At 35.1% G+C, this 57,671-nt stretch carries 49 protein-coding genes and 1 riboswitch (1 of these 50 running past the window's edge); of the genes, 13 read left to right on the forward strand and 36 right to left on the reverse strand.

The genetic code is table 11. From position 1 onward, the window contains the following. Positions 1–208: 208 nt before the first annotated feature. From sufB to ACQKP0_RS18720, 16 genes are all read right to left on the reverse strand, one after another. Positions 209–1,606 (reverse strand): Fe-S cluster assembly protein SufB, encoded by a 1,398-nt coding sequence (sufB, locus tag ACQKP0_RS18645; protein ID WP_427407340.1) that lies wholly within the window; start codon positions 1,604–1,606, stop codon positions 209–211. Between the two features lie 88 nt (positions 1,607–1,694). Further along, positions 1,695–2,126: a Fe-S cluster assembly sulfur transfer protein SufU gene (sufU, locus tag ACQKP0_RS18650; protein WP_427407341.1), complete on the reverse strand. Its 432-nt coding sequence runs from the start codon at positions 2,124–2,126 to the stop codon at positions 1,695–1,697. Continuing rightward, positions 2,116–3,345 (reverse strand): cysteine desulfurase, encoded by a 1,230-nt coding sequence (locus ACQKP0_RS18655; protein WP_427407342.1) that lies wholly within the window; start codon positions 3,343–3,345, stop codon positions 2,116–2,118. Before ACQKP0_RS18655 ends, sufU begins: the two co-directional genes overlap by 11 nt. Beyond that, complete coding sequence (gene sufD / locus ACQKP0_RS18660) at positions 3,345–4,655, reverse strand: Fe-S cluster assembly protein SufD (RefSeq protein ID WP_427407343.1); 1,311 nt, start codon at positions 4,653–4,655, stop codon at positions 3,345–3,347. Before sufD ends, ACQKP0_RS18655 begins: the two co-directional genes overlap by 1 nt. A 17-nt stretch (positions 4,656–4,672) precedes the next feature. Beyond that, positions 4,673–5,458 carry a Fe-S cluster assembly ATPase SufC gene (gene sufC / locus ACQKP0_RS18665; RefSeq protein WP_427407344.1) on the reverse strand — a complete coding sequence of 262 codons (786 nt, stop codon included), beginning with the start codon at positions 5,456–5,458 and terminating at the stop codon, positions 4,673–4,675. A 300-nt stretch (positions 5,459–5,758) separates the two neighbouring features. Then, on the reverse strand, positions 5,759–6,601 hold the full coding sequence (locus ACQKP0_RS18670; RefSeq protein ID WP_427407345.1) for a MetQ/NlpA family ABC transporter substrate-binding protein: 843 nt from the start codon (positions 6,599–6,601) through the stop codon (positions 5,759–5,761). 24 nt (positions 6,602–6,625) lie between these two features. After that, entirely contained in the window at positions 6,626–7,294 is a 669-nt protein-coding gene (locus ACQKP0_RS18675; RefSeq protein ID WP_427407346.1) for a methionine ABC transporter permease, read from the reverse strand. Continuing rightward, on the reverse strand, positions 7,287–8,315 hold the full coding sequence (locus tag ACQKP0_RS18680; protein WP_427407347.1) for a methionine ABC transporter ATP-binding protein: 1,029 nt from the start codon (positions 8,313–8,315) through the stop codon (positions 7,287–7,289). The genes ACQKP0_RS18675 and ACQKP0_RS18680 overlap by 8 nt, the downstream gene beginning before the upstream one ends. An 80-nt stretch (positions 8,316–8,395) precedes the next feature. Next, positions 8,396–8,502: riboswitch (SAM riboswitch) on the reverse strand. 97 nt (positions 8,503–8,599) lie between these two features. Continuing rightward, positions 8,600–8,941: an SCP2 sterol-binding domain-containing protein gene (locus ACQKP0_RS18685; protein ID WP_427407348.1), complete on the reverse strand. Its 342-nt coding sequence runs from the start codon at positions 8,939–8,941 to the stop codon at positions 8,600–8,602. A 189-nt stretch (positions 8,942–9,130) separates the two neighbouring features. Continuing rightward, positions 9,131–9,436: a thioredoxin family protein gene (locus ACQKP0_RS18690; RefSeq protein WP_427407349.1), complete on the reverse strand. Its 306-nt coding sequence runs from the start codon at positions 9,434–9,436 to the stop codon at positions 9,131–9,133. Positions 9,437–9,508: 72 nt separating this feature from the next. Further along, positions 9,509–9,892 (reverse strand): glycine cleavage system protein GcvH, encoded by a 384-nt coding sequence (gene gcvH / locus ACQKP0_RS18695; RefSeq protein WP_427407350.1) that lies wholly within the window; start codon positions 9,890–9,892, stop codon positions 9,509–9,511. A 215-nt stretch (positions 9,893–10,107) separates the two neighbouring features. Further along, the gene (locus ACQKP0_RS18700; protein WP_427407351.1) at positions 10,108–10,464 is read right to left on the reverse strand and encodes an arsenate reductase family protein; all 357 of its coding nucleotides are present in this window, start codon (positions 10,462–10,464) and stop codon (positions 10,108–10,110) included. A 127-nt stretch (positions 10,465–10,591) separates the two neighbouring features. Further along, the gene (locus tag ACQKP0_RS18705; protein WP_427407352.1) at positions 10,592–11,932 is read right to left on the reverse strand and encodes a glycosyltransferase family 2 protein; all 1,341 of its coding nucleotides are present in this window, start codon (positions 11,930–11,932) and stop codon (positions 10,592–10,594) included. Positions 11,933–12,064: 132 nt separating this feature from the next. Then, positions 12,065–13,840, reverse strand: coding sequence for an acyl-CoA dehydrogenase family protein (locus ACQKP0_RS18710; RefSeq protein WP_427407353.1), 1,776 nt, complete (start codon positions 13,838–13,840; stop codon positions 12,065–12,067). Positions 13,841–13,862: 22 nt separating this feature from the next. Next, the gene (locus tag ACQKP0_RS18715) at positions 13,863–15,041 is read right to left on the reverse strand and encodes an acetyl-CoA C-acetyltransferase (RefSeq protein WP_427407354.1); all 1,179 of its coding nucleotides are present in this window, start codon (positions 15,039–15,041) and stop codon (positions 13,863–13,865) included. A gap of 33 nt (positions 15,042–15,074) precedes the next feature. Next, positions 15,075–17,459: a 3-hydroxyacyl-CoA dehydrogenase NAD-binding domain-containing protein gene (locus ACQKP0_RS18720; protein ID WP_427407355.1), complete on the reverse strand. Its 2,385-nt coding sequence runs from the start codon at positions 17,457–17,459 to the stop codon at positions 15,075–15,077. A 218-nt stretch (positions 17,460–17,677) separates the two neighbouring features. Between ACQKP0_RS18720 and ACQKP0_RS18725 the strand changes: the two genes are divergently transcribed. The 4 genes from ACQKP0_RS18725 to ACQKP0_RS18740 all read left to right on the forward strand — a co-directional run bounded on the left by ACQKP0_RS18725 (position 17,678) and on the right by ACQKP0_RS18740 (position 21,902). After that, positions 17,678–17,809 carry a YuzL family protein gene (locus tag ACQKP0_RS18725; RefSeq protein ID WP_427407356.1) on the forward strand — a complete coding sequence of 44 codons (132 nt, stop codon included), beginning with the start codon at positions 17,678–17,680 and terminating at the stop codon, positions 17,807–17,809. Between the two features lie 144 nt (positions 17,810–17,953). Beyond that, complete coding sequence (locus ACQKP0_RS18730; RefSeq protein WP_427407357.1) at positions 17,954–19,057, forward strand: CdaR family transcriptional regulator; 1,104 nt, start codon at positions 17,954–17,956, stop codon at positions 19,055–19,057. Between the two features lie 110 nt (positions 19,058–19,167). Then, positions 19,168–20,580 (forward strand): glycolate oxidase subunit GlcD, encoded by a 1,413-nt coding sequence (gene glcD / locus ACQKP0_RS18735; protein WP_427407358.1) that lies wholly within the window; start codon positions 19,168–19,170, stop codon positions 20,578–20,580. Next, positions 20,577–21,902, forward strand: coding sequence for a (Fe-S)-binding protein (locus ACQKP0_RS18740; RefSeq protein ID WP_427407359.1), 1,326 nt, complete (start codon positions 20,577–20,579; stop codon positions 21,900–21,902). Before glcD ends, ACQKP0_RS18740 begins: the two co-directional genes overlap by 4 nt. Positions 21,903–21,973: 71 nt before the next feature. Here ACQKP0_RS18740 and tatC read toward each other — a convergent pair whose 3' ends face one another. From tatC to ACQKP0_RS18760, 4 genes are read right to left on the reverse strand one after another with little or no spacing between them, the layout of a single operon-like run. Next, positions 21,974–22,720 carry a twin-arginine translocase subunit TatC gene (gene tatC, locus ACQKP0_RS18745; protein WP_427407360.1) on the reverse strand — a complete coding sequence of 249 codons (747 nt, stop codon included), beginning with the start codon at positions 22,718–22,720 and terminating at the stop codon, positions 21,974–21,976. Positions 22,721–22,750: 30 nt separating this feature from the next. After that, the gene (gene tatA, locus ACQKP0_RS18750; protein WP_427407361.1) at positions 22,751–22,951 is read right to left on the reverse strand and encodes a twin-arginine translocase TatA/TatE family subunit; all 201 of its coding nucleotides are present in this window, start codon (positions 22,949–22,951) and stop codon (positions 22,751–22,753) included. 22 nt (positions 22,952–22,973) lie between these two features. Continuing rightward, entirely contained in the window at positions 22,974–24,689 is a 1,716-nt protein-coding gene (locus tag ACQKP0_RS18755) for a GMC family oxidoreductase (protein ID WP_427407362.1), read from the reverse strand. A 13-nt stretch (positions 24,690–24,702) separates the two neighbouring features. Beyond that, positions 24,703–25,464 (reverse strand): gluconate 2-dehydrogenase subunit 3 family protein, encoded by a 762-nt coding sequence (locus ACQKP0_RS18760; protein ID WP_427407363.1) that lies wholly within the window; start codon positions 25,462–25,464, stop codon positions 24,703–24,705. A 171-nt stretch (positions 25,465–25,635) separates the two neighbouring features. Between ACQKP0_RS18760 and ACQKP0_RS18765 the strand changes: the two genes are divergently transcribed. The 4 genes from ACQKP0_RS18765 (at position 25,636) to ACQKP0_RS18780 (ending at position 30,343) form a co-directional block, all read left to right on the forward strand. Continuing rightward, positions 25,636–26,349: a hypothetical protein gene (locus ACQKP0_RS18765; RefSeq protein WP_427407364.1), complete on the forward strand. Its 714-nt coding sequence runs from the start codon at positions 25,636–25,638 to the stop codon at positions 26,347–26,349. Between the two features lie 301 nt (positions 26,350–26,650). After that, entirely contained in the window at positions 26,651–28,150 is a 1,500-nt protein-coding gene (locus tag ACQKP0_RS18770; RefSeq protein WP_427407365.1) for a spore germination protein, read from the forward strand. Between the two features lie 44 nt (positions 28,151–28,194). Then, a complete protein-coding gene (locus tag ACQKP0_RS18775; protein WP_427407366.1) occupies positions 28,195–29,301 on the forward strand; it encodes a GerAB/ArcD/ProY family transporter in 1,107 nt (368 codons plus the stop codon). Further along, positions 29,279–30,343 carry a Ger(x)C family spore germination protein gene (locus ACQKP0_RS18780; protein ID WP_427407367.1) on the forward strand — a complete coding sequence of 355 codons (1,065 nt, stop codon included), beginning with the start codon at positions 29,279–29,281 and terminating at the stop codon, positions 30,341–30,343. Before ACQKP0_RS18775 ends, ACQKP0_RS18780 begins: the two co-directional genes overlap by 23 nt. 99 nt (positions 30,344–30,442) lie before the next feature. Here ACQKP0_RS18780 and ACQKP0_RS18785 read toward each other — a convergent pair whose 3' ends face one another. Beyond that, the gene (locus ACQKP0_RS18785; protein ID WP_427407368.1) at positions 30,443–31,615 is read right to left on the reverse strand and encodes an FtsW/RodA/SpoVE family cell cycle protein; all 1,173 of its coding nucleotides are present in this window, start codon (positions 31,613–31,615) and stop codon (positions 30,443–30,445) included. Between the two features lie 409 nt (positions 31,616–32,024). Here ACQKP0_RS18785 and ACQKP0_RS18790 point away from each other — a divergent pair, with 409 nt between their 5' ends. Next, complete coding sequence (locus ACQKP0_RS18790; protein WP_427407369.1) at positions 32,025–32,339, forward strand: thioredoxin family protein; 315 nt, start codon at positions 32,025–32,027, stop codon at positions 32,337–32,339. A gap of 287 nt (positions 32,340–32,626) precedes the next feature. On the opposite strand, the gene ACQKP0_RS18795 is transcribed toward ACQKP0_RS18790, so the two are convergent. After that, a complete protein-coding gene (locus tag ACQKP0_RS18795) occupies positions 32,627–33,514 on the reverse strand; it encodes a TetR/AcrR family transcriptional regulator (protein WP_427407370.1) in 888 nt (295 codons plus the stop codon). 172 nt (positions 33,515–33,686) lie between these two features. Here ACQKP0_RS18795 and ACQKP0_RS18800 point away from each other — a divergent pair, with 172 nt between their 5' ends. Further along, positions 33,687–36,791, forward strand: a complete 3,105-nt coding sequence (locus tag ACQKP0_RS18800; protein ID WP_427407371.1) for an efflux RND transporter permease subunit — start codon at positions 33,687–33,689, stop codon at positions 36,789–36,791. Positions 36,792–36,934: 143 nt separating this feature from the next. Here ACQKP0_RS18800 and ACQKP0_RS18805 read toward each other — a convergent pair whose 3' ends face one another. From ACQKP0_RS18805 to ACQKP0_RS18820, 4 genes are all read right to left on the reverse strand, one after another. Further along, positions 36,935–40,579, reverse strand: coding sequence for a S8 family serine peptidase (locus ACQKP0_RS18805; protein WP_427407372.1), 3,645 nt, complete (start codon positions 40,577–40,579; stop codon positions 36,935–36,937). Positions 40,580–40,834: 255 nt separating this feature from the next. After that, on the reverse strand, positions 40,835–41,455 hold the full coding sequence (locus tag ACQKP0_RS18810) for a TasA family protein (protein WP_427407373.1): 621 nt from the start codon (positions 41,453–41,455) through the stop codon (positions 40,835–40,837). Positions 41,456–41,864: 409 nt separating this feature from the next. Then, complete coding sequence (gene rodA, locus ACQKP0_RS18815) at positions 41,865–43,025, reverse strand: rod shape-determining protein RodA (protein ID WP_427407374.1); 1,161 nt, start codon at positions 43,023–43,025, stop codon at positions 41,865–41,867. Between the two features lie 42 nt (positions 43,026–43,067). Further along, positions 43,068–43,718: a DUF1232 domain-containing protein gene (locus ACQKP0_RS18820; protein ID WP_427407448.1), complete on the reverse strand. Its 651-nt coding sequence runs from the start codon at positions 43,716–43,718 to the stop codon at positions 43,068–43,070. Between the two features lie 368 nt (positions 43,719–44,086). Between ACQKP0_RS18820 and mgtE the strand changes: the two genes are divergently transcribed. Continuing rightward, the gene (gene mgtE / locus ACQKP0_RS18825; RefSeq protein WP_427407449.1) at positions 44,087–45,433 is read left to right on the forward strand and encodes a magnesium transporter; all 1,347 of its coding nucleotides are present in this window, start codon (positions 44,087–44,089) and stop codon (positions 45,431–45,433) included. A gap of 255 nt (positions 45,434–45,688) precedes the next feature. On the opposite strand, the gene ACQKP0_RS18830 is transcribed toward mgtE, so the two are convergent. Next, complete coding sequence (locus ACQKP0_RS18830) at positions 45,689–46,324, reverse strand: NAD(P)-dependent oxidoreductase (RefSeq protein WP_427407375.1); 636 nt, start codon at positions 46,322–46,324, stop codon at positions 45,689–45,691. A gap of 68 nt (positions 46,325–46,392) precedes the next feature. Beyond that, positions 46,393–46,806, reverse strand: a complete 414-nt coding sequence (locus tag ACQKP0_RS18835; protein ID WP_427407376.1) for an Rrf2 family transcriptional regulator — start codon at positions 46,804–46,806, stop codon at positions 46,393–46,395. Positions 46,807–46,972: 166 nt separating this feature from the next. Here ACQKP0_RS18835 and ACQKP0_RS18840 point away from each other — a divergent pair, with 166 nt between their 5' ends. Both ACQKP0_RS18840 and ACQKP0_RS18845 read left to right on the forward strand, forming a co-directional pair. Next, the gene (locus ACQKP0_RS18840) at positions 46,973–47,467 is read left to right on the forward strand and encodes an Lrp/AsnC family transcriptional regulator (protein ID WP_427407377.1); all 495 of its coding nucleotides are present in this window, start codon (positions 46,973–46,975) and stop codon (positions 47,465–47,467) included. Next, positions 47,464–48,657, forward strand: coding sequence for an aminotransferase (locus tag ACQKP0_RS18845; protein WP_427407378.1), 1,194 nt, complete (start codon positions 47,464–47,466; stop codon positions 48,655–48,657). The genes ACQKP0_RS18840 and ACQKP0_RS18845 overlap by 4 nt, the downstream gene beginning before the upstream one ends. Positions 48,658–48,699: 42 nt before the next feature. On the opposite strand, the gene ACQKP0_RS18850 is transcribed toward ACQKP0_RS18845, so the two are convergent. The 8 genes from ACQKP0_RS18850 to ACQKP0_RS18885 form a co-directional block, all read right to left on the reverse strand. Beyond that, entirely contained in the window at positions 48,700–50,385 is a 1,686-nt protein-coding gene (locus ACQKP0_RS18850) for a DUF6044 family protein (protein ID WP_427407379.1), read from the reverse strand. A 6-nt stretch (positions 50,386–50,391) separates the two neighbouring features. Next, positions 50,392–50,820 carry a GtrA family protein gene (locus ACQKP0_RS18855; protein ID WP_427407380.1) on the reverse strand — a complete coding sequence of 143 codons (429 nt, stop codon included), beginning with the start codon at positions 50,818–50,820 and terminating at the stop codon, positions 50,392–50,394. Then, positions 50,817–51,806, reverse strand: coding sequence for a glycosyltransferase family 2 protein (locus tag ACQKP0_RS18860; RefSeq protein WP_427407381.1), 990 nt, complete (start codon positions 51,804–51,806; stop codon positions 50,817–50,819). Before ACQKP0_RS18860 ends, ACQKP0_RS18855 begins: the two co-directional genes overlap by 4 nt. 196 nt (positions 51,807–52,002) lie before the next feature. Next, a complete protein-coding gene (locus ACQKP0_RS18865) occupies positions 52,003–53,664 on the reverse strand; it encodes a glycoside hydrolase family 13 protein (protein ID WP_427407382.1) in 1,662 nt (553 codons plus the stop codon). 261 nt (positions 53,665–53,925) lie between these two features. Continuing rightward, positions 53,926–55,614: a glycoside hydrolase family 13 protein gene (locus ACQKP0_RS18870; RefSeq protein WP_427407383.1), complete on the reverse strand. Its 1,689-nt coding sequence runs from the start codon at positions 55,612–55,614 to the stop codon at positions 53,926–53,928. Between the two features lie 45 nt (positions 55,615–55,659). Beyond that, positions 55,660–56,682 carry a LacI family DNA-binding transcriptional regulator gene (locus ACQKP0_RS18875; protein WP_427407384.1) on the reverse strand — a complete coding sequence of 341 codons (1,023 nt, stop codon included), beginning with the start codon at positions 56,680–56,682 and terminating at the stop codon, positions 55,660–55,662. A gap of 71 nt (positions 56,683–56,753) precedes the next feature. Next, entirely contained in the window at positions 56,754–57,575 is an 822-nt protein-coding gene (locus ACQKP0_RS18880) for a carbohydrate ABC transporter permease (RefSeq protein ID WP_427407385.1), read from the reverse strand. After that, on the reverse strand, positions 57,575–57,671 hold the end of the coding sequence (locus ACQKP0_RS18885; RefSeq protein ID WP_427407386.1) for a carbohydrate ABC transporter permease. Its footprint extends 764 nt past the window's final position; the window shows 97 of its 861 coding nt (coding positions 765–861); the start codon falls outside the window, past its right edge; its stop codon occupies positions 57,575–57,577. Before ACQKP0_RS18885 ends, ACQKP0_RS18880 begins: the two co-directional genes overlap by 1 nt.

Genomic DNA, 57,671 nt, shown 5'->3' on the forward strand with positions numbered 1-57,671 from the left:
GTACCTTGCGCTTCCTTAGTGGTTGGACGATGTGTACCCCCACAGTGGACTTTCACCACCAAGATAGTTGCCATGCCTGGCACACATAGAAAAAGACGAACTAAAAAAGTTCGTCTCCCATACTACTTGTAAAATTTTAATCGCACAGATAATTTTTCGAGTATTTATTACAATTTTAAAATCTCGATATATCAAGGTTTTCAGGATATTATCCAATACTACCTTCCATCTCAAATTTGATTAGACGGTTCATTTCTACTGCATATTCCATTGGTAATTCTTTTGTAAATGGCTCAATGAATCCCATTACGATCATTTCGGTAGCCTCTTCTTCAGAAATACCACGGCTCATTAAATAGAAAAGTTGTTCTTCAGAAACTTTAGAAACTTTAGCTTCATGTTCTAATGAAATATTGTCATTTAAAATTTCATTATATGGAATTGTATCTGATGTTGATTGATTATCCATGATGAGCGTATCACATTCAATATTTGAACGTGCACCTTCAGCTTTACGACCAAAGTGAACAATACCACGATATGTTACTTTACCGCCATGCTTAGAAATCGATTTAGAAACGATCGTAGAAGATGTGTTAGGCGCTAAATGCATCATTTTTGCACCAGCATCTTGGTGTTGACCTTTTCCAGCAATAGCGATGGATAATGTCATTCCACGTGCACCTTCACCTTTTAGAAGGACAGCAGGATATTTCATAGTTAGCTTAGAGCCAATATTTCCATCAATCCATTCCATCGTTGCATTCTCTTCACAAACTGCACGTTTAGTAACTAAGTTGTAAACGTTGTTTGCCCAGTTTTGAATTGTTGTATAACGGCAATAAGCATTCTTTTTAATAATAATTTCAACAACTGCACTATGAAGTGAGTTTGTTGTATAAACTGGTGCTGTACAACCTTCAACATAATGAACATGTGCACCTTCATCAACAATAATTAAAGTACGTTCAAATTGTCCCATATTTTCCGAATTGATACGGAAATAGGCTTGAAGAGGTGTATCTACTTTAACACCTGGTGGCACATAAATAAATGAGCCTCCTGACCATACAGCTGAGTTTAAAGCTGCAAATTTGTTATCAGTTGGAGGGATAACTGTTGCCCAATGTTCACGGAAAATATCTTCATTTTCTCTTAAAGCAGAATCAGTATCTTTAAATACAATACCAAGCTTTTCAAGATCTTCCTTCATATTATGATAAACAACTTCAGATTCATATTGAGCAGAAACCCCTGCTAAATATTTTTGCTCAGCTTCTGGAATACCAAGTTTATCAAAAGTGTTTTTAATTTCTTCTGGAACCTCATCCCATGAACGTCCTTGCGCTTCAGACGGTTTTACATAGTAAGTAATTTCGTCAAAATCTAAGCCCTTAAGGTCGCCCCCCCATTGAGGCATTGGTTTATTATAGAAATGCTCAAGAGATTTAAGACGAAAATCTAGCATCCACCCCGGTTCATTTTTCATACGAGAGATTTCTTCGACAATTTCTCGTGTTAAACCGCGTTTTGAACGGAAAACAGAGACGTCTTTATCATGGAAACCATATTTATAATCTCCGATTTCAGGCATCTTTTTTGCCATTTCAATCATTCCTCCATCCTAATTTGTATTGACATAGTTAAAATCCAGTTATTGACTAGAGGATATTTTAAATATATTTTTTGATAAGTTATTCAGAGTCCAAACCCTTTTCCATCGCTTTCCATGCAAGTGTCGCACATTTAATACGAGCTGGAAATTTTGAAACTCCTTGTAGTGCTTCAATATCACCTAAATCTATATCTTCATCATATTCTTTACCTTGAATCATATCAGAAAAAATATGTGAAAGCTTAATAGCCGTCTTTATATCTTTTCCAATAATCGCTTGTGTCATCATGGAAGCAGAGGCCATTGAAATAGAGCAGCCTTCACCGTCGAATTTGGCATCTATTACACGGTCTTCCTCCACTTTCAGTGTTAAATGAATACGATCTCCACATGTTGGATTATTCATATCGATGATCACATTGTTTTCATCGATATGTCCTTTATTGCGTGGATTTTTGTAATGATCCATAATTACTTGTCGATAGAGAGTATCTAGATTGTTAAAAGACATCGCTGAAATACTCCTTTGTTTTTAAAAGTCCAGCAACAAAACGGTCAATATCTTCTTCCGTATTGTACAGATAAAAGCTTGCTCTTGCTGTAGCTGAAACCTTTAACCATTTCATTAGTGGTTGTGCACAATGATGACCAGCCCTGACGGCAATTCCTTCTGCATCTAATACGGTTGCTACATCATGTGGATGTACGTCATCAACATTAAATGTCACAAGGCCTGCACGCTGCATTGGATCTTTTGGTCCATAAACAGTTACGCCTTCCACTTCGGAAAGTTTATTTAAAGCATATGCTGCTAGATGATGTTCATGCTTTGTTATATTTTCCATCCCGATTTCTTCCAAAAAGTCAATCGCTGCACCTAGTCCAATAGCACCAGCGATAATTGGTGTACCAGCTTCAAACTTCCAAGGGAGTTCTTTCCAAGTAGAATCATATAAATCTACAAAGTCAATCATTTCCCCACCAAATTCAACTGGTTCCATATTTTCTAAATGATGTTTTTTTCCATATAACACACCAATACCAGTAGGGCCGCACATTTTGTGACCTGAAAATGCATAGAAATCACAATCAAGATCTTGTACATCAATTTTCATATGAGGTGTGCTTTGGGCACCATCTACAACCATAAATGCACCATTTTCATGAGCAATTTTCGTAATATCCTTGATTGGATTAATTGTACCAAGTACATTCGAGACATGCATGATTGCTACAATTTTTGTATTAGAAGTAACTGTATTGCGAACATCGTCTAAAGTAATTGTTCCATCTTCCTTCATTGGAACATACTTTAATATAGCCCCTTTTTTCTTAGCAAGCTGTTGCCAAGGAATTAAATTACTATGATGTTCCATATAGGAGATGACAATCTCATCTCCTTCTTTTACATGATCATTTCCAAAACTGCTTGCAATGGTATTTATTGACGTAGTTGTTCCTCTTGTAAAAATAATTTCACTAGTGGACGGTGCGTTGATGAAGCGGCGAACCTTTTCGCGAGCCCCCTCATATTTATCCGTAGCTCTAGTTCCAAGTGTATGCACCCCACGGTGTACATTTGAATTATCTTCACGATAATAATTATTTAACGCTTCTATGACAGTATATGGCTTTTGAGATGTCGCTGCACTGTCTAAATATACAAGTGGATGTCCATTGACTTCTTGGTCAAGTATAGGAAATAATTTACGAATTTCTTTCGCATTCATTACTTAACTTTCCTTTCAATGACCTCTGAAAGTGCTTTTTTAACCCCTTCAATTGGCAGTTGATTAACAACTGGCGCCAAGAAGCCATGGACAATAAGACGTTCTGCCTCTTTTTGTGTAATTCCTCGGCTCATTAAATAATAAAGTTGAACCGGATCAACACGTCCAACAGAAGCTGCATGTCCTGCCATAACATCATCTTCATCAATTAAAAGCATTGGATTTGCATCCCCACGCGCTTTTTCACTTAGCATCAATACACGAGATTCTTGCTCAGCATTCGATTTGGAAGCGCCATGTTCAATTTTACCGATCCCATTAAAAATTGAAGATGCTGCTTCTTTCATTACACCATGCTTTAAGATATATCCTTCAGTATTCTTGCCGAAATGAGTAATTTGAGTTGTAAAGTTCTGTGTTTGATTTCCACGACCTACAACCACCGTTTTTGAATTTGAAACAGAACCGTCACCAATTAGGTTTGTTGTATTATTCGAAATAGTATTTCCGTCATTCATCATACCCAATGCCCATTCGATTTGTGCGTCACGGAAGGCAGCTCCACGACGGTTGACATAAGTTGTTACTCCTTCTGCTAGATTATCAACAGAACCATATTCAATTTTAGCATTTCCGTTTGCAATGATTTCTGTAATGATATTCGCAATACCTGCAGCATTTTCATTTGTAGAAATATAATTTTCAACATAAGTAACAGAGCTATTATCATCTGCCACAACTAATACATGATTAAATAGCGGTGCATCGGCATGATCATGTACATAAACGGTTTGAATTGGTTCAGCAATTTCTACATTTTTAGGAATATACAAAAATGTTCCGCCATTCATAAGTGCTGCATGTAATGCAGTTAATTTGTGTTCATCCACTTTTACTGTATCTTTCATAAAGTACTTTTGAACGAGATCTGAATGATCTTTTACTGCTGTAATGATATCAGTAAAAATAACGCCTTTTTCTTTTAATTCTTCTGATAAGCTTAAATATGCAGGTGTTTGGTTATGTTGAATATATAAGCTTTTATTTGCATTTTCTATATCAATCATAGACTTCACAGCTTCAGGTAGTGTATCTAGTGATGGGAATGTATCACTTTCAACCGAATGCTGTGAAAATTGAGTAAAGTTCCATCTTGTAATTCTTGTTTTATCAGGATTAGGTAATGGAAGCTCTTCTGATTTAGCTAATGCTTCAAGTCGGAGCTCTGTAAACCAGCCCGGTTCACCTTTTTCCGTTGAAAAGGAACGGACATAATCCTGAGTCACTGGAAGTGTTGTTTCTACAGTCATGGTAAGTCCTCCTAACTTTATGCTTCTTGCCCAACAGTTTCGTCTTCAATACCAAGTTCATGTTTAATCCAATCATATCCTTCAGCTTCTAAACGCTGTGCTAATTCAGGACCGCCGGATTTTACAACACGTCCTTGCATCATAACGTGTACATAGTCAGGAGTGATATAGTTCAATAGGCGTTGATAGTGTGTAATAATTAAGCAGCCAAATTCACTGCTGCGCATTTCATTAATACCTTTTGAAACAACCTTTAATGCATCGATATCTAATCCAGAGTCAATTTCATCTAGGATTGCAATTTTTGGCTGAATCATCATTAATTGAAGAATTTCATTGCGTTTTTTCTCTCCGCCTGAGAAACCTTCGTTAAGATAACGTTGAGCCATATTAGGATCCATTTCAAGCAATTCCATTTTTTTATCCATTTCACGAATAAATTTCATTAATGAAATTTCATTTCCTTCTTCGCGACGGCTATTAATAGAAGAACGTAGGAATTCGGCATTTGTTACGCCGCTAATTTCACTTGGATATTGCATTGCTAAAAATAGACCAGCACGTGCTCTTTCATCAACTTCCATTTCCAATACATCTTCACCATCAAGGGTAATGCTGCCTTTAGTTACAGTATATTTAGGATGACCCATGATTGCAGATGATAATGTAGATTTACCAGTACCATTTGGTCCCATGATTGCGTGGAATTCTCCACTCTTAATTTCTAAATTGACACCTTTTAATATCTCTTTTCCTTCGATCTCAACGTGTAGATCTTTAATGATAAGTGTAGAACCTGCCATGATTATACCTCCGTTGTATATTAAAAATTTCAGAAATTCATTCTCAATTTATTCTCATTATCAGTTTATAACAAATTAAAACTATAATCAACAAAGAAAAGCGGAGGCGACTGCTTAGCCCCGACAGGCAAATATTCCTTAACCACAGAAGTCCGCCTTTTGATTTCAGTGGTTGAGGAACATTTGACCCCGAGGGGCTAGGAGCCGCAGCTGGACATTACATAACTCTAGTTTTCATCCTCGAATTAGGTTTCCAAAAGAAAAAGCTTCGGAGTTAATTTAACCGAAGCTACATATATGTTATTCACCTTTCACAGGAACAACTGAACCTTTCCATTCTTTAAGAATAAAATCTTGAATTTCTTTTGAATGAAGAACTTCCACTAATGCCTTGATCGCCTTTTTATTTTCATCACCTTTGCGAACAGCGATTATATTCACATATGGAGAATCATCACCTTCAATCGCAATTGAATCGGTTTTAGGATTCATCCCCACATCAATCGCAAAGTTTGAATTAATTACAACCGCATCTCCTTCTCCATTATTATATGCTGTTGTTAAAAATGCTGGATCAAATTCATAATCAAACTTTAAATTCTTTGGATTTTCCACGATATCTTTAATTGTTGCCTCATCTTTATTAATGCCATCTTTTAGCTTAATGAGTCCATTTTTCTCGAATAGAGTTAATATTCTTCCGTGATCTGCCACAGAATTACTCATTAAAATTTTTGCACCTTTTGGAAGCTCATCAAGTGATTTATATTTTTTTGAATATATCCCCATTGGCTCAATATGGACTCCACCAGCATTGACAAAGTCATAACCGAAATCTTTAATTTGTTTATCTAAATAAGGAATATGTTGAAAGTAGTTCGCATCCAAATCCTTTGATTCTAAAGATTTGTTAGGTAATACATAGTCTGTGAACTTTTTAATTTCTAGATTAATTCCTTTTTCCTTTAAAAGAGGTTTTGCTTTTTCTAAAATAACAGAATGCGGTGTATTTGATGCACCAACTACTAATGTAGTTTCTTTGTTTCCGTTGTCCCCAGAAGATTTTTCATTGTCTGATTTACCACATGCCGCCAACCCTAAAACAAGAACTGCAGCAAAAAGTAAGGTTACCCATTTCTTCATCTTTTTTCCTCCTCATATTGTAGCTTATCGCTTATCAATCTTTGTTGTTATTAAATCTCCTATCATTTGAATGATAAAGACAATAATTAATATAATAATTGTTGCAATAAAAGTAACATCTTGGCGATTTCGTTGAAAACCATCTAAATAAGCCAAATTTCCAAGTCCTCCGGCACCAATTGCACCAGCCATCGCCGTATATCCAACAATTGCAATTGAAGTTACAGTTATCCCAGAAACAATGGCAGGCAATGATTCAGGTAAAAGAACTTTAAAAATAATCGTGCTTATTCTAGCCCCCATCGCTCTAGCTGCTTCGATAACACCTTTATCGACTTCCCTTAGACCTATCTCAACTAAACGAGCATAAAAAGGAGCAGCCCCGATAATTAAAGCCGGTAATGCAGCATCTGGCCCAATAATCTTTCCGACTATTACTTTCGTAAAAGGAACTAAAAGTACAATTAAGATAATAAATGGAATAGATCGGAAAATATTCACTATTGCGGAAACAACCGAATTGACCATTTTATTTTGCCAAAGTCCGCCCTTTGCAGTGAAAAATAATAATAGACCTAAAATAATTCCAAGAACAAATGTAGCGATTACCGACCAAAAAGACATATATAACGTCTCTTTCGTCGCCTCCCACATTTGATTCCAATCTACATCAGGAAAGTATTTCTCAATCATTTGCTTTGATCACCTCAAGTCCTATCTTTTGTTGTTGCAAATATTGAATTCCCTTGTTTATCTCTTCCTTTTTACCATCTAAATGAACAAATAATGTACCATATGATCCGTTTTGAGTTTGAGAGATGTTCCCTTGAATAATATTTACGCAAAAGTCAAAGTTACGTATTAGATTCGTAATAATCGGTTGTTCAGCCGAATTTCCTATAAACGTCAGCATAACCACTTGACCATTCGGATACAATTCTAGAAGCTGAGTGGCCGTTTCCTGTGTATCTTGTTGTTCGGTTAACTGCCTTACAAAACGCTGGGTTATTTGCTGCTGTGGATTCTTAAATACATCTAAGACAGAGCCCGTTTCAACGACTTTTCCACTTTCCATAACAGCAACCCTATGGCAAATTTTACGAATGACATGCATTTCATGTGTAATCAAAACAATCGTTAATCCAAGTCTTTCATTAATATCAACTAAAAGATCTAAAATTGAATCGGTTGTTTGCGGATCTAATGCCGAAGTAGCCTCATCACATAACAGTACTTTTGGGTCATTTGCTAATGCTCGTGCAATTCCTACACGTTGTTTTTGACCGCCGCTTAGTTGTGATGGATAGGATTTTTCTCTTCCCTCAAGTCCAACAAGCTTAATTAATTCATCTACTTTCTTCCGACGTTCCTGCCTAGGTACTCCAGCAATTTCAAGTGGGAAAGAAATATTTTCTTCTACAGTCCTCGACCAAAGTAAATTGAAATGCTGAAAAATCATCCCAATTTCTTGTCTAGCCCTTCTTAATTCAGAACCTTTGATTTTTGATATTTCTTTTCCTGCAACATGAATATTTCCTGAAGTAGGTATCTCTAATCCATTCAACATTCGAATAAGCGTACTTTTTCCTGCACCGGAATAACCAATGATTCCAAAGATTTCGCCTTTATTTATGTCAATATTAATATCATCAACAGCTATCACTTTTCCACTCTTTGTAGAAAAGATTTTTTTAACTTTCTGAATAGTAATCATGATGTTACACCTCACTTAAATACAAAATAAAAAGCCTTTCTGCAAAATGAACAGAAAGGCACGAATTTATAGAAACCTTCCTCTCATCTTCCAAAGTATCATTACTTTGTGTGAATTGGCACCATTTCAGTAAACTGACGGTTGCCGGGCTTCATAGGGCACATCCCTCCACCTCTCTTGATAAGAGAACCACTTTTATATTCAATTGATTAATAGATTAATTAATATGAAAATTATTTTACTACACTCGAAAATAAGTGTCAACAGCATTTTCAAGTAAAGCTTTAAGCAATTTTATAATCCCTGCATAACCAAATAATTGATTCAAGTAAAAGTGAATGACGATAGGAACCTTCAACATTTATTTCTCCATATTTACTTAATTGGTGGAGTCGGATTTCACCAGTCAAAAGAAGATTTAGTACATGAGCAGATGCACATATCCTCAAATCTCCTTTTTCATTTATACTTCCTTTAATATATTTACAGTTTTCTCTAGAAAGGATGATCGTCCATTCTTCATCCTCACATTCAAACTTGATGGTAAGTGGGTTTCTAGGTAGTAAAACTTTTAGATGCTTTCTTTCATTTATTTCAACAATAATACGTTCGAATAACTCATTCACACCAATCACCCCTAACACCCTTTTACCATAAATATTTCCGTATTTTCTCCTTTATTCCTTTAATAGTTTTTCTACATAATTTTTAATACAAAAAATAGATAGCAGTTCTTGTCTAAACAAGTCGCTATCTACCTTTGACATCTTAATGGATTACCGGCATTCATGAATGGTCGATTCAGAAAATATTCATCAAATATTTTTTAACACTTCATATAGATTGGTGACAGACTGGAATGCATAGATTTTTTCCTTGCATTCACCATGTTGAAAAATTAATAAACAAGGGACACTTTCAATTGAATATTGTGTTGCGATTTCAGGCATATAATTTAAATCAGCTTTACCAAATTCAAATTGGGGGACTATCTTTTCAACAATATCTAACATTTTACTTGCTACTTGGCATGTACCACATAATGGGGTATAGAAGTACATGGCAAGTTTTTCAGCATTTTTTGTTTTGTGTATTACTTCTTCCTTCGTCCATTCATCCATGATGATATTCCATCCTTTAAACTTAATGATATAAAAAACACCTTGGAGTATACCCAAGGTGATATTGATGTATTAGTCTTCATTAATCATTTCTTCGTATTGTTCTGCAGTCATTAACTCTTCTAATTCACCGGCATTGGAAGGTTCAACAACGATCATCCATGCTTTTTCATATGGTGATTCATTAACGAATTCAGGATTATCACCTAATTCTTCATTTACTGCTACAACTTTTCCACTAACAGGAGCATATAATTCAGAAACTGTTTTAACAGATTCAACACTTCCAAATGGTTCGTTTGCAGTTACTTCATCTCCTACTTCTGGAAGCTCAACGAATACGATATCACCTAACTCTGATTGAGCGAAATCTGTAATTCCAATACGCAGGTTGCCACCTTCATCTTTTACCCATTCATGTTCTTCAGAATAACGTAATTCACTTGGTAAACTCATTAACAAATCCCTCCAAATATTTATCAAAGGCTCTTTTCGTAATCTTATTGCTTTTGATTAAAAATCTTCATAAACCGGAGTCAAAAATTTCCCCGAACCTATGTACATAAAGATGTTCAATACTATACAAAATACGAATAATTTTATCGAAACAGCCTGATTAAGTTAATATTTACATAAAACCTTAATGATATCAAGAAAACAAACTGTGAAAACTATATCCACGTTTTCTCATACATTTCTTCATTAAATCCGACTGTTACTTTTTCATGATCAGTTAAAATTGGACGTTTAATCAGCATTCCATCTGACGCAAGCAGATCTAATAATTCGTCTTCAGAAGCGGATTTTATACGATCTTTCATTCCAAGTTCACGGTATTTTTGACCACTAGTGTTAAAAAACTTTTTTAATTCTAGGCCACTGATTTTATAAAATTCTTCTAATTCTTGACGAGTTGGAGGATTTTCTGCAATATGTACTTCCTCAAAAGCAATATCATGCTCTTCTAACCATTTTTTTGCTTTACGGCATGTCCCACATTTTGGGTACCAATAAAAGGTCATTGCCATCTTTAATCACCACCTTATTATGGGACTACTATTAAATATCGAATAGTAATATTATTCGATATTAACTTTATTTTACCTTCTCAATGCTTTGATTTCAAAGATATTATTTGATATCTTTCTACGTTTTTTATTTCCACCTTCTATCCATTTTGAGAAACTCTTGTAAATATCCATAGGTAGAAGCAGGAGACATAATCATTTGATAAAACAAAATAAATAATATAAAGCCAACTATATTTTTTCTTACCTTTAAGTTTAATGGACTAAATACGAATCTTTTTTGGTAAAGATAGAGGATCCCAAAACTGATCAATGTTAAAGGTAAAACGAGCAAGGTCATCGGACCAACAATCCAATAATGGCCGAATAAAGCTAATATTAAACCAGGTATCCAAGAAAATGTGTATGTTACATCTAAGAATGGCATTATCAAGTTAACACCTGTTAAATATTTCGTATATATTTGTGGTTGTTCCCAAGGTTTAATTGCCTGTAAACCTTCAATCATACCTCTTGCCCATCTTGAGCGCTGTCGTATAAAATGCATTAGGGAGGTGGGAACATCAGTAAAAGCAACTGCTAGTGGCTCAAAATAAACCATATTTCTTCTTTCAAGGAGCTTCCAAGTAACAACAATATCTTCACCAATTGCATCAGGCCAACCCCCTATTTCTAGAATCGTTTTTGTCTTATATAAACTAAATGCTCCTTGTGCTACCAATGTACCTTGGTACAAACCTTGAAGCCTTTTTATGGAAGCAATACCTAAGAAATAATCCCATTCCTGAATCTTTGTCCATATATTCTCACGACTATTTCGAACAAGAACAGAACCTGCTACCGCGGCAACATCATTTGGGCTGCTTTCGATTCTAGCAATAAGATTTCTCACCGCCGATTGATGGATAACGGTATCAGCATCCAAGGTAATGACGTACTTTGTCTCAACATGCTGCAGCCCATGATTTAACGCGTAAAACTTACCTGGCTTCTCCTCGTAAAGTATTTCGCCGTCTAATTGTAACTCTTCTATTGCTCTTTTGGCTTCTGGAGCCGTCTTATCCTTTGAAGCATTATCGATGATAATGACTTTTATCTTTCCTTTATGATCTTGGTTTTTAATATATTTTACGGTATTATAAATACTTTTCTCTTCATTATATGCAGCAATTAAAATGGTAACAGGGTCAATAGGAAATTCATCCTTCACCACTGGCTGCTTATCAAATAATAAACTCATAATTAAAAATGCGTTTAAATACCCTGGAATGTAGGCTATTCCAGTAATAATAATAACTGCTATTGGAAAGGTGACAATTTTGGCTAAATCGGCGATCCACGGATAAGAAATACAGATGGAAAAAACCATCCATATTAAGGCAATGAAATGACTAGCCCAAAATTTAAACTTAACTGTTAAATAATATTTCTTCTGTAGTCTATCAAGAAGATTCCAAGACTTATGCAATAGGTTTCCTCCATTCAAACATACATCTAAAAATTCATATCTTTAAGTTTTCAGTCCGTTACATTTATCATGCTGCATTTGAAAAAAAAAATCCCTGACATGAAAGATTCATGTCAGGGATTTAATTATGGTTTAAAGAACATAACGTTCTGCTTCTATTACCTTTTCAGATGCTTCACGTTTTTTCGTAATGACATTAATTGGTGTGTGACGAATTAATTTACGAAGTGCAGATAACATCATTCGCAGTGTATCACCGTTTTCAATGGCGACGAGTGATTCCTTAGCAAGTTGTTCGATTTCATTGATTGATTCTTGACAGAAAATTTGTGTATAAAGAATTTTTTGTTGGCTTTTCTCTACACCATCTTTATTAATCGCTTTTTCTGTACGAAGAACGGCGGATTCCATCGCATAAGCTAATGAAACAATATCTGCAACATTGACAAGAATTTCTTGCTCCTGTTCAAGCTTTGTACCGAATTTTTGTGCCCCTAATCCAGCAACCATAAGAGCTACTTTTTTCGCATTACGAGTTAAATATTTTTCTTGATCTAATGTATCTTCTCCAATTTCTTCAGGCATCATCATCATAAGTTCTTCTTGAAGGCTTTGAACTTTTTGAAGAAGTGGCAGCTCACCTTTCATCGCTTTTTTCATTAATGTTCCAGGAACAATTAGACGGTTAATTTCATTTGTCCCCTCAAAAATACGGTTAATTCGCGAATCACGATAAGCCCTTGAAATTTCATATTCATCCATGAAACCGTATCCGCCATGGATTTGAACCCCTTCATCCACAACATAGTCAAGCACTTCTGAACCAAATACTTTATTTAGTGAGCATTCAATTGCATATTCAGCTATCGAATTTGCGATTTCATGCCCGTCTTTTGCATCAACATGGCTCATTCTTTCATCAAAAAGACCTACTGTACGATAGACAGAGCTTTCAGCAGCATAAATTTTTGACGCCATTGTACTTATCTTTTCTTTCGTTAAGTTAAATGAAGAAATAGGTGTTTGGAATTGTTTCCGCTGGTTCGCGTACTTAACCGTAATTTCAAATGCGTGTTTCGCTCCCCCTACCGTTCCAACGCCTAATTTATAGCGCCCAATATTTAAAATATTAAAAGCAATTTTATGACCTTTTCCCGCTTCACCAAGGAGGTTTTCAACAGGAACTTCTGCATCTTCTAAAATTAATGTACGAGTGGATGAGCTTTTAATGCCCACTTTCTTTTCCTCTGCTCCTGTAGAAACTCCTGGGAATTCTCGTTCAACGATAAAAGCTGAAAATTTATCTCCATCAATTTTCGCATAAACAATAAATACATCCGCAAATCCAGCATTTGTAATCCATTGCTTTTCACCATTTAAAATATAATGAGTTCCCGCTTCATTTAATTTAGCCGTTGTTTTTGCTCCTAAAGCATCAGATCCAGAGCTTGGTTCTGTTAGTGCATACGCAGCAAGCTTTTCTCCAGTTGCAAGTAATGGCAAATATTTTTTCTTTTGTTCCTCGTTACCAAATAATACGATAGGCAGTGATCCTATCCCTACATGGGCACCATGAGAAATTGAGAATCCGCCTACTTTTGCCATTTTTTCAGCAATAAGTGCTGAGCTTACTTTATCTAATTCTAAACCACCATATTCCTCTGGAACATCCGCACCTAATAGCCCTAGTTCACCAGCAGATTTTAATAGTTTAACCGAACGATCAAATTCATGTTTTTCTAAATATTCAATTTGCGGAACGACCTCATGATTAACATAATCCTCTGTTGTTTTAGCAATCATTTTTTGCTCATCACTAAAATCTTCTGGCGTAAACATTTGTTCAAAAGAAATATCATCAATTAAAAAGCTTCCACCTTTAATCAATTTATCCGTTTGATTTGTCATTATTCTTCCTCCTTAATCATCTTTACGAAATTAATTCAATTACTCCAGCGGCACCCATGCCCCCGCCAATACACATTGTAACGACACCAAATTGAACATTTCGGCGTTTCATTTCATGAATAAGTGATAAAGTCAATTTTGTACCTGTACATCCTAGCGGGTGACCGAGTGCAATTGCCCCGCCATTCACATTCACAATCTCTTCATCTAATTCCAATTTACGAATGACTTGAATCGATTGAGAAGCAAATGCTTCATTTAATTCGAATAAACCAATATCGGATAATTCTAAACCCGCAAGTTTCAGTGCCTTAGGAATCGCTTCAACAGGACCAATTCCCATTATTTCTGGTGGAACCCCTGCAACTGCAAAAGATCGGAATTTTGCCATTGGCACCAATCCTTGAGAAACCGCTTTTTCACGATCCATTAATAATACTGCTGCTGCACCATCACTAGTTTGTGAGGAATTTCCTGCTGTCACTGAACCTTTTATTGAAAATGCAGGTCTTAATTTCCCAAGAACCTCAGCTGTTGACTCAGGGCGTACACCTTCATCCTGTTTAAAAACTATTTTTTTCTCAACCAATTTATTATCAGGACCAACTAAACGTTGTGTGACTTCAACTGGTACAATTTCATCAACAAACTTACCTTCCGCAATTGCCCTTGCTGCTTTTTGATGACTTCTTACAGCAAACGCATCTTGATCTTCACGCGAAACACCAAATTTTTGGGCAACCTGTTCAGCGGTGTGCCCCATCCCCATATAATACTCAGGAGCAGTTTCTGCAAGAGTTGCATTTGGTCGTACGACATGTCCCATCATCGGTACGAGACTCATAGATTCTGCTCCACCAGCAAGTACTGTATCAGATGCCCCAAGCATAATTCTTTCTGCACCATATGCAATTGACTGCAATCCTGAAGAACAGTAGCGATTAATTGTCACTGCTGGAACGGAATGAGGAAGTCCTGCAAGAGCACCAATATTTCTAGCCATGTTTAAACCTTGTTCAGCTTCTGGCATCGCACAGCCAATAATTAAATCATCTATATTTCCATCATAATTCCCTGCTCGTTTCAGGGTTTCTTTTACAACTAATGCTCCTAAATCATCAGGTCTGACATTAGCAAGTGTACCTTTACTTGCTTTGCCTATAGGTGTTCTGGCACCTGCTACGATGACCGCTTCCCGCATGATAATCCCCTCTTTCTTTATGCTTTCATGTACCTAATTTCTTAGTGGTTTCCCCTTTACAAGCATATATTGCATCCGCTGTTGTGTTTTTGGCTCTGCTATTAGGCTTAAGAATGCTTCTCTTTCAAGATCCAATAAGTATTGTTCATCCACTTCTGTTCCATATGGGACTCTTCCACCCGCGATTACAAAGGCAATTTTCTTAGCAATCTTTAAATCATGCTCTGAAATATAACCTGATAGATACATAGCTTGAGCACCTAATAATAATGTGGCATAGCCTGTTTCACCCACTACTGGCACCTTTAGGCGTTTCGGTGGCTTATAGCCTTGTGCGTGCAAAGCAAGTACAACTTGTTTGGCGTCATACAATTGATGATCTCCGTTTACACTAATTCCGTCAGCATTACTTAAGAAATTATTTTGTTTCGCTTCATCACCAGATGTTGATACCTTTGCCAAAGCAATGGTTTCAAACACTTTATTCGCCACTTTTTGTAAGTCAAAATCAACGTCATTAGGCATATTCTTTAAATGCTTAATGTATAACTCTTTATTGCCTCCACCACCAGGAAGTAACCCGACTCCACATTCAACAAGTCCCATATAGGTTTCCATCGTTGCTTGGATGTGTGAAGATGGCATACATACTTCCGATCCGCCGCCAAGTGTCATTGCAAATGGAGCTGTAACGACTGGTTTAGGACTGTACTTAATTTTCATCATCGCTTTTTGGAATTGTCTTACAACCATATCTAGTTCAAAGAAGTTATCATCTTGTGCTTCCATCAGCATTAAAGCTAAATTCGCACCGACACAGAAATTCTTTCCTTGGTTACCGATAACCAAACCTTTATAATTTTTTTCCACTTCATCAATAGAGAAGTTAATCATTTGGAGGATATCAAGTCCGATTGCATTGTTAGGTGAATGGAATTCAAGCAATGCAACCCCATCCCCTAAATCAATTAAACTACCGCCTGAATTTTTCTTAATGAGTTTCCCTTGGTTTTTTAACTGCTTTAAATTGATTACTTTTGGATTTTGTTCATCTTTTTTATATTCTCCTAAGTGGTAAAAATAAGTTCCATCTTCAGTTTCTTTATAAAAAGAGGTGAGTCCATTATTTAACATATCCTCAATCCAAGACGGTACGGATAATCCTTCTTGCTTCATCTTTGCAACTGATTTTTCAACTCCAATTGCATCCCATATTTCAAATGGACCTTGCTTCCAGCCAAAACCCCATTTCATTGCATTGTCAATTGAAACAATATCATCCGAAATGACATTGACTAATTCTGCTGAATAAATCAGAACTGGAGCAAAAATATTCCATAATAAGGTGCCTGCTTTATCTCCGGCATAAACAAGCGCTTTCATTTTGCCACTTAATCCTTTAACTTGCTTCACCATTTCTAGAGAAGGAGAGGATAGTTTTCTTCTTTCTACATAATCGAATGTATTCGGATCAAGTTCTAAAATCTCTTTCCCTTTTTTCAAATAAAAACCTTGACCACTCTTACTTCCTAACCAGCCATTTTCAAACATTTTTTTCATAAAGTCTGGAACTTCAAAGACTTCTTTTTCTTTACCTTCTACTTGCTCATGGACATTGTTTGCCACATGAATAAAAGTATCTAGCCCAACAACATCCAATGTTCTAAATGTGGCACTCTTTGGACGGCCGATTAATGGACCTGTGATAGAATCAACTTCCCCAACACTGTAGCCGCCTTTCAGCATTTCCCGCACAGTGACGAGTAATCCGTACGTTCCAATACGATTTCCAATAAAGTTTGGAGTATCCTTTGCAAGTACGACACCTTTACCGAGCTCGTCTTCGCCAAACGCCTTCATAAATCGTGTAACATTTGGATCAGTATGTTTTGTCGGAATAATTTCAAGGAGCTTCAAATACCTAGGCGGATTAAAAAAATGTGTTCCAAGAAAATGCTTCTGAAAATCCTCTGAGCGATTTTCAGCCATTGCTTCGACAGATATACCCGAAGTATTTGAACTGACAATGCTGCCTGGTTTCCGATATTTATCAACCTGTTCAAACACTTTTTTCTTAATCTCAAGCTTTTCTACAACAACCTCGATAACCCAATCAACTTCTGACAGTTTATTTAAGTCATCCTCTAAATTTCCTGCTTGTATGAGTCCAAGATTATCTTTACTTGTTAGCGGTGCAGGTTTTTGCTTTAGTAATTTTTTCAATGCAAGGTCACTAAAACGATTTCGAACTACCTTATCCTCTAGAGTCAAGCCATTTTTTGTTTCTTCCTCTGTCAATTCTTTGGGCACGATATCCAATAGCAATGTTGGAATACCAATATTCGCTAAATGTGCGGCAATTCCAGATCCCATAACACCAGAACCTAAAACAGCTGCTTTTTTAATGCTGTAACTCAATGCTATTTCCTCCTTCAATGCCTTTTTGAATGAACACTCATTCATTTTTATTGTAAAAAAATATCTCATGAATGAAATTACTACTTATAATATAAATGATTTTTTTCCAACTATCAATTATTAATCTCTAAAAATGATAAATTTTCTAAAAATATTTTGTAACCGGATAATAACCTTCAGATGGGAAAATCTATACCTATCAATGGAGGTGAAACGAATTGGCAAAGCGCAAAAAAGATCCATCCAAAGCTGGTGTAAGTGCCGCTAGTGTGAAAGGAAATGCTGGACCTACTGTTGAAGCTGACGGTGGCGGAAAAGTGAACAGCCAAAACAATCAATTTAAAAAATAAAAGAACAAAGGACCCTCAAATTTCGACTGAGGGTTTTTCATTGTATGAAAAAGAACGATCATCCACACAAATATTCTATCCTTTATCAAACTCCCAATTTCATATATTCTAATTATAAAATAGAAAAACTTAGAAGGTGTTTTTTTGTTAGAAGAGAACCTCGCTAAAAAAATTGTACAAGAAGTTCGTAAACTTTTAAATGAAGAAATTGTGGTGATGGATACTGAAGGGATCATCATTGCAAGTACAAATATCAATCGAATGGGTACTTTTCATGAAGGTGCACTGATAACATGTAAAAGAAAGGAAAAGCTGATCATTACAAAAGAAGATGAAGTTCACCTAACGGGAGTGAAGGCTGGTATTAATTTACCGATTTGCTTTGGCCAAAGCGTTGTTGGTGTGATCGGTATTACCGGGAATCCGGAGAAGGTGTTACTCTATGCTGAGCTGCTAAGAAAAATGACAGAGCTTCTTATCCAAGAAAGCATATATAAAGAAGAAATAAGTCGTGAAAAACGAACGATTGAAGCATTTGTATTTGATTGGATTGAATTAAGAGAATGGGATACAGCCTTTTATAATCGGGCAGATCTGCTAGGCATAAATCTTAAGGTTCCTAGACTCGTTATCATGATAAAGGTGCTTCCATACACTCATACCGTTTTTGACTTTTCTTCGAAATGGTCGAATACCCTGCATACTAATGACCTCCTCATAAATTGGGGAAATGATCGATTATTATTATTACTTGATGCAACATCGGACATTGATCATAAACATCTAAAGCAAAAACTATCCGAGTGGAAAAATAAAATGGAACAAGCCAATGATTTCACCTTAACATTTGGAATTGGAACAATTGTCCACCCTCTTGATCTAAAAAAATCCTTTTTAAAAGCTGAACGTGCCCTCCATGCTATTACCGAGAAGAACTGGATTGTTTTTGATGATGAGCTCACACTTGAAATGATCATAGAGGACTTACGAATGGATACGAAAAAGGAATTTGTGGGGCGGACAATAGGTCCATTGTTAAAAGATAGCGAATTAATGCATACAATAAGAATTCTATTTGAAAAGAACAACTCATTAAAGGAAACGGCAGAACACTTACATATTCATATTAACACTTTGCATTACCGACTTAAAAAAATTGAGGAGCTCACGAAACTTAATCCGAAAAACATAAAGGATCAATCTATTTTATATTTGGGAATCATTATTTTGGATCAATATACAAAATAACTTCATTTTAGAGATATTTTTTTGTTTTAAAACACATAGCTGGGGGAACTCGCTTTTTTTTATACTATAAATAATCAAACTTATTGAAATTGTTCGGAAGGAGGACATATATGTTATCTCAAATAGTTAAAGACCAACTCATATCGATTGTTGGTGTGGAAAATGTTGATGATTCAAAAGCTGGCAGATTAGTATATTCATATGATGCAACCCCACAATTTCAGTCCATGCCAGATATCGTTGTTTCACCAAGAAACACAAATGAAATATCTGATATTGTAAAGCTTTGCGGTGAACACAAAATCCCTATTGTCCCTAGAGGATCCGGTACGAATCTTTGTGCAGGTACATGTCCAACTGAGGGAGGACTTGTCTTATTATTTAAGCATATGAATCAAATTTTGGAAATTGACGAGGAAAATTTAACGATTACAGTTCAGCCAGGGATCATCACACTTGATATGATTCATGCAGTTGAGGAGAAAGGATTATTTTATCCACCTGATCCCAGCTCAATGAAAATTTCTACAATCGGTGGGAACCTTAATGAAAATTCTGGAGGCCTCCGCGGTCTAAAATATGGTGTCACAAGGGATTATGTTCTGGCCCTAGAAATTGTTCTTCCAAATGGGGATATTATTCGAACAGGCGGTAAATTAGCTAAAGATGTTGCAGGCTATGATTTAACAAGGCTTTTTGTAGGTTCAGAAGGAACACTCGGAATTATTACCGAAGCTACATTTAAATTAATTCCTATGCCGGAAACAAAGAAAACGATGTTAGCTCTTTTTCAAGATTTAGAGGCAGCCGCTCGGTCTGTATCGAAAATTATTGCAAATAAAATTATTCCTGCAACCCTTGAATTTTTAGATCAGCCTACATTAATCGCAGTTGAAGATTTCGCTAAGATTGGGTTACCTACTAATGTAAAAGCTGTACTTTTAATTGAGCAAGATGGGAGCAGCGATGTTGTAAATAAAGATATGGAAAAAATGGCCGCGATTTGTTTAGAAGAAAGCGCCGAATCTGTTCAGGTTGCTAAATCAAGAGAAGAAGCAGATGCACTAAGTTCAGCAAGACGAGCAGCCCTTTCCGCTTTAGCCAGGCTAAAACCTACAACTATATTAGAAGATGCGACTGTCCCCCGCTCTGAAATAGCGAAAATGGTTCAAGCAATTAATGAAATTGCCGAAAAGTATGATGTGAATATTTGTACATTTGGCCATGCCGGTGATGGGAATTTACACCCAACATGCCCTACTGATGTACGGAATCACGAAGAAATCGAACGTGTTGAAAAAGCTTTCGCTGAAATTTTTTCAAAAGCAATTGAGTTGGGTGGTACGATTACAGGGGAACATGGTGTCGGTGTCATGAAGGCACCTTATCTCGAGTGGAAGCTCGGAAAAGAAGGAATTGCTGCGATGAAGGCCATAAAGTCTAGCTTTGATCCATTAAATATAATGAATCCTGGTAAAGTATTTGCTAAAGAAAGTCGAAAACGTGTGGTGGTAACAAGATGACAACTTTATCAGAACAAGAAAAAATTCAACAAGGGTTTGTTGAACGAATGGATGAAGACGAATTATTAAATTGTATGCGATGTGGTTTTTGCTTGCCTGCTTGCCCAACGTATATCGAGTCGGGATTTCAAGAAATTCATTCCCCACGTGGTCGTATCGCTTTAATGAAAGCGGTTAAGGACGGGATAATCGAACCGGATGAGGATGTTGAACGATCATTAAGCCTATGTCTTGGCTGCAGAGCCTGTGAACCAGTTTGTCCATCAGGTGTGAAATATGGTCATTTATTAGAGGAAGCTAGAGATATTATTCAACAAAATAAAAAGCAATCCATTCCAGTACAAACTTTACGAAAAACCGTTTTTGATGGCCTATTTCCACATCAAAATCGTATGCAGACAGTAACGGGATTACTCGGATTTTATCAACGATCTGGTCTTCAAACATTAACAAGGAAGATTGGCTTTATGAAGCTGTTTCCAGAAAGTTTGGCTACCATGGAAAAAGTATTGCCACGCGTTCCAAAAATAAAAGTGATGAAAAATCGTCCAGATTATCTTCCTGCTGAAACTAAGAGGACGAAAAAAGTAGCCTTTTTTACTGGGTGTCTAATGGATACGATGTTTTTAGAAACGAATAATGCCACTCTCAAATTATTACAAAAAGCCGGATGTGAAATTGTCATTCCGAAAACACAAATTTGCTGTGGTGCACTACATGGTCACAGCGGTGAAAAAGCGAAAGCGATTGAAATGGCTAAACGTAATATAGAAGCATTCGAAAATACAGATGCTGATTTTATTATTACGAACGCTGGAGGATGCGGAGCCTTCCTTATTGATTATGACCATTTGTTAAAAAATGATTTCGACTGGTACCCACGGGCGAAAGCATTTAAAGAAAAATTAAAAGATATTACCCAAATCTTAGTCGAGTTAGATTTTCATAAAAATATTCCGCTCCATTTACCAGAGCAAATCATCACATATCAGGATTCTTGTCATTTGAGGAATGTAATGAAGACATTCGATGCACCAAGAACATTGCTTCATTCCATTTCTGGGGTGGATTTCCGTGAAATGAAAGAAGCTGATCGCTGCTGTGGATCAGCTGGAATTTATAATATCGTTGAGTCCGACATGTCAATGAAAATATTAGACAGTAAAATGAAAAATGCTAAAGCAACCAAGGCTACAACGATTGTTACCGCTAATCCAGGTTGTTTATTACAAATGAAGCTCGGAATTGAACGGGAAGGCTTATCACATCAAGTGAGAGCGGTTCATATTGTGGATTTGTTATTGGAAGCAGTTAACTATTAAGAAAAGATTTTATTTAAAATGTGAGGGTGGCCTCAAACAAGTGTTAGACACTTATTGGTCCACCCCTCTTATTATGAAATTAGAGCCGCTTCTTTTTTCATCTTTTTCTTAAAAGTAACGAGGGATAAAAGGATTCCAAGTTCATAAAGCAATATAAGTGGAGCCAGCACTAGCAGTTGACTAATAAAATCCGGTGGTGTAATCAAAGCAGAGATTACTGCTAATAAAAGATACGCATATTTACGTATTTGCTTTAATTTTGTTGGCGATAGGATTCCAATTGATGTTAAAAAAACCATAACAATTGGTAATTCAAACAAAAAACCTAGTGAAAGAGTGGATGTAAGCAGAAAAAGAAAGTATTCCCTTGCAGTTATAAGTACATCAAACGATTTTTCTCCAATTTTTATTAAAAACTTAAATAAAACTGGGAAGACAATAAAATAACCAAAGGCTGCCCCTGTGAAGAAACTCAAAGATATAGCTGGAACATATGTTAATGTGATTCGGCTTTCTGTTGGAGTTAAACCTGGCTTAACAAATTTCCATAATTGATAACCTATAAAAGGAGTGGTCAACCCTAGTGCTAAAGCACCTGATACACCAGTATAAAAACGAATCACATCCAAAGGCCCCATCAAAACGATTTTGTACCCATTTGCGAGCATTGGCAAAACCTTTGGCATATAAATGAGAAAAACGACAAACATAACCGTAAAGAAAACAACTGACTGTAATAAAATTCTACGTAATTCGGTAAAATGCTCTAATGCTGTTTCCTCATTTTCTACTCTTGTTGTTTGGAGATCATCTGCCAATATTACCATCTCCTTAAGCCTTTATAAGTATCATCCATTTGGATGATTCTCATTTTTAGTTGTTTTTTCTCCCACTTCTTCATCACTCATAATGTTATTTGCCGTACGCTTAAATTCTGATAGCGTTTTACCAAACGCTGATCCTATTTCTGGGAGTTTCTTTGGTCCAAATATGATTAATGTAATGACTAAAATAATAATTAATCCTGGTATGCCAATATTTGATAGCATCTATATTCATCCCTTCAAGCGGCTAAACTAATGAACCGCCTTTTTTATGGTATTTTAATATTCCTTCTGCAGCTCTATAAGCTAATGCCCCCACTGTCCCGGTCGGATTATATCCAGAGTTATGAGGAAATGCAGATGCACCAATAACAAATAAATTGTCTACATCCCACATTTGCAAATAATTGTTTACAACTGAAGTATCAGGATTATCCCCCATGATCACTCCTCCTGTATTATGGGTAGATTGGTAAGAAGTAATTTCATAGGGTCCCAATTCTTTTAATGAATCTACATGATTTGCACCCATTTCTTTTAATATATCTCCACATTTATTTGCCAAAAATACAGCTAGATTTTGATCTTGATCTTCGAAATCAAAGGTGATTCGAAGGAGTGGATCCCCATACGCATCTTTATAGGTTGGATCAAGATCAAGAAAATGATGTTGGAATGGCATAGATGAACCTTGTGATCCTACTGATAAATATTTATTTGCATATTTGATCGATGTTTTTTTGAAATCCTTTCCCCAGGTAGGTGTTCCAGATGGAACGGCATTATTCTGAATGGGGCGCATCCCGGACTGATTGTATTGAATCATCCCTCCATGAATAAAGTTTAGCTTGGAATGGTCAAAATTATCACCATTATAATCATCTACCGTTATTCCTAGCGCACCTGCACCTGCAAATGTATTAAACTCTTTATCATCAAAAAATCCGACTGCACTGCCTTTTGCCACTTGATAGGCATAATTTTTTCCAATGACTCCTGTACCAGTACTAGGATTATATGGACGTCCGATATTTGACATCAACAATAAACGTGCATTATTAAAAACATAGCTTGTCAGAACTACAATATCTGCTGGCTGCTCAACATCTTCGCCTGTCGTTACATCTGTATACATCACACCTGTTGCTTTATTGCCGGTACGCAAAATTCTTCTAACATTCGAATGAGTTCTGATTTCGAATTTTCCCGTCTTGTTAGCAACTGGAATAACCGTAACTACTGGATCTGCTTTTGCACCGTACTCACATCCAAATCTTTCACAATAACCACAATATTGACAGGCAGCTCTTGTAATACCATCCGGATTGGTATATGACTCGGTTAAGTTTGCAGACGGAACTACATATGGGTGCAGCTTTAATTTCTTTGCTGCCGCTTCAAAATCTTTCATTTGCGGTGATTTTTTCATCGCAGGCGTTGGATATTTATCAGAGCGCTTTCCACCTAAAGGATTCTCTTCTCCGGAAATACCAGCTATTTTTTCAAAACGATCAAAATAAGGTTCAAGTTCATCATATGTGATCCCCCAATCCTGAATCGTCATTCCTTTTGGAATTTTATCCTTACCATATTTCTCAATCGTTTTACTGCGGATTTGAAAATCATAAGGAAGAAATCGAAAGGTTTGTCCATTCCAATGGACTCCAGCACCGCCTAGACCATCACCGAGTAAAAAGGAGCCATACTGTCTCATCGGAAGAGCTCTAATCCTTTCATTTCCTCTAAAGGTAATCGTTTCTTTCGATAAATCCTGCATTAACTCATACCTTAGGGCATACCTTAATTCATCATGAACCATAAAATAGTCTTCTGTTTTTCTTTCTTTTCCTCTTTCTAATCCCACTACATTTAATCCCTTTTTAGTCAGTTCAGAAGCGATAATCCCTCCTGCCCAACCAACTCCGACAATAACAACGTCCACTTTCGGTAATTTTTTTGCCACAGTATCACCCCTTTTATGAATGTGCTATATGGTCACGAAGACTTTGTGGTGCAATTTTTTGATATCCTTTTTCAATAATCTCAGTATATGCCATTTGATTACCTGGATAATTTTTCATTTTCCAGCCATTCATATTCATGTTTCCACCATATAATGGATCACTATAAACACCTTCAAGTGTATTGCTTCGAAGCATATTGAAAAATCCACTAGGGGAAATCGTTGTGATATTTACTTTATCTCCTTCAAAATCTTTAAGGATCTCATCCTGCTCATCTCCAGAAAGATCGGAAAACTTTTTCTTATATTTATCCATACTGTGATTTTGAATTTCTTGTAAAGCAATATCAAAAATCTCCCGACGCTTTAAACGCCCTTGATAACCTTGTACTTTCTCACCTTTATAAAACGGTGCCTGCATATAATCTCTTGAATTAAATCCCCAGTCACCAGCTAGCTGATGATCGATAAAAAAGGCGACTCCTAAAGATTTTGCACCTGGACCATTTTCATCTTCTGGAAAAATTCTTTCAGTTGCCGCTTGAACAATATTAAATTGCTCTTGAGTAAAATACATCAACGCCTGATTAAAATTTTCAGCTTTTGAAGTGGCAACCTTGGTAGGATTCGTGATATTTTTTGTTCTGTTTCCAAAAGGGATAAGACTGCCGACTACACCACCTACAGCAACTCCTCCTACAACATAGCCAGTATTTTTAAGAAATCTTCTTCGTGAAAGTGATTCTGGACTCTCGTTTTTTGTATCATTAACCAACTGGTCCACCTCCTGAAAAATTATCCATGAAAAAATTTTTGTCGATAACAATCGATTTATACCGACATTCATGGTGTTTTTTGTTAATATGTCCCCTAAAATATCCACTCATACATAAAACTATTTTGGGAATGATAATTTTGTAATCATTACTTAGGAGGTTAAAAATCAATGAATCTAACATTAAACAGATGCCTAGTCCCTTTTATTGGTGTTCTCCTTTTCTTATCTGCTTGTACTAGTCAACAAGGGGCAAATAGTAGACAACAAGGAATAAATACTGCAAAACATCCTATGAATATGTCAACAAATGGTCAAATGAATGTGTCAACCACAAATGATCGAAGTGTTGATGTGATCCCGAGTGTGGATCGAACAAAGAAATTGACTACAAATCAGCACGGAAATATAACAAGTGGATTAGGTTCGAATGTTTATAGTTTAATCGGCAGCTCTAGTCTTCATGATGGAGGGATATCCTCACATTTAGAATCACGTTTATCTGGTGAAGGAATACCGGGTATTAAAGTGTTTGTACTTGATGACACAATTATTTTGGCAAGGGCAAAACATGAAACGACATCTACTCACTATGACAACATGCAGAAAGAAGTATTAAGCGGGACGAAAGGTTCATCCAACATAGGTGGAAAAAAAACTGGTGTGCGAAACATTAATACAAATGTAGATGACAACTTAGATCATGCGAAAAGAATAATGAAGGATGCATTTGATGGTCATGTTCAAATTCTAACCATAACCAATAAAAGAGCACCGGATTTAATCGATAAAATCAAATCTAACTTAAAAGATCAAACGCCTTCTTATAGTCAATTATCCAATGACATTAATACACTTATTCAAATGACCAAAGAAAAAAGCTGATGGGAGTCCATTAGCTTTTTTAGGCTTTGTTAAACAATGTTTTCAGTTCTAATAAAGCCTTTCTTTAGAAAACACTATATTTCCTTGCCTTCATTGTTTTACATACTTTACGTATTTTTGGAAAAGATATTTTTAATTGCAACATATATTTTTTTTTACAAATAAAACCCTGGATCGTATACATTCAGAACGTTTTACTTCGTAAAAAAACGATCCACGCATACCATACAGGTGATTTTACCAACAATAACCTATAACAAAGCCTTTACAATCCAGCATACCGAAATAATGAGGGACGATCATGAACTTATTTAAAAGAAGAAAAAAAGCGCAAAAACAACAGCAACAGCAGATGTCATCTGCAGAAAGTTCCAAACCGAAATCACAGGAAATTAAAGAAGCAAAATATATAAATAGTAAGACAAATGCCCATTTTTCCTTGAAGTTTGTTTCAACAGTAGTTGATGAGGAAATTATTCAAAATAATATTCTGCCATATTTATTAGAAGAAACATTTATTCTTATTGAGGATATAAAAAAAATCCTCCCTATTGCAGATGTACAAATTTCAACAGATTTTTCACAAATTGAACAAAAAATTTATAATGGCTATGTTTTATTAAAAATAGAAACAGAAGCCGAAAAAATTGCGTTTGTTTCCGCACAAAAAGAGGTCTCTCGTCAAGTTAGTGCACCAGAAATAGAATTTAGTGTTATTGGTCCCAAAGAAGCTTTTATAGAACCGCTTGATCAAAATTTAAACATGGTAAGGAAACGAATACCAATAAAAGAGTTGCAAATTGAAGAACTAACAGTTGGAAAATTATCTAAAACTAAAGTAGCCGTTCTTTATATAGAGGGAATTGTCGATCAAACTAACGTACAAACCGTTAGACAGAGATTAGATGCAATCGATTTTGATCAAATAAGCGACAGTTCGTTTATTGAACAGATTATTGCTGATAACCCTACTTCACCTTTCCCACAATTTATTGATACGGAAAGACCGGATCGAGCTTCAGCTGTACTTACTCAAGGAAAAGTGGTCATGCTTGTGGATGGTTCCCCTCATGCATTAATTGGACCGACTACATTAGTTGAGTCATTTGTATCCTTTGAGGATTATTACATCAATTGGATTATGGCTTCTTTTTTTAGGGTATTAAGAATATTCTCGGTATTGTTCTCTATTTTAATCACACCTGTATATGTAGCTGCTTTAACGTATCATTATCAAATGGTTCCCAGGGCAGTAATGGCAACTTTAATTAGTTCTAGGCAAGGAGTACCTTTACCCCCAATCTTAGAAGCACTAATTCTTGAAATAACTATTGAGCTTTTACGGGAAGCTGGAGCAAGACTGCCAACGAAAATTGGTCAAACAATTGGTATCGTGGGTGGAATCGTTATTGGAACAGCATCAGTTGAAGCTGGCTTAACAAGTAATGTTTTATTAATTTTTGTTGCCCTAGCTGCTTTGGCTTCCTTTACGACTCCAATCTATAAAATCGGTAATACTATTCGTTTTATTCGTTTTCCATTTTTAATATTTGCTCAAATGTGGGGATTGCTTGGGATTGTATTTTGTTTTTGCTTCTTACTTACCCATCTGATTCGGTTATCATCATTAGGAAGACCGTATTTAGAACCAATTTATCCTCCGAGAATAAAAGACCTTAAGGATACGATTATTCGACTTGGTTTTAATAAAAATGTAACGCGCCCACAATATTTACGAACAAATGATACGACGCGTTATCCCCCAATAGATGGTAAACGGAAAATTGATATAGATGAATAATATTAACATCAGCTCCTATCTATATAATTTCGGAGGATTCAACTATGCAGACAATACCTGAAAACCGAAAAATTTCACCATCTCTCGTTTTTTTCACGATCCATGGAATGCAATTCGGTATCGGTGTATTAGGTTTTCAGCGAATTATTGCACAAACTGCTGGGTATGATTCTTGGATTTCCATCATAATTGCTGGTATTGGTACAGGGATGATCATGTGGATGATTTTTAAGATATTAGAGATTGGAAAGCAAGATCTTGGTGAAAATCACCAATTTGTATTTGGGAAATGGATTGGAGCACTCTTCAACACCTTCTTTATTCTTTATTTTACACTTTATGTCATTACCATTATTAGAAACTATATTGAAATTGTACAAGTCTGGATGTTTGAAGATTTAAATATTTTTTTATTCGCTCTCTTGTTCTTATTGCTCTGTATCTATATTGTAAATGGAGGATTTAGAACGGTAACAGGTATGATGTTTTTCAGTGTTGCCCTTCCATCCTATTTAATCATTTTGTTCGGATTTACCATACCATTTGCTGACTTTCGTCACTTTTTGCCGCTTTTTGATCATTCAACGAAAGAGATCATTACTGCTTCTAAACAAATGTCTCTAACCTATATAGGCTATGAAACATTTCTTGTATACTCACCCTTTGTTAAGGATCAGCAAAAATCAAAAAAGTGGGCATATGGGAGTATTCTAGTTTCTTCCCTTATGTTTTTATATACTGCAGTCATTTCCTTTGCTTACTATACAGAAGAGCAAATACAAAAATATATTTGGGCAACATTAACTACATGGAAAATCGTACAGCTGCCTATTGTTGAACGATTTGAATATATTGGGATTGCCAATTGGTGTTTAATTATTTTACCCAATACGTCCCTTGCCTTATGGTGCGGAAGCCGTATGATAAAAAATACCTTTAAAATCTCCCAAAGAAAAGGAGTTCTATTAATAAGTGTTATCTCCCTTATAATCGTTCCCTTTTTTAAAACCCGTAATCAAATCAATAAATTAAGCTACCTGTTGGGAAATATTGGTTTTTTAGTAGATTATATATATATTCCCTCACTTTTAATCCTTATTTGGCTTGTAAAGAAGGTGAAGAAAAAGCATGAAAAAAATACTTGTTTTTAGTTTTTCTTTGATAGTATTATCTGGATGTGTACAGCAGCAAATTATCGATAAGTTAAATATTGAAACAGCACAAGGTTATGACTTAGCTGAAAATAATAATATAAAAGGGACCGTCCTTTATCCACAGTATCTTCCCGACAAAAGCGTCCAAAACCAAACGTTATCTACTATCGATAAGACAAGCCGTGACATACTCTCAGATTTAGAGAGAAATTCAAATAAGCCGCTTGTAACAGGAGGCTTACAAGTAGTCATCCTTGGAGACAGCTTTGCAAAGAAAGGCTTAGCAAAACTGATTGATTCTTTGGAGCGTGATCCTAATATCGGATCGAGAATGCTATTAGCCGTCACAGACTCAAGTGCAGAAGAAATATTACAGGGCGAATATGGATATGAGGGAAATGGGACATATATCAGTGATTTACTCAAGCATAATATGAAGTTCCGTGATGTTCCGAAAATGAATGTGCATTTATTCGCATCATATTATGTACAAAAAGGAAAAGATGCATTTTTACCGATCATCCAAAAAATAGATAATAATCGATTAAAAATAACGGGCATGGCTCTTTTTAAGAATGATATATTTGTAAAAAGAATCAATGAAAATCGTATGTTTTATTTTAAATTACTAGTAGATAGGTACAGTGAAGGAACTCAGATTGTTCAAATGGGGAAAAAACAAGCAGTCGTCAGAAGCATCCGTTCGCACAATAAAATCAAAGTAAACAAGAAAAAATCCCCTCAAGAAATTATTATCAAAATAAAAGTTAATGCAGTCTTACGTGAGTATTCTGGGAAAAAGGCAACACCTAAAATAATTTATAAAATTTCAAAACAAATGGAAGGAGACATAAAAAAAGAAAGTTTACACATGTTAAAAGAGTTCCAAAAAAGAGGCATTGATCCTGTAGGAATTGGACAAAATGTAAAAATTCACACTAAAAACTTTGATTTTAAAAAATGGAAAGGTCAATACAAAAATGTTACATTTAAAGTCATCCCTAAGGTAACCATTATGGAAAGTGGAACTATAGAATAAGTAGTGAAGTAGTGATACGGTGCAAACCACACAATAAATTATTAAATAAAAAATGAAAGAGCTTGTAGAGAAGGTTAGACAACTTCTCTACAAGCTCTTTTATTTTTCTGACCCAAACATATATTTTTTTTGATGATATCGTATAGAGAAAATCAAGCCTATTGCAAACATATTCCCCATTAGCGAGCTTCCGCCATAGCTAATCAATGGTAATGGTATACCTGTAATTGGCAGCAAGCCTATCGTCATCCCTATATTTTCAACAACATGGAAGGTAATCATTGCAATTACTCCAGCACATATATAAGAATAGAAATCATTTTTAGTTTCTAAGCTCGCTTTTGTAATATGATAAATGAGCATAAAAAATAAACTAACAACGATACTCCCACCAATGAAACCAAAGTTTTCGCCAATCATACTGAAGATAAAGTCTGTTTGCCTCTCAGGTATATCTACTTCACTAATGTTATACCCTTTCCCAAGAGTTTGTCCTGACCCAATAGCAAGAAGTGAATTGATTAACTGAAACCCAGCATCACTTTTATACTCATAAGGATTAAGCCATGAATAAATACGATTAAATTGATAAGTTTTTACATGTAAGTATTTTTCTAATATATCCGGCATCCAAACTACGAAATAAATAACTAGTCCCGCTATTAAGCTGCCCCCGCCAAAAATCGGAAGAATTAATTTCCACGTAATCCCAGACACAAAGATAATACCTAGTAAAATTGAAACAACTACTAGAGCTGTGCCTAAGTCAGGCTGCTGCATAATCAAGGCCAATGGGAGCATAGTAATTAAACCAAGCTTAATTAATAACCAAAAGTCCGTTTTTAGCGTTTTAATAAGATATTTATCATGATGTTCCACAATTGTTCTCGCTAATGCTAATATGACGAAAACCTTCACGATCTCAGAAGGTTGAAAGGTTCCCATGAATGGGACGGTAAACCAACTTTTTTGTCCCTTTGTGACATGGGCGATACTATCTGGTGCAATTATCAAAAATCCTAATAGTACAATTCCAAAACCATAAAGATACCAAGTCAATTTTTTCAATTGATCTGAATCAAAAAAAATAGTAACAACGATGATACCAGTACCGACAATATACCAGATCACTTGTTTTAAAACATAGTTTTGATCTAATTGTCCTGTTTTTTGTGCACTATAAATAGAAATTAAACTAACTAGACACATTAACATCAATGTTAGCACGAGACCATAATCTATTCTTGAAGCTTTCCTTGTCTGAGAAGTCATACTTTCCACGTCTCCTAAGTTAAATCTATGGCTTTGTTAATATTTATTGTTGATTAATTCACCTGTATGATATTCGTGAAGCAATTTCTTTACGCAGTAAAACTAGCTGAACGAATATCATACAGGGTTTTATTAGAAACTAAAACATGTTTAACAAAGCCAAATCTAATATGATCAAACAGTAAATATGTAAACCTAAAATCTCATATTATCATTATACTGAATCATGTCAATGGTACAAAGAACAATTTGTTCCAAGATTTCGCAGTCTAAGTTTTTTTCTTTTATAAGTTCAAATAATTGAATGAAGCTTAAGTTCTTAATACAATACTAATAGTACCTTAAATCAAACTTGGTACCCAAGATATAATGAATTTACAAAGTCACTTATTTGGAGGGTTTATAATTTATGGAAGAGATTAAGTCAATTGAAGCATTTGAAGAGATTATTTCTAATACAGATCCGGTTATTATTAAGTTTTTTGCTGGATGGTGTCCAGATTGTACGCGATTAAATATGTTCATTGATGATATTATCAATGATTACGATCAATATAAATGGTTTGAAATTAATCGTGATAATTTCCCTGAACTTGCGGAGAAATATAATGTTATGGGAATTCCGAGCTTATTAATTTATCAAAACGGTGAAAAAACAGCCCATCTACATAGTGCAAATGCAAAAAGTCCTGAACAAGTTCGCGAGTTTCTTGATGAACAATAAGAAAAGCGGAAGAAGCTTGCTCATCGGCGTACGGATGAGTGAAATTTGAAGTGCCAATTTCACCTTCGTAGTCTTCGACTGAGATAAAGGAAACCGTGCTGAGGTAGTTCACGAGCTCATGTTGACTTATCATAGGGAGAATACGGAGAAATCCGCTAGCCGATAGGCGCTGGAGCTAGACACAGCAAACACTTTTCATGTCTAATATCATTAGTAAATTTTATACTTTCTTAACTTTTAAAAATAGACCCTTGGTGAATGTCACCAAGGGGATTATTTTTTTACTTTCAAAGTAATTCAATATTCAAGAGATTTGAGATTTCTTTAAGATATAATTCCGTCTCCTTAAACCCTTTGAAATGAGAAAGCATCCCTTGAAAAATATACGGCTTTATTTCATTATTTTTACTTTCATTCATTAAAAACTGAATAACTTCTAGTAATTCCTCTTTCTTGTTTTTTTGAATATTCATTTGGTTAACAGCTTCTACCATTGATCCGAGTGAATTTTGAACTTGCTCAAGCGCTGATTGTTTTTGAACCATTGTTTTAGATAAGAATTGATCAATCTTACTCCCCTTTAATATCGGTTCCTCATGACCTTCCAAAAACCCCCGCACCATATCATCTACTCGTTTCATAATGAACTCTGATAAAAGCTTTATATCAATTGTGAATCCATCAAAGACTGTTATCTTTATATAGGAACTCTTTATTCCTTCGCATGTTAAAATCATGTCACAAATATAAGGTCTAATCTTCTCACCATATATCGAAAAAAGATTTCTTTCTGTATTTTTCATAGCTTCGATTGTTTGACTTTCTAAATATTGGCGAAGTTCCTTATTAATAGACTGATTTTGCTCGCGAAAATACATGACAATAAAATCTCGATGTTCAACAAAAAACTCAAACTGACCTATTATTTGCTTTTTCATAATTTCACGAGGAGGCAATTTCTCTTTCTGTATTTTTTGCATCCTTTGATCAATTATTTCATAATAATATTGAAAAATAGCGAGAAGAAGCTCTTCTTTTGATGAAAAGTAATTATAAAATGCCCCTTTTGAAATTCCATATTCACTTACAATATCTTGAACAGATGTTGATTGGTATCCTTTTTCAGCAAAAAGCTTAATTGCACACTCAATCATTTCCTTCCTTCTTTGTTTCATGCAGATTCCTCCAAAAAGCAAATATAGAAAATGACCAGTCAGTCATTCGTCTACTATGTTCACTATTTATACATATTTATTATTATATAATTCACTTGCAATAAGATGACCAGTCGTTTATATTTTATATTGTTATGACTAACCAGTCAACAGAACAAAAGGAGTGAATCTATTGAATCAAATTATTAATTTTTGTATTAAAAATAAATTTGCTGTTTGGTTATTGACCATTATCATTACTGTCGCAGGTTTGTATTCGGGATTAAACATGAAAATGGAAACTATCCCAAATATCAATATGCCAGTTGTCATGGTATCCACCGTATATCCAGGTGCAACCCCACAGGAAGTAGCTGATAAGGTATCAAAGCCTATCGAACAAAGAATCAAGAACTTAACCGGTGTAGAAACGGTAAACTCTACTTCTTCTCAAAATGTATCATCTATTCAAATTCAATATAATTTTGATAAGGACATGGATAAAGCACAACAAGAAGTAAAGGAAGCGATAGATTCAATCGAACTTCCAGACCAAGCAAATAAATCCAATGTTTCGCGTTTGAATTTGAATGACTTTCCAATTCTATCATTAAGTATTTCAAACAAAAAACAATCCGCTGAGGAATTAACAAAAACTATTGAACAGGATATTGTTCCAGAATTAGAAGGAATCGAAGGAGTTTCTCGTGTACAAGTTTCTGGACAATATGTAAAAGAAGTAAATATCAAATTTGATAGCAAGAAAATGAGTAATTTAGGCCTAACAGAAGATACGGTTAAACAATTAATTCAAGGTTCTAATGTATCGATTCCTTTAGGTTTAATCACTTTTGATGACAAACAGAAATCCGTTGTTGTCGATGGCAATATCGCCACATTGGATGACTTAAAAAACCTTGAAATACCAGTAACACCATCACAAAATAGTATGCAAAATCAAGGAACACCTCAAATGGGAAACCAATCCCCATCAACAGGTGTTGGAATCCCAACAGTTAAGCTGAAAGATATTGCTAAAATTGAATTGGTTGGAAAGCATGAATCGATTTCAAAAACGAATGGTGAAGACTCAATCGGAGTTCAAATCACAAAAGCTTCTGATGCAAATACGGTAGATGTTGCTAATAAAGTAACAGAGAAGCTAAATGTTCTAAAAAAAGATCATAAAGGACTAAAAACAGTCACTATGTTCGATCAAGCAACACCAATCAAAGACTCTGTTAACACGATGTTAAACAAGGCGATTATAGGTGCTGTTTTTGCGGTAGTGATTATCCTTTTATTCTTAAAAAATATTAAATCAACTATTATCTCTGTCATTTCGATCCCTCTTTCACTGCTCATTGCTATATTAGCATTGAAACAAATGGATATTTCATTAAATATTATGACTCTAGGAGCAATGACGGTAGCCATTGGTCGAGTAGTTGATGATTCAATCGTAGTTATCGAAAATATTTATCGAAGAATGTCCCTACCGAATGAAAAATTAAAAGGTAGTACATTAATTAGAGAAGCAACAAAAGAAATGTTTAAACCAATTCTGTCATCAACAATCGTAACGATTGCTGTATTTTTGCCTTTAGGATTAGTGAAGGGAACTGTAGGCGAATTATTTTTACCATTTGCTTTAACTATGGTGTTTGCTTTACTTGCATCCTTGCTTGTTGCGATTACGATAGTGCCAATGTTTGCGCATACTCTTTTCAAACGTGGTGTAAAGATATCATCTCACCAAAAAGAACATGGCAAACTTGCCAACTCATATAAAAAGGTGCTAAATTGGTCTTTAAATCACAAATTGATCACGTTTGGTCTAGCCATTTTATTATTAATCGGAAGTCTTTTCTTAATCCCAGCAATTGGGGTAAGCTTCCTCCCATCAGATGAACAAAAAATGATCATAGCAACATATAACCCTGAGCCAGGAGAAACTCTTGATAATGTTGAGAAAATAACAGAAAAAGCTGAGAAATATTTAGAAGATCGCAAAGGTGTCAAAAATATTCAATATACATTAGGTCAAAGCGATCCAATGGGATTCGGAAATAGTAATTCAGCTTTGTTCTATATTGAATATGATAAAGACACAAAAAACTTTGACAAAGAACCCGAAAAAGTGATTAAAGATCTTCAAGGATTAACTGATAAGGGTGAATGGAAATCACAGGATTTTGCTTCCTCAGGTTCCAGTAACTCACTTGAACTTCTTGTCTATGGGGATAACCTTGATGATATTAAACCAGTAGTTAATGATGTCAAGGGAATAATGGAAAAAAAGAAATCCTTAAAAAATGTAGATACAAGTCTATCACAAGCATATGATGAATACACATTAGTCGCTGATCAAAGCAAACTAAGTAAACTTGGTCTAACCGCAGGCCAAATTGGTATGCAATTGAGTCAAGTTGGCGAAAGCCCTGTCTTAACAACCATTAAAAAAGACGGAAAAGAACTAAATGTCTATGTTCAAGTTGATAAGAAAGATTATAAGAATATATCTGACCTAACAAATACGAAAATAAAATCACCATTAGGTGTTGAAGTAAAACTAGACGATGTGATGAAAACAAAAACAGGTGAATCCCCTGATTCCATTACAAGAAAAGACGGTCGTATATACGCTAGTGTCAGCGGAGACATAATCAGCAAGGACGTTTCTAAGGTTTCTACTGATATTCAAAAGAAAGTAAAAGATTTAGACCTTCCTAGTAATGTAAAAGTTTCTATGGGAGGGGTAACCCAGGATATTAATGAATCCTTTACACAGCTTGGTTTAGCCATGCTAGCTGCTATAGCAATTGTTTACCTTGTACTGGTGATCACATTTGGCGGAGGACTTGCACCATTTGCCGTTTTATTCTCTCTACCATTTACGATTATCGGTGGATTACTGGCATTATTGATTACAAAAGAAACATTAAGTATTTCATCGATGATTGGTGCGCTTATGTTAATCGGTATTGTTGTCACAAACGCAATCGTTTTAATTGACCGTGTTATTCATAAACAAAATGAGGGTCTGTCCACTCGTGAAGCTCTACTCGAAGCAGGAGCAACCCGACTTCGTCCAATCTTGATGACTGCACTCGCAACAGTAGGTGCCCTTCTTCCATTAGCCTTTGGCTTTGAAGGTGGAGGCTTAATTTCAAAAGGACTTGGAGTTACCGTTATTGGAGGATTAACTAGTTCAACCTTATTAACCTTGTTAATCGTTCCGATTGTATATGAGTTCTTAATGAAATTTAAGAAGAAAAAGAAGGTCATTGAAGAATAATATTTTGACCCTATCTCGTGAGTCGAGATAGGGTCTTTTTATCGAACGACAGGACTGTATCTTCTAGCGTTTCGTAAAACTATTAAAGCTTATAGAAAAAACGACAGCATTACTGCTGCCGTTTCCTTCGTTAACAATAACCTCTATTTTTTATTTTTTCCAATCGCTACATAACTAGATAGCTTTGTAACTTTGAACTCGATGGATCCTGACATATAGAGGCTATTTAATACATCTAATGAACCATTTTCATTATTAAAATCGTATGCCTCCACTTTCTTAAATCCTTTCGCTGCAGTTGCATTAACTGGTAAACGGAGATTCACAGCATCGTCGAGTGCATTTACATAAGTGGATTTTCCGCCTTTTTCAGTTCTGAGAGCAAATTGATAAACATCTGATACTGCTTCATCCGTTCCAGTTACTGGAACAATCGTGTTAGTATCAAGGTTAATCTCCAAGAATACTTTATCAGCCTCAGTACGGACTAATTGAGTCAGAACTTTTGTAGGTAGCATCGTTTGTACACCACCTGAAACAAAGGCAACTGATTTTTTGGATTGTTCTAAGTCTTTTAAAACTGAAGCAGGCATTTCAACTTGTAACTTAGTTTTTGAATTTGACAATACTGGCGTTGCAAGCACTACTGCACTAGATGAGTTTTTAAGTTGCTGCTCGATATCCTTATTGGTCACAACCATTTTAGCTGTTTGTGCGTCTTCCTTTACGGAAACCGAAACTTCTTTGCTAGCAGTATTTTGACCGATATCTGAAATATTAAATTTCAATTTGTAGTCACCAGCTTTTAATCCTGCAAACGGAATTTTAAAAGATCCGTCTTGTGCTAAAGTAACTGGTTTCGTTTCCAACACGTTACCTGCATTATCTCTTAGTTCATAGCTAGTCGTTAACTTGTCGTTCACATCATATTTTTCTTCGAATACCGTTTCAACTGTGTCTTTGAAATCAATGAATTTATCCTTTATTGAGCCTTTAAACTCAAATGCGGTATCTTCAGTGAAATTACTTGTATCTGGCAGAACAAATTCTGGCTTAGTTGATTTAATATAAATTGGACCAAGCCAATCAAATGCAGTAGCTGTTGTTAAATCAATGGTATATACACCATCAGGCGCATTAATCTTTTTTCCTGTTCCCCATTCAGTGATACTGCCATTAAACGTAACAGTTTTTGGTCCTGTCGTTGTTGAATTAGCAGCCACTAAATAACCTAAATATCCATCTCCATAGAACCCCGCATCTTGATGGGCAGCATCCCAAAGTTCAATATAAGTAGTACTTTGACGATCATAGAACTCATAACGAACCGTTGTACTATTTAATTTTGGTGAGATTACATTACTATCAATAGAGTAGCTCTTTATTCCTGTTGGTGGTGCAAAGTTAGCTGCAAACGGTAAAATTAACTTAGTCGTACCATTAGTAATGTGAATATAACCTAACAGTTCATTGCCAGTAGTCCCTGTACCCTTAGGAACGTTTAACGTTACTTTTAATGCTTTCTCACCAGAGGCTGGTAGAGTGAAACTAGACTGATCGACAGTTACATTTGCTCCAGCTAATGCACCTGTTGCAGCTTTTGTTACTTGGACCGAAACTGAGTAATCACTTGCTTTTCCAGTTAGGTTTTTCACTTTAATATCTCTAGTTACAGTAGATGCGTTATTCGCGTTAGTTGGAACATTGCCAAAAGTAACGGTCCCTTTCTTATTTTCGTATGTCTTTGATGAAAAAGTTGTCTGATCAATCGCATAGGCTAATGCTTCTAATGTTGCTGCTTTATATGGTTGAACCCGCCCAGGTCCTTGAGAAAATACATCATATTTTGTTACATCTAATTGTTTGGCAGAATTCGAGATTGCTACTTTAATATCAAATGGAGTCCAATCTGGATGCTCTGATTTCAGTAAAGCTACTACACCGGCAACATGTGGGGTAGCCATACTTGTTCCGGACAATCGTTCGTAAGCTTCCCCGTATTCTGCATTAGGGAAATCCTTTTTATACATTGGAACAGATGACATAATATTTGTTCCAGGTGCAGAAACGTCTGGTTTAAGGTCAAAATTCGGATTTGCCGGGCCGCGTGAGCTTAAGCTATTAATATCATCTCCAGTACTAAGTGAAGATGTGATATTACTAAAGGTGACAGTAGCTGTATTCGTTTTTAAAGCTGTTCTTAAGGCATTTCCATCTGTCGTTGACATATCAAAAGCTGGAATGAATGCGAAAGAATCACTTAGGAAAACGTTCGCAGGACCATTGCCGTTTGCTCCACCGTTATTATGGATAATCATAGCAACTGCGCCAGCTTTTTTGGCAGCTGCAATCTTATCAACAAAAGCAATGGTTCCACGGGAGACAAGAGCAACCTTTCCTTTTACATCCAATCCGTTATAGTCTTTTTCTTCCCCGACGTTTGGAACAGCAACAACATCATAAGTACCTGTTAAGGTTTCAGCAGGGTTTTCGCCAAACTTCCACCCCATTAAATTAAGGTTATATTTTGAAGGTGCCGAACCTGCAAAAGTGACATTCACATCCCCATTCATCGTCGTTTCAGGAACAGTTGAGTTAGCGACAGAGATAGCAAACGCAGCAGTTGCTGGACTTCCAATTGTACCACGGTTCGGACCAGTGTTACCTGTAGCTACAACCGCAGTTACCCCAGCTAATGCGGCATTATTAATCGCAACAGCATCTGCTGATGTAGAAGTGTTACTTGGGCCACCTAATGATAAGTTAATAACATCCATTTTTTCTTGAACAGCTTTGTCAATGGCAGCGATAATTCCGGAAGTAGGACCGCTTCCATAAGCTCCTAAGACACGGTAGGCGTAAAGATCTACTTTTGGTGCAATCCCTTTAATACCAAATGGGTTTTTACCTTGTGCAGCAATTGTTCCTGCAACATGAGTACCATGATCTGTATAGAAGACATAACCGTCTGCATCAATTTCTGGTTTATTGGCAGGTCGTTCAACAGGCGATGTTTCGTAAGGATCATCATTTGCCCGAGTACGTGTATACTCAGAGGATTTAGATTGATCAATAAAATTGTATCCGCCTTTATACACGTTTTCAAACTCAGGATGATAATAGTCAATTCCAGTGTCTAGTACTGCTACTTTGACATTTTGACCTTCGTAGCCCATTGCCCATACATCTGGAACGCCAAGGAATGGATTACTATTACTCATCATAGGTTTAACGGTATCATTTTTAGAAGGCTCACTTAATGCATGAACCTCTGAATCCGGCTCAACACTAACGACTCCTTCCACTTTCAAAAGTTCTTTTAATTGTTTTGCTGTTAATGTTAGTGCCATACCATTAAATGTTTCACTATACGTAAATCCTTTTTTGTGCTTAATTCCTTTATTCCGTAACTGGTTTTCAAACTTATCTTGCTGAGATTTTATTTTCTTTTTAACATTTTCTCGATCGGAAGAAGTAAATGATTTTCCTTGCACTTTTTTGATTCCCTGTTCTAGTGCAACTGGATGCTCTGATAGTTGGACAATAACATCTACCTCTTTATCACCCTTTAGTTTTTCTAACTCTGGTGAAAGTGTTGCCTCTTGATTCAATATTGACTCTTGTTGGGCAATAAGAGACTTCATTTGGATAATGCTTTCATCGCTTATTTGCGTTTTTTTAGAACTTAACCCTTTTTCAGCAGAAGCAAAAATAGGTGTTAATAATGAAAAAACAAGTGTAAAAATTAGTAAACTACTAAAAATCTTACCATATCTTTTTCTCTTCAATACAATTCACCTCTCCTAGCTTTCTTCGTAATAAAACACATTTTCGATCTTAATAACGAACGATTGTTATCTATTTCTCCCTTCAATCAAATTTTAGACAAGATAAAATGTCCAACTTTATTTTATCAGAATAGTTCAAATATTCAACAATCAAATTCAGACATATTTTTTACTATTTGTTATTTTACTAGGAATATTAAGTGCAACTAGTTAAAAGTGGGTCAGTACTCTCTTACTTTTTCATTCTGCTTTTCTTTATCTTTCCATTCCTTCACGTTGTAGTCCTTCAAATGTCCATTTTAGGTTTAAAGTTTGTCCCTGTAATTGATTTTGGTTTTCACCATTATCAACAAATTGAAATTGTACGAAAAGCTTATCTTTATCCCCCTTCTTTAATCCGCTTATTTCCTCAAGATGCTCATGGAATACCTTGTTTTCTACGGCATCAGGTGTCATATTTTGTAAATCGTAAAGAGTTGTTTGATACACTACTTGATCTTCAGGTAACCATGTACCTAGAATGGCTTTATCTTGATTAAATAAAAAGTTCACACGAATATATTTTGCAAGTTCATCCGAGTTTGCTGGTGTACCGTCGTTATTTGTAACGGTAAATTCGGTTTTTAATAGTACTTTAGAAATATCTACAGTGCCATTATTTTTAAGATTGAAAGTTTTTGTGGTAAAATCTCCAGGTACCATATTTTTAAGATTTACAATGGTAGTTGGGTTTACACTAAGGTCTAAAGTACCTGTTGCAAATGTACTGGTAGCTTCCGCTTGCGCACTAAAAAAGGCAAATGTACCTCCACTTAATAATGCCAATCCGAGTACCCCTGTTGCTGCTGCTGCCCCTAACTTCTTTTTAATGCTCATTTTTTTCCTCCTCTTTCCCCCTAATATTTTTGGGATTAAATTATTTATGTGAACTCCTTGTAGGGAAATTCAACCAAATCCAATGAAGTTCAATATTAAGAACCTATTTTTTTGATAAAAACTATCAAACGAATCGTTCTTTTTAACGAACCTATTAAATTGAGTATAGGAGAAAACTACCATACTGAAAAACCCCAAAATCCAGCGAATTTTCTCAATTAAGAACGTTTTCAGTGCTTTTTATAGTATTTTCTCCCATTTTCTCAATATTTCATATTTTTCGAAGAGTTTTCCGCTCTTTATCAAATGCATATAACATAAATAAAAAAATAGGAGCCTAAGGCAAAGAAAACAAATAAGTCCACCCCTTTTTCCAATAAAGAAAAGGAATGGACTTAATTATTAATAATTAATTATTACCGAACATAAATTTTTTTGATCTAATATTTACACTAAGGACTAAACCAATAACAATCATATTAGTAATTAGCGCACTTCCCCCGTAACTAACAAATGGCAAAGCAAGTCCAGTAACTGGCATTAAGCCAATTGTCATTGAAATATTTTGAAAAACTTGAAAGGCAATTAATCCAATAGCTCCGGCACAAATATAAACACCAAACAAGCTTTGGGTGTTTAATGCAATGAAAATCATTCTATATATTAATATAAAATATAAACCTATTAATATAGCACTACCAATAAAACCAAATTCTTCTCCAATCACAGAGAAGATGAAATCGGTGTGCGCCTCTGGAATTTTTCCACTTTGAACTTGTATGCCCTGATTAAATCCTTCCCCTTTTAACTGTCCGGCTCCTATTCCCATGATAGCTTGTGTCAATTGATAACCATAGGTGGAAGCAAACTCTTCTGTATTCAGCCAACCATAAATTCTCTCTAATTGATGCGGTTTAATAATTTTTGAAAATATCTCGAAATAATGATTGTGGAGATACACTAAAAAAGCAATAAGAGCGGTAAAACCAGAGATTAATAAGAGTATCATTTTATAAGAAATACCCGAAACGATAATTAAGGTTAGTGTTACAGCTGCAATCACCAGAGCTGATCCTAAATCAGGTTGGACTAGAATTAAATAGAATGGAATGATAGAAGCAAACACGATCTTTAAAGTAATTGGGATACTAGCTCGGAAAGAGAGACTCTTTTTGCCTAATTTATTTAATAAAACCGCTAAAAAAATGATTAAAAAAACTTTTACGAATTCCGAAGGCTGTAATTCAAAAAATTTAAAACTAATCCATCGCTGGGATCCATTTTTGTACGTTCCAAAAAAATGGACAAGTACCAACAAAGCAACTCCTACGGCATATAGTGGGTAAGCCCACTTTTCAAGCAACTCAAAATCAAAGTATGCCACAGCTGACATAATAGCAATCCCGACGATATACCAAATCACTTGTCTTTTCACAAAATAATAGGGATCCTGTACTTGGTACTGACCTGAGCCACTGTAAACTGCAATCAGGCTGAAAATAAATAAGCAGAATAAAATAAATAACAGTGTATAATCAATTTGTAATTCTCTTCGCTGCAATTCCTTCATCCTCTTTCACCATATTTTTTTTCACGTGGCTAATAAAGGCGCTTATGCATCTGTTCTTGTAAGTAAATTTAGAACAAGTTTTACAGCGATTGCATCGTCTAAATAGCCGACTGGAAATATATAATCAGGGATAACATCTACTGGTAAAATGAAATAAATTAATGCGCTTCCAATTAGAGCAAGTTCAACAGCTGTACCTTTATTTAGACGGAATTTCTCATACATTTCTTTCAAATTGCTAATAAATGGACCGATACTCCCCACTTTTTGAAGCTTTTCCTCAAATTTATTTAGAATGGTTTCTTTTCCCTCTTCTGTTTGTGTATATTGTTTATACTTCGCTAATTCTTGTTCAACACTTACGATAGAAAACGTTTTATCATATAGATTAGAGGATTCAAGAAAATTTTGAATGCTGTCGATAGACGTATGGATATCTGATTGATCCATCTCTTGATTCTGTTCAATAGGATATCCTGCTGCTATAAATAAATCTGACATAGGAACTTTAAGGCATTCAGCAAATTTTTGTAAATGTTCTGGATTTGCTTTTCGTTTTCCGTTTATAATCCTTGAAATTGTAGCTGTATCGATATCAGTAAGCTGACTAAGTTTCCGCATTGACAATGAACGATTTTTTAATAATTCTTTTAACATCAAGCCTAGATTATTGTTTTTACTTTCTTCTGACATATTTATGATTCCTTTCATCGTTAATTTAAGTGACAAAATGAAAATACTACTAATAATTTATTAATAAAAATTGCTATATATCGACGTAATTATTAAAATGTAAATGTTCCTTTGAACTATACAATTTCGTTGACGATTTGTCAACATAATTAAGGTAACGTTCGAGGATTTAAAGTTAATAGATTAATAAAATAATTGTTGACATTACAAGGTTTTCTACGTATAAATGTAAGAGTCGGTGATCAAATAAACATCCTCTTCGTCGAGGGTGTTTTTTACTAATAGGCTTTGTAAAATCTGTACGAAATGGCAACAATAATTGCGAGTACATCTTCTTCCAAAAAGGAGTGTCTAAGTTGGTAAACAGCATGGCAGAAGACCAAATCATTCTTCAAATCATAAAATATATAAAAGAGGGAAAAAGGAGGGAGTTTCAAGTTGTCTTGGAAGAACTCCAGCCTTATGATATAGCACGAATATTCGAAAGTCTTCCAGAAAAGCATTACACTCGCTTCTTATTATTTCTTTACCCCGAACAAATTGCGGAACTTATTGAGGAACTTGATAAGGAACACCAATTAAAAGTTCTTGCAAAATTAGGTGTTGAAAAATCAGGTCAAGTAATGGATCTAATGGATAATGACGATTTAGCATCATTATTTGAGAATTTATCTCCTGATAAAATCGATGAACTTCTTTCGGGAATGAAACAAGAAGAATCGAAAATTGTTCAAAATATCATGAACTATCCACCGGAAACAGCGGGAAGATTAATGACCAATCGTTTTGTGTGGATTCCTCAACACTACACTGTTCGTGAAACAGTCGATAAGCTTAAAATATTTGCAGAATTCTCAGAGACTATAAATTATTTATATGTAATTGACCATGACAAAAAATTAGTAGGTGTTGTATCCTACCGAGATTTAATTTTAGCAGATGAATATGAAAAAATTCATGATATTATGTTTAGCCGCGTAATTTCTGTCTCAACAGATGCTGACCAAGAAGAAGTGGCTCGAGTGATTGAAAGATACGATTTTTTAGCTATTCCCGTAGTAGAGAATAACCATGAGTTAGTGGGAATTGTAACTGTCGACGATATCATTGACGTCGTTATTCAAGAAGCAAATGAGGATATTGAAAAACTTTCTGCATCTGGTAAAGCAATCGATTTTGATACGAAGGCATATGTGGCCGCATATCGAAGGCTCCCATGGCTTATTTTACTTTTATTTATTGGTCTTGTATCAGGTACCATTATTAGTGGTTTCGAAAATACATTATCTAAGGTAGTGGCTTTAGCTTTCTTTATGCCTATGATCGCAGGGATGACTGGAAATACAGGTACTCAATCCTTAGCTGTTGTAGTAAGGGGTCTTGCTACTCGCGACATTGATAAGAAGGTAGTTTTTAAACTGATTTCTCGAGAGCTCTCAGTAGGAATAATAATCGGTATTACTTGTGGAATTTTAATTTCAATTATTGCTTATGTTTGGCAAGGGAATCCTGTTCTAGGATTGGTCGTCGGTAGTTCATTGGTGATGACACTAATTATTGGTACTCTTGCTGGAACGATCATTCCTCTCATCCTTTATCGGTTTAAAATTGACCCAGCAGTGGCTTCTGGTCCCTTAATAACCACATTGAATGATATTTTGTCATTATTAATATACTTTGGAATTGCTACAGCGTTTATTTCTAAATTAATGTAGTAAGAAAAGCGCAAGCGTCTTGGTCATCGGCGTACGGATTTCGTAGTCTTCGACTGAGATAAAGGAGACACGGCGAGGGACGAGTCGATGCCCGCTTATCGTAGGGAGAAGACGGAGAAATCCGCTAGCCGATAGGCGCTGGAGCTAGACATAGCAGACACTTTTCATGTCTAATATCCCTAGTAAATTTTATACTTTCTTACCTTTTAAAGAATATAAAAAAAAGGCTAATCAAAAGATCAGCCTTTTTTGCATTTATTTTTCAGATACAACAGTAAAACGTTCATTGATATGTTTTGGATTTTCAATTTCGTCTAAAACGGCAATAGCATAATCCGCATAGCTTACATAGCTTTCACCTTTAGAATTAACTAGTAAATGATCTTTTCCAGCTTCGTATTTTCCAGTTCTTGGTCCTTCCGGATCAAAGAATGCTGAAGGGCTTAGGAAAGTCCAAGTAATTGAAGAGTTTTGTAAATCCTCTAGATTTTTGCCTTGATTTTGAGCAGTAGCTAAAAACATGCTAGGGAAATCAGGTGTTTCGAACACACGAATAGTTTTCTCTTCATCAACAAATAGACTGCCAGCTCCACCTACGACAAATAATTTTGTTTTTGGAGCATTTTGTAGAAGTTCGATTAATTTTCTTCCCGCCTCAACATGAAGATGTTCCTGCCCTGCAGGAGCTGCAAATGCATTAACAATTACATCAAATGCTTGAACATCCTCTGCAGTTAAAGAGAATATATCCTTTTCCAATATAGCAACATTCTTGTCAGTCACTTTAGCAGCATTTCTTACAATTGCTGTTACTTCGTGTCCACGGTCAACTGCTTCTTTCAAAATAAAGCTGCCTGCTTTTCCACTTGCACCAATGATACCTATTTTCATAATATTATCCTCCTAAGATAAATGTTGTAACAAAATCAGTTACATGTTAGTGGTAAAAAAGATCCTCTCTATTGAAAGAGATGATCCAAAACGTCTTGTAATGTCTGACTTGCCAACTTACTTTCCATTTCTGTCTGGATTGAGTGAAAAACATCATCCAAGGTTGATTGAATTCTTTTACCGACTGGACATTCCGGATTCGGTTTATCATGTAAGGCAAACAGTTCTTCTTTTGGTTGAACAGCTTTATAAACCTCTAATAAAGTGATATTAGAAGGGAGCTTAGTTAAAATTGAACCTGGAATTCCAACTTGTGATTCTAAAAGTCCAGCCTTTTTTAGCATGCCACTAATTCTTCTTATTACTACAGGATTAGTGTTTACACTTGCTGCTATCCAATCTGAAGTAAGTTTTTCGCGCTCTTTCGTAGAAGCAACTAAAGAAAGTATATGAATGGCGACAGCAAAACGAGTATTTATCATAACGTCCACCACCTTGTAACTATTTTAGTTACAAAAAGTGAAATTGTCAATAGACTTAATTTGTTTCCACAATGTTTTTTCCTCTTTATTTAAAATCTTTAATTTTTCTTAAAACTTTTTTGCTATAATACTAATTGTTATTATAGTAAGAAAGGAATTATCAAACATGGATGAAAACGTCATAAGAATTTTAGAGATTATTGAAAAAAACGGTAGAATTCCTTTAGATACACTAGCAAAGATGGTAAATATGACAGAGGAAAAAGTAGCTGAAATCATTAAAGACCTAGAAAATCGCAAAATTATTGCCAGCTATATTTCTGTGATTAATTGGTCAAAAATAAACGATCAAGAAATGATTACAGCTTTAATAGATGTAAAGGTAACCCCGAAACGTGGAGTTGGATTTGATGCAGTTGCTGAACGTATTTATCGGTATCCGCAAGTAAAATCAGTATATTTAATGAGCGGTGCATATGATTTATCTGTAGTGGTGGAAGGAAAATCTATGCTTGAAGTTGCAAGTTTTGTATCAGATAAATTAGCAACGATCGATTCTGTAATCTCGACTGCTACCCATTTTATTTTAAAAAAATACAAGCACGATGGGGTTATTTTTGGTGAAGGAGAAAAAGATAGAAGGATTATGATACAACCATGAAAATAAATCAGATAGAACATTTTAACCCTGCAAGCTTTTTATCAGAAACCGCAAAATCGATTAAGCCATCAGGCATTCGACGTTTTTTTGATTTAGCCACTCAAATGGAAAACGTCATTTCTTTAGGTGTTGGAGAACCTGATTTTGTCACACCTTGGAATTTCAGAGAAGCAAGTATTTTGTCATTGGAAGAAGGCTATACTGCATATTCTCCGAATGCTGGTCTATTAGAGCTTCGGAAAGAAATATCAAATTATGTACAAAAACAATTTCATATACATTATTCACCTGAAAATGAAATTATCGTGACCGTTGGCGCATCTGAAGCACTTGATATTGCACTCCGAGCGGTAATTAATCCAGGAGATGAGATTATTGTTGTAGAGCCTTGTTTCGTATCTTATGTACCTATTGTCGAACTTGCTGGCGGAAAAGCTGTAACTGTACAAGCATTACCAGAACATGATTTCAAAATTCAAGCCGAGCAAATTGAATCATTGATTACTGATAAAACAAAAGGCATAATCATTTGTTCACCAAATAATCCAACTGGTACAGTATTAAATAAAAAAGAATTAGAGGATATTGCAAATGTTGTAATTCAGCATAATTTGCTCGTTTTCTCAGATGAGATTTATGCGCAACTTTCTTATGATGAACCTTATACTAGCTTCGCAGCCATACCTGGTATGCGGGAACGAACCATCTTAATGAATGGTTTTTCTAAAGCCTTTGCCATGACGGGGTGGAGATTAGGATTTGTATGCGGTCCCGTCGAAATTCTACAAGCAATGTTAAAAATTCATCAATATGCGATTATGTGTGCCCCAACTATGTCTCAGTTTGCAGCAATAGAGGCCCTTAAACACGGAAATGATGAAGTAAAAAAAATGGTGAGAAGCTATCATAGTAGAAGAAACTATATTGTAGAAGAGCTCAATGAAATGGGATTACCTTGCCATATACCAGGTGGAGCATTCTATGTCTTTCCTAATATTACATCTACAGGGTTAACGAGTAATGATTTTGCTGAAAAATTATTATTTGAAGAACAGGTGGCTGTCGTTCCTGGATCCGTATTTGGGGAAAGTGGTGAAGGTCATGTTAGATGCAGCTATGCAACTAGCATTGATTTATTACAAGAAGCTCTGACAAGAATAAAGCGATTTGTGGAAAAGTATCAAAAATAAGTTGCTAAATCATTGATTTAATAGGGGGCATTTTTGCCCCCCTTATTTGACATGATATAGATAAATCTTCCAATATGATGTATTTGATTCAAATACTTTTTGTAATGATAATTTATTTTCCTCTGCATTTAAAATTGGCACAGCAGAAATAATATACTCCCCGCCCATTTGTTTTAATTGTTTTATATTTAATTGTAAATTTGTAATCTTCATACTCGAGTTTTTGGAAAACATATAATGTTTACCAAGCTCATCAACAAAGACATAAACTCTGCCACCCCAGTGATCATAATAGTCAGCTAAATATTTACTTTTTGAGAGCTCTGGAGCAATAATTTTCCGAAACTCCTCCTTGTAAGAAAGTGGATAGAGATTACTATAACTATCTAAAGTATAAAAACCATTATATTGTGCAATATCAGGATGCATCCCAATACTAACTACTCGATATTTTTCAACAGGCTTCCCAATAAATTTTTTAATCTCATTAAATTGCTCCTCCGCAAAATACTGTCGATAAGAAGGCTGATTTTTATATGCTATTTGTTCATTGTAGGGAATTAACACATATATCTGAGCGATGATACAAATAATCGCAACTGATTTCCCCCACTTTCCAAGCTGCCAAATATATCGAAGTGAAAGAGCAAATAGAGCATAGATTACAAGCGGCCTTAAATAATGATAACGAGCAAAATTAAAACTAGTTAGTAAGCCTACTCGATCCTTCAATGGCTGCCATCCTTCATAAAACCAAAATGCATACCAAATGGATAGGAGAAGATTTAATATATGCAACCCAATAAACAGCTTTTCTTTTTTCCATTGCTTTTTTGCCAGGATAATCACTAAGGTTACGATCGTAAGTGGAAGAATAATTAGTTCTGAAACTGTACGATCTTGATTATGACTAAATACATAATTTTTTAAGATTAACGTAAAAGTTTCAATCAAACTATTTTTTGATTCATAAAAAGCATCTCTATTTGTCGGCTCATGCGGTAGGAGCATAGAAGCAACCAACCTATAGTCAATCAATAAATAAATAACGGTCATATACGCTATAGAAAAGAAAAATTTTAAGTTCCATTTTTTTGTTCGGATAATATCTACTAACCAAAAAATCCCCATCCCGGACAAGAAAAAGAAAAAACCAAGAACAAAGCTCGATAGAAATGGAAGAATCGTTAGGATCACATAATTAACCCAGGACTTCTCGCCATTACGTATATTTAAAAACGCCCAGAGTGCTAAAGGCATACCTAAAATGCTCAACATTCCTGATGGCCAATAAGGGGTTAATGCAAAAGTTAATGCTGCTCCAACTTGTATAAGTCCTAAAGGTCTTTCTTTAATGACATACTTTTTTAAAAGGAGATACATACCGATAAAAGCAAGTACCCTAGTGATAAGCTGGCTCACTCCATATGCAATCATTGGAGTAAGCAAGCTAAATAAAATGATCATCCCATTAAATTGAGAATAAAAAGCATCTCTTGTCATTTCTCCATTAAATATTTGTTGAAAGGGTGCATCAATTGGAGCAAAAAGCTGGCCACTTTCCTTAAGAACCTTATACCAGCCTAAATTAGAATCCAAATTATCATGTACACGTACATGAGCATCTTGTCCGAGGATAAAATATGGGGCTACCCATATTAAAATAATAAGAATAGCAATTAACATATATAGTCTTTCTTTATTTTGTAAACCTCTACCAATACCCATTAAAAATTAACTCCCTGTTCTTTGTAACGGATTTCTATTAAAAACTACAAATCGTTGCCCAAAATAATTAGTGATTGTGTATAACCCACTGCCTAACAAAACAGCAGCCTCATGATCATATGAGTCAGGTAAAAAATCCCACTGTTCAAACATCCATTTTGATAAGCTTAATCCTAATTTATAGGAAATAAAATAACAAAATAAAATAACAAGTATGAACCGAATCATACTCTTTACTAACGGAGCATCACTTTGAAAGGTTATACTTTTATTAAGAAAGTAACTGACAATCGCACCAATGGCATTTCCGATAAATGTCGATATCCAATAATTTAGGTTGAACAATTTTAAACAAATAAAAATGACTGACAACCCAATACATGTATTAATCACCCCAACAACCAAAAATTTGATGAATGAATGCTTCAGTATCATTTATGAATCCTTGATTCTAAATGGGAAGTTTCTACATGTTTAAATACTTTTTCTTCAACAATAAACCTTGGACGATTCTTTACTTCTTCATAAATTTTGCCTACATACTCACCAATAAAACCGATGCTCATCATCAGCAGCCCTCCGATAAACCATATAGAAATCATAAGCGATGCCCATCCCGATTCGGTATGACCCATAAATTTTTGAATTAAGACGTAAATACCCGCAATTAAACTAATAAATGAAGCGAAAAATCCTAACAAAGTAATGAAACGGATTGGTTTGACACTAAAGGATGTTATACCGTCGAGAGCAAACGCAATCATTTTCGCTAAAGGATATTTTGATTCTCCCGCTTCTCTTTCTTTCCGATCATAATAAACATTTGTAGATTTAAACCCTACTAAGGGAACAATCCCTCTTAAGAAAAGATTTGTCTCTTTAAAACGAAGCATTTGCTCTAAGGCCCTTCTACTCATCAGCCGATAATCTGCATGATTATAAACTAAAGGCAATCCAAGTTTTTTCATAAAGCTATAGAAACCTTGAGCTGTCGTTCTTTTAAAAAATGTATCAGAATCTCTTTTTTTCCTAACACCATATACAACATCATAACCTTGTAGATATTTAAGAATAAATTCCTTAATTACATGTATATCATCCTGGAGGTCAGCATCAATAGAAATAATACAATCTGAATATTTTACCGCTTCCCCTAAACCAGCAAGTAGTGCTTTTTGGTGGCCAAAATTACGTGATAGCTTAAGACCATTAACTGATTGATCATTTTGATAAGCTTGGACAATATGATCCCAAGTGGAATCTTTACTGCCATCATCTACAAATAATAACTTACTTTCTATTCCTATGTATTTTTCGTTAATTAGGCGATTAATAACATCTTTCAACTGATTACAAGTTGTTTCAAAAACTTCCTCTTCGTTATAACAAGGTACAACAATAGTTAAGATGGGCTGTTCCATTAAAACACCTCGTTTTTTTATACATTTCTTCCAAATTATACTACTTAATAAATAAATGCAAAAGTTTTTTTAAAATTCTTAAGATAATCTTAATAAATAGGTGAAAATCTCCTATAATTATTCCCACGAAAAAAGACTTAAATAAAAAAAATGGACAATCCTTAAAAAGAAAGTCCATTCTTGATACTTCTGTAAATTAAATTTTATATACTCTTGCTTCGTAAGGCTTTAAGTTACAATGACTAATTTCTCCATGTTCCTCAACATCATAGTTTTGGAGGATTAATTGATCAAATTTCAATGATATTTCATTGAATGAGTAGGATGCAGCTTGATCGGACAAATTCGTAAGTATAAGCACTTTTTCCTTTTCTAATGTCCGTGTGTAAGCAAAAATTTGTGGATGATCTTCCAAAAGTAAATCATATACGCCATAGGTGAAAACTTTATTACTTTTCTTCAAGGCAATCATTTTTTTATAAAAATGATAAATTGAATTAGGATCATCCTTTTGTCTTTCAACATTAATCTCTTTATAATTCGGATTTACTCCAATCCATGAAGTTCCTATTGTAAATCCGGCATGTGATTCATTAGACCATTGCATAGGAGTTCTTGAATTATCACGGCTTGAATCCCAAATGATTTGCATAATTTGCTCGTGAGGTATTCCTTCATTGATTTTAATCTGATACAAATTTTTCGTTGCGACATCATCATACTCATCAATGGTATTGAATTTCACATTTGTCATTCCTATTTCTTGACCTTGGTAAATGAATGGAGTTCCTTGCATGAGGAAATACATCGCTCCCAGTGCAGTAGCACTTTCTCGCCAATAGTCTTTGTCATTTCCCCATGTTGAAACAACACGTGCTTTATCATGATTTTCGATAAACAAGGCGTTCCAACCTTTATTTTCTAAACCTTTTTGCCATCTACTTAATACCTTTTTCAATTCGACGATATCAATATTTTTTTTATTTTCTGCATCCCACAAGCTTAGATGCTCAAATTGGAATACCATATTAAATTTCCCTTTATCTTCACCGACCCAAATTTCCGCCTCATCAATGCTCACGCCGTTCGCTTCACCGACTGTCATAATATCGTACTTGGAGAAGGTTTCTTGCTTTAATTCTTCTAGAAACGGTTGAATGCCTTCAACATTCATATGTTTATCAAAGGAAGAAACATATGTTAGACCTAATGGGTTTGGCATATCATGAAGACCGTCTTCTTTTTTAATATGACTGATTGCATCCACGCGAAAGCCATCAATCCCTTTATCCATCCACCAGTTCATCATTTTATATAGAGCAGTTCTAACTTCTTTATTTTCCCAGTTTAAATCTGGTTGTTTTCTTGAAAAAATGTGAAGGAAAAATTGATTAGTCATTTCATCATATTCCCAAGCTGATCCTCCAAAAATACTTTCCCAATTATTAGGTTCTTTCCCGTCTTTTCCATCGCGCCAAATATACCAGTCTCTTTTTGGACTATCTACAGAAGATCTAGATTCAATAAACCATGGATGTTCATCACTCGTATGATTTATGACTAGATCAATGATCAACTTCATTCCTTTTCGATGAACTTCCTCCAGCAGCAAATCAAAATCCTTCATTGTACCAAATTCGTCCATAATATCTTGATAGTCACTAATATCGTAGCCGTTATCATCATTAGGTGATTTATACATCGGACAAATCCAAATGACATCAATTCCTAATTCCTTCAAATAATCAAGCTTAGAAATAATCCCTTTTAAATCTCCAATTCCATCACCATTTGAATCCATAAAACTTCTAGGGTATATCTGATAAGCCACTGCTTCTTTCCACCATGCTTGCTTCATAAATTTTCCTCACTTTTCTCTTTTATCATAGGATGTTATCTGAAGCATTCTTATATAAAGGCTTCTTTCATATATTGTTGCTTTTCGGAAGTATGCAAATTCTATTTCAATTTTGGAGACGTGCTCTTTTCCCTAAATATTAAGTCTCCATTTCAAATTAGACGACAAATTCGAATCGTAAAAATCCAAGTAGATATTTACTTCGTAAAATCTTTACCGATTTTTACTTATTGATTTAAGCAACAAAGTTTTGAAAAGAGCCTATACTGATAATTTATAAACTCTTGCTTCAAAAGGTAACAGTTCGATGTTCTCTATCGATGCATCATCATTGACTTCATAATTACTAATCAATAATGCTTTTTTCTTAAAATGAATTGTTTTTGGAAGTTCAAATGTTGGTTTCTCTTTTGAGAAGTTTAAAATTACTAAGAGCTTTTCATCACCTAATGTACGAGTATACGCATAGATTTCATTATGATCAGGCAATATTAAATCATAGGAACCGTATACAATGATTTCGTGTTTTTTTCGAAGATCTATTAATCTTTTATAATAATTGAAAATGGAATGTTCATCTTCTAGCTGCTGCATGGCATTGATATGTTTATAATTCGGATTCACTTGTATCCATGGGGTTCCAGTAGTAAATCCTCCATTTATACGATCACTCCATTGCATCGGCGTTCTCGCATTATCTCTCCCTTTCACGTAAATCGATTCCATGATTTGCGAATATTTACTTTCGTTTTCGCTTATTTTTTCTCTATACATATTTAGTGTTTCAATATCTTTATAATCATCGATTGATTGGAATTGAACATTGGTCATTCCTAGCTCTTCTCCCTGATATATATAAGGAGTTCCTTTTTGGAAATGAAGAAAAGTAGCAAGCATTTTTGCTGATTCCTTCCAATATTCCTGATCATTACCAAACCTTGAAACCATTCTTGGTTGATCATGATTATTTAAGTAAAGACTGTTCCAGCCAACCCCTTCAAGCCCTTTTTGCCATTTTGTAAAAGTAGCTTTTAAATCTTTTAATTGAAGTGGTTTTAAATCCCATTTTCCATTAGGACCAGAATCAAGGTCAACATGTTCAAATTGAAATACCATATTTAATTCATTTCGATCTTCGCCTGTATATTGTTTAGCCAAATCAATATCTACTCCAGGCATTTCACCAACTGTCATAATTTCATATTTTGAGAGAACTTCCTGATTCATTTCCTGTAAAAATTCATGAATTCTTGGCCCATTCATAAAAAACGTAGAACCAGAAATATATTTTCTCCCCTGAATTGGATCTCCATCCGGTAAGCTAGGAACTTTAGAAATAAAATTGATGACATCCATTCGTAATCCATCAATGCCTTTATCTAACCAGAACCTCATCATATCGTATACTTCATTTCGAACTTTTGGATTTTCCCAATTTAAATCAGGCTGTTTTTTACTAAAAAGATGTAAAAAATATTCATTTGTGTTCTCATCATATTCCCAAGCAGATCCACTGAATACAGATTCCCAATTATTTGGCTCTTCTCCGTTTTTACCCGGTCTCCAATAATAATAGTCCCGATAAGGACTATCTTTAGATTTTTTTGACTGCTTAAACCATTCATGCTCATCTGAAGTATGATTAACAACCAAATCCATCATTAACTTCATACCTCTACTATGCAATTCGCGGAGCAGTTCATCAAAATCATCCATTGTGCCAAAATCGTCCATAATTACCCGGTAATCACTTATATCATACCCATTATCATCATTAGGGGATTGATAAACAGGAGATAACCAAATAACATCAATACCCAGCTCTTTTAAGTAATCAAGTTTATTGGTTATTCCCTTTAGATCCCCAATTCCGTCACCATTTGAATCATTAAAGCTTCTAGGATATATTTGATAAACTACGCTTTCCTTCCACCAAACTCGACTTTCCATTGTCTCATTCCACATCCATTTCCTTGTAATGAAATTGTCTTATCTTTACTGTTCAATAGAAGTACATGATTTTCGTTCAATCATTTTAGCAGGGATTGTTATTCGTTTCGGTAAAGTTTCAGGATTTTTTACTTTTTCAATTAAACAATTAGCTGCTTCAATCCCTAGCTGAAAAATATCAATGTCTACTGATGTTAATGGAGGTCTTAAATGCTTTGCAAGCATAATATTGTTAAAGCTTACAATTGATAAATCTTCTGGAACCTGAATATTTAATTCCTCAACATAACTCATTAACTCGATAGCAACAAAGTCATCTGTTACAACAAGTGCAGTTGGCGGCTTACTAGAAGAAAGGAGTTTTTTTATAACGTCCTTCCCGTCTTTTAAGCTATCCTCATAAACAATATTTTTTTCATCATATGGAAGACCAGCCTCAAGTAATGCTTGTCTGTATCCCTCTAAACGATCCAATGTAAAGACAACCTCTAAATTAACTCCAACAAATGAAATATTTTGATGTCCTAAGTTAATGAGATAGTCTGTTATTTGTTTCGTCGTATAAATATTATCATTATCGACATATGTGATTCGCTCAGCATTCAAATATGGACGACCAATAACAGTGAAAGGAAACTCCTCATCAAGTAAATATTTCATGATTTTATCATCTGTTTTTGAATAGAGAAGAATGATTCCATCTACACGTCTTCCCTGAACCATTTGGACAACTTCCTCGAATATTTCGTCTTGAGTTGCACCTGTTGATAAATAAATTCCGTACTTGTGGTCATGTGCAATTAAACTTATTCCCCTAAGAACCTCGGGGAAAAACGGGTTTTCAAATACTTGAGTCGCCGAATTAGGCATGATAATTCCAATCGTATTCGTGCTTTTCACCACTAAGCTTCTCGCTTGGAAGTTTGGATGATAGCCTAGTTCCTCCATGGCTTCCCGTACACGTTTCTTTGTCTCTTCACTTATTCGCGGGTTGTCGGCAATGACTCTTGAAACAGTTGAAGGTGACACTTGAGCTGCCCGTGCTACATCTTTTATTGTAACTGCCATTTTTTAAAATCCCCCGTCAGTCAAATGTAAGCTAATTGTATTTAAAACTATTCTTTTATGGAATATAATGCTTATTTTACCGATCCTTCCGAAATTCCTTTAATGATTTGTTTTTGTAGGAAGAAATAAACAATAATGACCGGTATGATAGCAATCGTTAATCCCGCTAATGCTAAATGCCATTGTTTTGTATATTCACCGAAGAAGAAGAACATTTTTAACGGAATCGTTTCCATTCCTTCCTTATTAATAACAAGTGAAGGTAATAAATAATCGTTCCAAATCCAAATAATATTTAGAATAGCAACAGTTACAGTAATTGGTTTTAACATTGGGAAAATAATGTACCAAAATACTTGAAAACGATTCGCTCCATCAATAGTCGCAGCCTCATCAAGAGATTTTGAGATTCCAGACAAAGTTCCGTGATATAAAAAGATGGAAAGACTCGATCCAAAACCTAAATACATTAAAATAATTCCAAATCTATTAAGTAATTCCATTTTCCCAAAAATCGAAACGAGTGGAATCATCACTGATTGAAATGGAATTAGCATCGCTGCCACAAATAAAAAGAAAATAAGCGAACTTATTTTGCCTTTTCTTCTTGATAGTGCATAAGCAGCCATCGATGAAAAGGTAATAATAACAACAACCGCTACAACGGTTATGAGGATAGAATTAAATAATGTTTTAAAAAAATCTAGCTGAGCAAAAGCTTCAACGTAATTATCTAGCGTAAACTTTTCTGGAAGCTTCAATGTATTTGTAAAAATCTCTCGCTTAGTTTTCAAAGAATTTACTATCATCAAATAAAACGGTGAAATCCAGATTAGAGCTAGAATAATTCCAATCGTTCCAACTATATATGTTTGTTTCTTTTTTCTCCCCACTACATCTCAACCTCCCGCTTTTTATTGATGTAAACCTGTGTTAGTGAAATAACTGCAACAATGATAAAGAATATAACTGCCTTAGACTGTGCATAA

This window comes from Heyndrickxia sp. NPDC080065, assembly GCF_050281185.1.
Classification (GTDB): Bacteria; Bacillota; Bacilli; order Bacillales; family Bacillaceae_C; genus Heyndrickxia.

Bases quoted from the DNA above. Each gene is read 5' to 3' on its own strand.
- ACQKP0_RS18875 (WP_427407384.1), bottom strand. From the start codon at position 56,682: ATGGCAGTTACAATAAAAGATGTAGCACGGGCAGCTCAAGTGTCACCT.
- ACQKP0_RS18865 (WP_427407382.1), bottom strand. From the start codon at position 53,664: ATGAAGCAAGCATGGTGGAAAGAAGCAGTGGCTTATCAGATATACCCT.
- ACQKP0_RS18655 (WP_427407342.1), bottom strand. From the start codon at position 3,345: ATGAATGCGAAAGAAATTCGTAAATTATTTCCTATACTTGACCAAGAA.
- ACQKP0_RS18785 (WP_427407368.1), bottom strand. From the start codon at position 31,615: ATGACTTCTCAGACAAGGAAAGCTTCAAGAATAGATTATGGTCTCGTG.
- ACQKP0_RS18870 (WP_427407383.1), bottom strand. From the start codon at position 55,614: ATGGAAAGTCGAGTTTGGTGGAAGGAAAGCGTAGTTTATCAAATATAT.
- rodA (WP_427407374.1), bottom strand. From the start codon at position 43,025: ATGAAGGAATTGCAGCGAAGAGAATTACAAATTGATTATACACTGTTA.
- ACQKP0_RS18860 (WP_427407381.1), bottom strand. From the start codon at position 51,806: ATGGAACAGCCCATCTTAACTATTGTTGTACCTTGTTATAACGAAGAG.
- sufC (WP_427407344.1), bottom strand. From the start codon at position 5,458: ATGGCAGGTTCTACACTTATCATTAAAGATCTACACGTTGAGATCGAA.
- ACQKP0_RS18710 (WP_427407353.1), bottom strand. From the start codon at position 13,840: ATGACAAATCAAACGGATAAATTGATTAAAGGTGGAAGCTTTTTAATT.
- mgtE (WP_427407449.1), top strand. From the start codon at position 44,087: ATGGCAGAAGACCAAATCATTCTTCAAATCATAAAATATATAAAAGAG.
- ACQKP0_RS18765 (WP_427407364.1), top strand. From the start codon at position 25,636: ATGAATCTAACATTAAACAGATGCCTAGTCCCTTTTATTGGTGTTCTC.
- ACQKP0_RS18780 (WP_427407367.1), top strand. From the start codon at position 29,279: ATGAAAAAAATACTTGTTTTTAGTTTTTCTTTGATAGTATTATCTGGA.
- ACQKP0_RS18840 (WP_427407377.1), top strand. From the start codon at position 46,973: ATGGATGAAAACGTCATAAGAATTTTAGAGATTATTGAAAAAAACGGT.
- gcvH (WP_427407350.1), bottom strand. From the start codon at position 9,892: ATGAGTTTACCAAGTGAATTACGTTATTCTGAAGAACATGAATGGGTA.
- tatA (WP_427407361.1), bottom strand. From the start codon at position 22,951: ATGCTATCAAATATTGGCATACCAGGATTAATTATTATTTTAGTCATT.
- ACQKP0_RS18715 (WP_427407354.1), bottom strand. From the start codon at position 15,041: ATGCGGGAAGCGGTCATCGTAGCAGGTGCCAGAACACCTATAGGCAAA.
- ACQKP0_RS18855 (WP_427407380.1), bottom strand. From the start codon at position 50,820: ATGATACTGAAGCATTCATTCATCAAATTTTTGGTTGTTGGGGTGATT.
- ACQKP0_RS18830 (WP_427407375.1), bottom strand. From the start codon at position 46,324: ATGAAAATAGGTATCATTGGTGCAAGTGGAAAAGCAGGCAGCTTTATT.
- ACQKP0_RS18740 (WP_427407359.1), top strand. From the start codon at position 20,577: ATGACAACTTTATCAGAACAAGAAAAAATTCAACAAGGGTTTGTTGAA.
- ACQKP0_RS18675 (WP_427407346.1), bottom strand. From the start codon at position 7,294: ATGATTGAGAAATACTTTCCTGATGTAGATTGGAATCAAATGTGGGAG.
- sufD (WP_427407343.1), bottom strand. From the start codon at position 4,655: ATGACTGTAGAAACAACACTTCCAGTGACTCAGGATTATGTCCGTTCC.
- sufU (WP_427407341.1), bottom strand. From the start codon at position 2,126: ATGTCTTTTAACAATCTAGATACTCTCTATCGACAAGTAATTATGGAT.
- ACQKP0_RS18810 (WP_427407373.1), bottom strand. From the start codon at position 41,455: ATGAGCATTAAAAAGAAGTTAGGGGCAGCAGCAGCAACAGGGGTACTC.
- ACQKP0_RS18850 (WP_427407379.1), bottom strand. From the start codon at position 50,385: ATGGGTATTGGTAGAGGTTTACAAAATAAAGAAAGACTATATATGTTA.
- ACQKP0_RS18670 (WP_427407345.1), bottom strand. From the start codon at position 6,601: ATGAAGAAATGGGTAACCTTACTTTTTGCTGCAGTTCTTGTTTTAGGG.
- ACQKP0_RS18690 (WP_427407349.1), bottom strand. From the start codon at position 9,436: ATGGATGAATGGACGAAGGAAGAAGTAATACACAAAACAAAAAATGCT.
- glcD (WP_427407358.1), top strand. From the start codon at position 19,168: ATGTTATCTCAAATAGTTAAAGACCAACTCATATCGATTGTTGGTGTG.
- ACQKP0_RS18775 (WP_427407366.1), top strand. From the start codon at position 28,195: ATGCAGACAATACCTGAAAACCGAAAAATTTCACCATCTCTCGTTTTT.
- ACQKP0_RS18680 (WP_427407347.1), bottom strand. From the start codon at position 8,315: ATGATTACTATTCAGAAAGTTAAAAAAATCTTTTCTACAAAGAGTGGA.
- ACQKP0_RS18795 (WP_427407370.1), bottom strand. From the start codon at position 33,514: ATGAAACAAAGAAGGAAGGAAATGATTGAGTGTGCAATTAAGCTTTTT.
- ACQKP0_RS18820 (WP_427407448.1), bottom strand. From the start codon at position 43,718: ATGTCAGAAGAAAGTAAAAACAATAATCTAGGCTTGATGTTAAAAGAA.
- ACQKP0_RS18835 (WP_427407376.1), bottom strand. From the start codon at position 46,806: ATGATAAATACTCGTTTTGCTGTCGCCATTCATATACTTTCTTTAGTT.
- ACQKP0_RS18845 (WP_427407378.1), top strand. From the start codon at position 47,464: ATGAAAATAAATCAGATAGAACATTTTAACCCTGCAAGCTTTTTATCA.
- ACQKP0_RS18790 (WP_427407369.1), top strand. From the start codon at position 32,025: ATGGAAGAGATTAAGTCAATTGAAGCATTTGAAGAGATTATTTCTAAT.
- ACQKP0_RS18770 (WP_427407365.1), top strand. From the start codon at position 26,651: ATGAACTTATTTAAAAGAAGAAAAAAAGCGCAAAAACAACAGCAACAG.
- sufB (WP_427407340.1), bottom strand. From the start codon at position 1,606: ATGGCAAAAAAGATGCCTGAAATCGGAGATTATAAATATGGTTTCCAT.
- ACQKP0_RS18700 (WP_427407351.1), bottom strand. From the start codon at position 10,464: ATGGCAATGACCTTTTATTGGTACCCAAAATGTGGGACATGCCGTAAA.